General features: G+C 71.1%; 57 protein-coding genes and 2 pseudogenes (1 of these 59 running past the window's edge). 24 read left to right on the top strand and 35 right to left on the bottom strand.

Features of this window, described 5'->3' with window-relative positions; genetic code table 11:
* The 14 genes from CW362_RS21970 to CW362_RS21905 all read right to left on the bottom strand — a co-directional run.
* On the bottom strand, nt 1-56 hold the 5' end (the start) of the coding sequence (locus tag CW362_RS21970) for a hypothetical protein (protein ID WP_103551224.1). 292 nt of this gene lie to the left of the window's left edge; 56 of the gene's 348 nt are visible here — the first part of the coding sequence; its start codon is at nt 54-56; its stop codon lies beyond the left edge, outside the window.
* Between the two features lie 137 nt (nt 57-193).
* On the bottom strand, nt 194-2,848 hold the full coding sequence (locus CW362_RS21965) for a LuxR family transcriptional regulator (RefSeq protein WP_162684172.1): 2,655 nt from the start codon (nt 2,846-2,848) through the stop codon (nt 194-196).
* Nucleotides 2,849-3,023: 175 nt separating this feature from the next.
* Complete coding sequence (locus tag CW362_RS21960) at nt 3,024-3,296, bottom strand: hypothetical protein (protein ID WP_103551222.1); 273 nt, start codon at nt 3,294-3,296, stop codon at nt 3,024-3,026.
* Nucleotides 3,297-3,368: 72 nt separating this feature from the next.
* The gene (locus CW362_RS21955) at nt 3,369-4,121 is read right to left on the bottom strand and encodes a hypothetical protein (RefSeq protein WP_162684171.1); all 753 of its coding nucleotides are present in this window, start codon (nt 4,119-4,121) and stop codon (nt 3,369-3,371) included.
* A 408-nt stretch (nt 4,122-4,529) separates the two neighbouring features.
* On the bottom strand, nt 4,530-5,192 hold the full coding sequence (locus CW362_RS21950; RefSeq protein WP_103551220.1) for a DUF305 domain-containing protein: 663 nt from the start codon (nt 5,190-5,192) through the stop codon (nt 4,530-4,532).
* Between the two features lie 102 nt (nt 5,193-5,294).
* Nucleotides 5,295-5,717: a DUF6153 family protein gene (locus CW362_RS21945; protein ID WP_103551219.1), complete on the bottom strand. Its 423-nt coding sequence runs from the start codon at nt 5,715-5,717 to the stop codon at nt 5,295-5,297.
* A gap of 317 nt (nt 5,718-6,034) precedes the next feature.
* Nucleotides 6,035-6,772, bottom strand: a complete 738-nt coding sequence (locus CW362_RS21940; protein WP_103551218.1) for a phosphotransferase family protein — start codon at nt 6,770-6,772, stop codon at nt 6,035-6,037.
* Nucleotides 6,773-6,904: 132 nt separating this feature from the next.
* A complete protein-coding gene (locus CW362_RS21935) occupies nt 6,905-7,300 on the bottom strand; it encodes a VOC family protein (protein WP_103551217.1) in 396 nt (131 codons plus the stop codon).
* Nucleotides 7,297-7,590, bottom strand: coding sequence for an ArsR/SmtB family transcription factor (locus CW362_RS21930; RefSeq protein ID WP_103551216.1), 294 nt, complete (start codon nt 7,588-7,590; stop codon nt 7,297-7,299). Before CW362_RS21930 ends, CW362_RS21935 begins: the two co-directional genes overlap by 4 nt.
* Nucleotides 7,591-7,778: 188 nt before the next feature.
* A complete protein-coding gene (locus tag CW362_RS21925; RefSeq protein WP_103551215.1) occupies nt 7,779-8,729 on the bottom strand; it encodes a MerR family transcriptional regulator in 951 nt (316 codons plus the stop codon).
* 251 nt (nt 8,730-8,980) lie between these two features.
* A complete protein-coding gene (locus CW362_RS21920; RefSeq protein WP_103551214.1) occupies nt 8,981-10,165 on the bottom strand; it encodes a cytochrome P450 family protein in 1,185 nt (394 codons plus the stop codon).
* Nucleotides 10,166-10,492: 327 nt separating this feature from the next.
* Nucleotides 10,493-10,930: an SRPBCC family protein gene (locus CW362_RS21915; protein WP_103551213.1), complete on the bottom strand. Its 438-nt coding sequence runs from the start codon at nt 10,928-10,930 to the stop codon at nt 10,493-10,495.
* 10 nt (nt 10,931-10,940) lie between these two features.
* Nucleotides 10,941-11,285, bottom strand: a complete 345-nt coding sequence (locus CW362_RS21910) for an ArsR/SmtB family transcription factor (protein ID WP_103551212.1) — start codon at nt 11,283-11,285, stop codon at nt 10,941-10,943.
* The gene (locus CW362_RS21905; RefSeq protein ID WP_103551211.1) at nt 11,282-11,746 is read right to left on the bottom strand and encodes an SRPBCC domain-containing protein; all 465 of its coding nucleotides are present in this window, start codon (nt 11,744-11,746) and stop codon (nt 11,282-11,284) included. The genes CW362_RS21910 and CW362_RS21905 overlap by 4 nt, the downstream gene beginning before the upstream one ends.
* A 388-nt stretch (nt 11,747-12,134) precedes the next feature.
* Here CW362_RS21905 and CW362_RS21900 point away from each other — a divergent pair, with 388 nt between their 5' ends.
* Nucleotides 12,135-12,752, top strand: a complete 618-nt coding sequence (locus CW362_RS21900; RefSeq protein ID WP_103551210.1) for a hypothetical protein — start codon at nt 12,135-12,137, stop codon at nt 12,750-12,752.
* A 63-nt stretch (nt 12,753-12,815) separates the two neighbouring features.
* Nucleotides 12,816-13,649 carry a WD40 repeat domain-containing protein gene (locus CW362_RS21895; RefSeq protein WP_103551209.1) on the top strand — a complete coding sequence of 278 codons (834 nt, stop codon included), beginning with the start codon at nt 12,816-12,818 and terminating at the stop codon, nt 13,647-13,649.
* Between the two features lie 969 nt (nt 13,650-14,618).
* On the opposite strand, the gene CW362_RS21890 is transcribed toward CW362_RS21895, so the two are convergent.
* The gene (locus tag CW362_RS21890) at nt 14,619-15,113 is read right to left on the bottom strand and encodes a cupin domain-containing protein (RefSeq protein WP_206301017.1); all 495 of its coding nucleotides are present in this window, start codon (nt 15,111-15,113) and stop codon (nt 14,619-14,621) included.
* 81 nt (nt 15,114-15,194) lie between these two features.
* On the opposite strand from CW362_RS21890, the gene CW362_RS21885 reads away from it, so the two are divergent.
* A complete protein-coding gene (locus CW362_RS21885) occupies nt 15,195-16,058 on the top strand; it encodes a LysR family transcriptional regulator (RefSeq protein WP_240657969.1) in 864 nt (287 codons plus the stop codon).
* Nucleotides 16,059-16,215: 157 nt separating this feature from the next.
* On the opposite strand, the gene CW362_RS21880 is transcribed toward CW362_RS21885, so the two are convergent.
* From CW362_RS21880 to CW362_RS21870, 3 genes are all read right to left on the bottom strand, one after another.
* Nucleotides 16,216-16,506, bottom strand: a complete 291-nt coding sequence (locus tag CW362_RS21880; protein WP_240657968.1) for a GDSL-type esterase/lipase family protein — start codon at nt 16,504-16,506, stop codon at nt 16,216-16,218.
* A gap of 282 nt (nt 16,507-16,788) precedes the next feature.
* A complete protein-coding gene (locus CW362_RS21875) occupies nt 16,789-18,312 on the bottom strand; it encodes an FAD-dependent monooxygenase (protein WP_103551207.1) in 1,524 nt (507 codons plus the stop codon).
* A gap of 55 nt (nt 18,313-18,367) precedes the next feature.
* Nucleotides 18,368-19,066, bottom strand: a complete 699-nt coding sequence (locus CW362_RS21870; protein WP_167455631.1) for a TetR/AcrR family transcriptional regulator — start codon at nt 19,064-19,066, stop codon at nt 18,368-18,370.
* Between the two features lie 270 nt (nt 19,067-19,336).
* Between CW362_RS21870 and CW362_RS21865 the strand changes: the two genes are divergently transcribed.
* From CW362_RS21865 to lanKC, 9 genes are all read left to right on the top strand, one after another.
* The gene (locus CW362_RS21865) at nt 19,337-20,071 is read left to right on the top strand and encodes a MerR family transcriptional regulator (RefSeq protein WP_103551205.1); all 735 of its coding nucleotides are present in this window, start codon (nt 19,337-19,339) and stop codon (nt 20,069-20,071) included.
* A complete protein-coding gene (locus tag CW362_RS21860) occupies nt 20,068-20,907 on the top strand; it encodes a hypothetical protein (RefSeq protein ID WP_103551204.1) in 840 nt (279 codons plus the stop codon). Before CW362_RS21865 ends, CW362_RS21860 begins: the two co-directional genes overlap by 4 nt.
* Nucleotides 20,908-20,966: 59 nt before the next feature.
* Nucleotides 20,967-21,323: a hypothetical protein gene (locus CW362_RS21855; RefSeq protein WP_103551203.1), complete on the top strand. Its 357-nt coding sequence runs from the start codon at nt 20,967-20,969 to the stop codon at nt 21,321-21,323.
* Nucleotides 21,324-21,530: 207 nt separating this feature from the next.
* The gene (locus CW362_RS43390; RefSeq protein WP_162684169.1) at nt 21,531-21,752 is read left to right on the top strand and encodes a DUF7489 domain-containing protein; all 222 of its coding nucleotides are present in this window, start codon (nt 21,531-21,533) and stop codon (nt 21,750-21,752) included.
* A gap of 104 nt (nt 21,753-21,856) precedes the next feature.
* The gene (locus CW362_RS21850; protein WP_103551202.1) at nt 21,857-22,096 is read left to right on the top strand and encodes a hypothetical protein; all 240 of its coding nucleotides are present in this window, start codon (nt 21,857-21,859) and stop codon (nt 22,094-22,096) included.
* Nucleotides 22,096-22,473 (top strand): fic family toxin-antitoxin system, toxin component, encoded by a 378-nt coding sequence (locus tag CW362_RS21845; protein WP_103551201.1) that lies wholly within the window; start codon nt 22,096-22,098, stop codon nt 22,471-22,473. The genes CW362_RS21850 and CW362_RS21845 overlap by 1 nt, the downstream gene beginning before the upstream one ends.
* Nucleotides 22,474-22,552: 79 nt before the next feature.
* Nucleotides 22,553-22,843, top strand: a complete 291-nt coding sequence (locus CW362_RS21840; protein WP_240657967.1) for a hypothetical protein — start codon at nt 22,553-22,555, stop codon at nt 22,841-22,843.
* Between the two features lie 361 nt (nt 22,844-23,204).
* Nucleotides 23,205-23,417 carry a hypothetical protein gene (locus tag CW362_RS43385; RefSeq protein ID WP_162684170.1) on the top strand — a complete coding sequence of 71 codons (213 nt, stop codon included), beginning with the start codon at nt 23,205-23,207 and terminating at the stop codon, nt 23,415-23,417.
* Between the two features lie 65 nt (nt 23,418-23,482).
* Entirely contained in the window at nt 23,483-26,209 is a 2,727-nt protein-coding gene (gene lanKC, locus CW362_RS21835) for a class III lanthionine synthetase LanKC (RefSeq protein WP_103551200.1), read from the top strand.
* 30 nt (nt 26,210-26,239) lie between these two features.
* Here the strand turns inward: lanKC and CW362_RS21830 are convergent.
* Together CW362_RS21830 and CW362_RS21825 are read right to left on the bottom strand one after the other, a co-directional pair.
* Nucleotides 26,240-27,028: pseudogene (locus CW362_RS21830) on the bottom strand (transposase family protein).
* Complete coding sequence (locus CW362_RS21825; RefSeq protein ID WP_103551199.1) at nt 27,028-27,825, bottom strand: alpha/beta fold hydrolase; 798 nt, start codon at nt 27,823-27,825, stop codon at nt 27,028-27,030. The pseudogene CW362_RS21830 and the gene CW362_RS21825 overlap by 1 nt, the downstream one beginning before the upstream one ends.
* A 36-nt stretch (nt 27,826-27,861) precedes the next feature.
* Here CW362_RS21825 and CW362_RS21820 point away from each other — a divergent pair, with 36 nt between their 5' ends.
* A complete protein-coding gene (locus tag CW362_RS21820; RefSeq protein ID WP_103551198.1) occupies nt 27,862-28,482 on the top strand; it encodes a TetR/AcrR family transcriptional regulator in 621 nt (206 codons plus the stop codon).
* Nucleotides 28,483-28,702: 220 nt separating this feature from the next.
* On the opposite strand, the gene CW362_RS21815 is transcribed toward CW362_RS21820, so the two are convergent.
* Nucleotides 28,703-29,632, bottom strand: a complete 930-nt coding sequence (locus CW362_RS21815; RefSeq protein ID WP_103551197.1) for an alpha/beta hydrolase — start codon at nt 29,630-29,632, stop codon at nt 28,703-28,705.
* Between CW362_RS21815 and CW362_RS21810 the strand changes: the two genes are divergently transcribed.
* The gene (locus CW362_RS21810) at nt 29,631-30,197 is read left to right on the top strand and encodes a MarR family winged helix-turn-helix transcriptional regulator (protein ID WP_240657966.1); all 567 of its coding nucleotides are present in this window, start codon (nt 29,631-29,633) and stop codon (nt 30,195-30,197) included. The two genes, CW362_RS21815 and CW362_RS21810, sit on opposite strands and share 2 nt — an antisense overlap.
* 322 nt (nt 30,198-30,519) lie before the next feature.
* Here the strand turns inward: CW362_RS21810 and CW362_RS21805 are convergent, their stop codons facing one another.
* On the bottom strand, nt 30,520-30,969 hold the full coding sequence (locus CW362_RS21805) for a DUF5959 family protein (RefSeq protein ID WP_240657965.1): 450 nt from the start codon (nt 30,967-30,969) through the stop codon (nt 30,520-30,522).
* A 187-nt stretch (nt 30,970-31,156) separates the two neighbouring features.
* Nucleotides 31,157-32,038: an NAD(P)-dependent oxidoreductase gene (locus tag CW362_RS21800; protein ID WP_103551240.1), complete on the bottom strand. Its 882-nt coding sequence runs from the start codon at nt 32,036-32,038 to the stop codon at nt 31,157-31,159.
* A 96-nt stretch (nt 32,039-32,134) separates the two neighbouring features.
* On the opposite strand from CW362_RS21800, the gene CW362_RS21795 reads away from it, so the two are divergent.
* The 4 genes from CW362_RS21795 to CW362_RS21770 all read left to right on the top strand — a co-directional run bounded on the left by CW362_RS21795 (nt 32,135) and on the right by CW362_RS21770 (nt 38,026).
* The gene (locus tag CW362_RS21795) at nt 32,135-32,497 is read left to right on the top strand and encodes a winged helix-turn-helix transcriptional regulator (RefSeq protein ID WP_103551194.1); all 363 of its coding nucleotides are present in this window, start codon (nt 32,135-32,137) and stop codon (nt 32,495-32,497) included.
* 423 nt (nt 32,498-32,920) lie between these two features.
* Nucleotides 32,921-34,567 carry a ribosomal protection-like ABC-F family protein gene (gene abc-f, locus CW362_RS21790; protein ID WP_103551193.1) on the top strand — a complete coding sequence of 549 codons (1,647 nt, stop codon included), beginning with the start codon at nt 32,921-32,923 and terminating at the stop codon, nt 34,565-34,567.
* Between the two features lie 357 nt (nt 34,568-34,924).
* Nucleotides 34,925-35,581: a hypothetical protein gene (locus CW362_RS21780; RefSeq protein ID WP_103551191.1), complete on the top strand. Its 657-nt coding sequence runs from the start codon at nt 34,925-34,927 to the stop codon at nt 35,579-35,581.
* A gap of 546 nt (nt 35,582-36,127) precedes the next feature.
* A complete protein-coding gene (locus CW362_RS21770; protein ID WP_103551189.1) occupies nt 36,128-38,026 on the top strand; it encodes an SMI1/KNR4 family protein in 1,899 nt (632 codons plus the stop codon).
* 379 nt (nt 38,027-38,405) lie between these two features.
* Here CW362_RS21770 and CW362_RS21765 read toward each other — a convergent pair whose 3' ends face one another.
* A complete protein-coding gene (locus CW362_RS21765; RefSeq protein WP_103551188.1) occupies nt 38,406-39,035 on the bottom strand; it encodes a flavin reductase family protein in 630 nt (209 codons plus the stop codon).
* 30 nt (nt 39,036-39,065) lie between these two features.
* On the opposite strand from CW362_RS21765, the gene CW362_RS21760 reads away from it, so the two are divergent.
* On the top strand, nt 39,066-39,812 hold the full coding sequence (locus tag CW362_RS21760; RefSeq protein WP_206301016.1) for an ArsR/SmtB family transcription factor: 747 nt from the start codon (nt 39,066-39,068) through the stop codon (nt 39,810-39,812).
* A gap of 62 nt (nt 39,813-39,874) precedes the next feature.
* Nucleotides 39,875-40,678: a YwqG family protein gene (locus CW362_RS21755; protein ID WP_240657964.1), complete on the top strand. Its 804-nt coding sequence runs from the start codon at nt 39,875-39,877 to the stop codon at nt 40,676-40,678.
* 275 nt (nt 40,679-40,953) lie between these two features.
* Here the strand turns inward: CW362_RS21755 and CW362_RS21745 are convergent, their stop codons facing one another.
* The 4 genes from CW362_RS21745 to CW362_RS21725 all read right to left on the bottom strand — a co-directional run bounded on the left by CW362_RS21745 (nt 40,954) and on the right by CW362_RS21725 (nt 45,509).
* Nucleotides 40,954-41,646, bottom strand: coding sequence for a response regulator (locus tag CW362_RS21745; RefSeq protein WP_103551185.1), 693 nt, complete (start codon nt 41,644-41,646; stop codon nt 40,954-40,956).
* 4 nt (nt 41,647-41,650) lie between these two features.
* The gene (locus CW362_RS21740) at nt 41,651-42,868 is read right to left on the bottom strand and encodes a sensor histidine kinase (RefSeq protein WP_206301015.1); all 1,218 of its coding nucleotides are present in this window, start codon (nt 42,866-42,868) and stop codon (nt 41,651-41,653) included.
* Between the two features lie 28 nt (nt 42,869-42,896).
* Complete coding sequence (locus CW362_RS21735) at nt 42,897-43,775, bottom strand: CPBP family intramembrane glutamic endopeptidase (RefSeq protein WP_103551183.1); 879 nt, start codon at nt 43,773-43,775, stop codon at nt 42,897-42,899.
* Nucleotides 43,776-44,186: 411 nt separating this feature from the next.
* Nucleotides 44,187-45,509: a DUF1479 domain-containing protein gene (locus CW362_RS21725; RefSeq protein WP_103551182.1), complete on the bottom strand. Its 1,323-nt coding sequence runs from the start codon at nt 45,507-45,509 to the stop codon at nt 44,187-44,189.
* A gap of 85 nt (nt 45,510-45,594) precedes the next feature.
* Here CW362_RS21725 and CW362_RS21720 point away from each other — a divergent pair, with 85 nt between their 5' ends.
* Nucleotides 45,595-46,737, top strand: coding sequence for an ROK family transcriptional regulator (locus CW362_RS21720; protein ID WP_103551181.1), 1,143 nt, complete (start codon nt 45,595-45,597; stop codon nt 46,735-46,737).
* 41 nt (nt 46,738-46,778) lie between these two features.
* Nucleotides 46,779-47,630 carry a Cof-type HAD-IIB family hydrolase gene (locus CW362_RS21715; RefSeq protein WP_103551180.1) on the top strand — a complete coding sequence of 284 codons (852 nt, stop codon included), beginning with the start codon at nt 46,779-46,781 and terminating at the stop codon, nt 47,628-47,630.
* 101 nt (nt 47,631-47,731) lie between these two features.
* Here the strand turns inward: CW362_RS21715 and CW362_RS21710 are convergent, their stop codons facing one another.
* Together CW362_RS21710 and CW362_RS21705 are read right to left on the bottom strand one after the other, a co-directional pair.
* Nucleotides 47,732-48,739 (bottom strand): terpene synthase family protein, encoded by a 1,008-nt coding sequence (locus CW362_RS21710; protein WP_103551179.1) that lies wholly within the window; start codon nt 48,737-48,739, stop codon nt 47,732-47,734.
* Nucleotides 48,740-48,811: 72 nt separating this feature from the next.
* Nucleotides 48,812-49,780, bottom strand: a complete 969-nt coding sequence (locus CW362_RS21705) for an SDR family NAD(P)-dependent oxidoreductase (RefSeq protein WP_240657963.1) — start codon at nt 49,778-49,780, stop codon at nt 48,812-48,814.
* A gap of 661 nt (nt 49,781-50,441) precedes the next feature.
* On the opposite strand from CW362_RS21705, the gene CW362_RS21695 reads away from it, so the two are divergent.
* The gene (locus CW362_RS21695; RefSeq protein ID WP_103551176.1) at nt 50,442-51,227 is read left to right on the top strand and encodes a hypothetical protein; all 786 of its coding nucleotides are present in this window, start codon (nt 50,442-50,444) and stop codon (nt 51,225-51,227) included.
* A gap of 26 nt (nt 51,228-51,253) precedes the next feature.
* Here the strand turns inward: CW362_RS21695 and CW362_RS21690 are convergent, their stop codons facing one another.
* A complete protein-coding gene (locus CW362_RS21690; protein WP_103551175.1) occupies nt 51,254-52,396 on the bottom strand; it encodes an abortive phage infection protein in 1,143 nt (380 codons plus the stop codon).
* Between the two features lie 276 nt (nt 52,397-52,672).
* Nucleotides 52,673-53,032 (bottom strand): winged helix-turn-helix transcriptional regulator, encoded by a 360-nt coding sequence (locus CW362_RS21685; RefSeq protein WP_103551174.1) that lies wholly within the window; start codon nt 53,030-53,032, stop codon nt 52,673-52,675.
* 80 nt (nt 53,033-53,112) lie between these two features.
* Here CW362_RS21685 and CW362_RS21680 point away from each other — a divergent pair, with 80 nt between their 5' ends.
* Nucleotides 53,113-53,817, top strand: coding sequence for an SDR family NAD(P)-dependent oxidoreductase (locus CW362_RS21680; RefSeq protein ID WP_103551173.1), 705 nt, complete (start codon nt 53,113-53,115; stop codon nt 53,815-53,817).
* Between the two features lie 85 nt (nt 53,818-53,902).
* On the opposite strand, the gene CW362_RS21675 is transcribed toward CW362_RS21680, so the two are convergent.
* From CW362_RS21675 to CW362_RS21670, 3 genes and pseudogenes are all read right to left on the bottom strand, one after another.
* Nucleotides 53,903-54,739, bottom strand: a complete 837-nt coding sequence (locus tag CW362_RS21675) for a hypothetical protein (RefSeq protein WP_103551172.1) — start codon at nt 54,737-54,739, stop codon at nt 53,903-53,905.
* A gap of 58 nt (nt 54,740-54,797) precedes the next feature.
* Nucleotides 54,798-54,971: pseudogene (locus CW362_RS44685) on the bottom strand (DUF6207 family protein); the annotation flags it as partial.
* 82 nt (nt 54,972-55,053) lie between these two features.
* Nucleotides 55,054-55,472 (bottom strand): fatty acid desaturase family protein (locus CW362_RS21670; protein ID WP_206301014.1); only part of this gene is annotated, 419 nt, incomplete at its 5' end.

The following is a 55,472-nucleotide window of genomic DNA, read 5'->3' as shown; positions in this document are numbered from 1 at the left end:
GTGAAGCCGACGGTGCCGAGGAGACGTCGGACGGTGGGGTGGGTGGGGACGGGCATCTCCGTGTGCCTTTCTCATCCGGCCCGGCGGAGGGTGGAGGTGTGGTGCACCGGGCACGACCCACCCTGCCGGGCCGGCGGAACGGCGGGCATCGTGGAAAACCACGAGCCGTTCCGGGACCGTGCGCGTTCGCGGTTCAGGTCGCTCCGAACTCCGCGAGCCTGGCCACGAGTTGCGTGCGGCGGGTGACGCCGAGCTTGCGGTAGGCGTTGGTGAGGTGGGTTTCCACCGTGCGGCGGGAGAGGTGGAGTTCGGCACAGATCTGCACGTTCGTCCGGCCCTGGACGGCGAGGCCGACGATCCGTCGCTCGGACGGGCTGAGCGGGCTGTCGCCGTCCACCGGCGCCGTCCGGCACGTTCGGCGGGTGGCGTTGGCGGCGACGGCGTCCCGGGCCTCGACGACCACCCTGCCCCGACCGGTGGAAGAGGGGGCGAGCAGCTGGACCGCCAGGTCGTACGCCTCGCGGAGATCGGCGCTTCCCTTGCGTCGGTTGCCGACCTGGACCCGTGCCCGGCCCAGGTCCAGCAGCGACTCGACCAGCTCCACGGGCGCGGGCGCCGTCCGGAGCAACGCCACCGACTCGGTCAGCGACTCCAGCGCCTGCCGACTGCCGACCACGGCGGCACGGGCCCGCAGCGCCCGGCCGACCGTGCGCGGGGTGCCCCAGGTGCGGGCGTGCGCCAGCTCCTCGTCCGCGAGCGCGCGGCCCTCCACCGGCCGGCCGAGCCGCGCCAGCGCCAGGGCCGCACCGGAGCGCCACGGCGTGGCCACCGGGCTGACGAAGTCGCGGGCGTCCTGACCGGCCCCGCAGGCCAGGAAGGCGTCGAGTGCCGCCCGGTGGTCGCCCTCGTACGCGTGCAGGACACCTCGGGCGTAGTGGAGTTCGTTCCACTCCCAGGAACTGTCCGGGTTCTCCGCTCCGCCGCGTCCCAGGAGCCGCCAGGCCGCCTCGTGCTCGCCGAGTTCGTGCCGGGCGAGGGCGACCATGGCCGTGAGGTGGGTCAGGCGGATGCCGCGTTCCGTGCAGGCGTCCAGCAGCGGGGTGTTCTCGGCGAGGACACGGCCGAAGTCACCGGCCATCAGGGCGGCTTCGGCCCGCACACTGACCAGGCACTGGTGGCCGACGTCGGCCGGGTCGGGCAGGGCGGGCGGCGCGGGGAGGCACGCGTCGGCGAGGGCACGGGCGTCGGTGAGCCGGTCGGCCCACTGGAGCAGGGTGGCCGCGCTGCCGAGCCAGGCGGTGCGGATCCTCGGTTCGACCGGCTCCGGCGACGCGAGCCGCGGCAGCACCAGGTCGAGCACCGCGGCTGCGGACAGCCGGCCCGCCCCCGCGTCGTACTCGGCGACCAGCGCGCGTATCAGCGGCTCGGTCGCTGCGGACGCGGTAACCGCCGACTCCCGCATCCCGGCCACCGCGTCACGCCAGGCGACGGCGTCGTGCGAGGCGATGAGGGCGGTGACCGAGCGGAGGGCGTCGGCGCACCCGGCGTCGTCCGCCGTCCGGTTCTCGCGGTGCAGGACCTTCAGCGCGCTCTCCGTCCGTCCCTGTGCGGCCAGGGCCGTGCCGAGGGCCGATGCGGCAGCGGCGCGGTCGCCCGGATCGGCGTGCAACTCCAGGGCGGCGCGCAGGCGGCGGACGCCGGCGTCGGCGTTGTGGCGCAGTTCGAGGGCGCCCAGGCGCAGGGTGATGTCGGCGCGGCGGCCCACCGGAAGGGGGCCGGTGAGCGCGTGGCGGAGGAAGGCGACGGCCTGCGCCGTCCGGCCCTCGCGGAGCGCTTCCTCGGCGGCGTCCTCCAGGGACTGTGTCATCCACCGCTCCGGGAGCGGGTCGAGGTGCACGAGATGGGCGGCGACGGTCGCTGCGGACGCGCCACTCTCGTCGAGCTCGCGCGCCATCCGGCCGCGGATCACGGCGAGTTCGGCCGGATGGGCGGCGCCGAGGGCGGCCTCGCGGGCCGACGGCTCGCACAGGATCCGCGCGAGGTGGTCGGCGCCGGCCGGCGGGGTGCGGAACTCCGGGCCCAGTGCCGCGACTTCGCGCATCACGGCACGGGGGTGCGGGCAGTGCTGCGCGGCGACGGCCAGGGCGAGGAGGAGGGCGCGGACGACCGGGTCGGCGGACCGGACCCAGCCGGCGACCGTCCGGCCGTAGCGGCTCGGTCCGGGCCCGCCCGCCGCGTCGGCGAGGAGGGCATGGACGAGGGCCGGGTTGCCGTGCGCCGCCGCCGCGGCGCTGCCGGCGAGCCGGCGGACGGCGGCCGGGCTGAGCGGGTCCAGGTGCGACGTGGTTCCGGCAGCCTCGGGCAGCGGGCCGACGAACCCGTCGGCGCTCGCGGTCAGCAGGAGGAACACCGGCAGTCCCGCGAGCCGACGGGCCAGGTAGCCGAGCCAGCGCTTCGACGGTGCGTCGGCCTCGTGCAGGTCGTCGACGGCCAGCAGCAGGGGCTTTCGGCGGGCGTCCCGGGCCACTTCGACGAGAAGACGGTGAAATGTCCGCTGTTCGGCCGCGGAGGATTCACAGACGAAGGGCATCTCCTCCTCCGTCACCGGAAAGAGCTGCCGCAACAGGGCGAACGGGAACGCCCCCTCCTCGCGCGAACCGCGCGCCTGCCGGACGGCCATCGCTCCACGCGCCGACTCCCGCCGGACCACTTCGTCGAGCAAGGCGGTGCGACCCATGCCGGGCAGCGCTCTGACCAACAGCCAGCGCCCGGTCCCGGCTCGCGCGGACGCCCCCGCCTCCTCCGCGAGGGCGGCTGCCTCGCCCCGTTCGGCCATCGGGTTCCCCACTCGTTCCCTCCCGCGGCGTGCCGATCTTCCCTGAGAGGTAGATGGCATTCCGGAGAGTGAGGAGCTGTCGGCTATCGGTCATATTTCCGGCCGGGGTGCCGTGAGGCCCACACCCTCCGGCCCCTTTCCCTCCTGTGGGGGCGGAGACGACGCGGGGGCCTGGGAGAGCGGTGGCTCAGGGCGGGGTGGAGCCGCCACGGCCGAGGCCCATCCTGTGGGGGCGTCCCTCCAGCAGGAGCAGGGCGAGCGTGACGACCGGGTCGAGTGCGGCGTCGCTGTGCGTGTCGAAGACGCGGGCGCCACCGTTGCCCCTGAACCGCTCGCGGACCCGCAGGACGGTGCGCCCGTCGGCGGTCACCGTGAAGAGCAGCTTCGGCCAGAGCCATTGGCGGTGGATACGGTATTCCTGGGACCACAGCCGCACGGTGTTCCCCAGCCGCCCGCCCACCTGCTGCTCCTGCGGTCCGTCGGTGGATGGATGCGGGGATTCGGTACGGGACGACCGCGGGAGTTCCCGCCGTCACTCCGGGGCCGGCCGGACCGGCAGGATCCGGTCGGGTACGTCGGCGGCCCGGGCCTCGCGGGTCGCGTACACCCGCAGGGTCTCACCGGCCAGGACCACCTGGGGATCGGTCCACGTCTCGTGGGGTCCCGGGACCAGTGTCCGAGCAGAACCGTGGGCGGCGTCGTGGATCAGGACGGAGACGATACCGGTGACCAGCGTCCCCGGCCCGTACGACTGCCGGGGATGATCGTCCGGCCCTTCCACCCGCACCACCAGGAACCTGCCGTCGAGCCAGTGCCCGTACGAGTCCGGACCGGTCCCGGAACCGACCGGGACACCGTCCACCCACAGCCGCACGGCCGACGCCGACGTGTCGCGCCAGAACACCGCGCGATGCCGGTCGTCGCCACCGCTGAACCGTACATGGACCTCGAAGTCCGCCCGGAAACCGTGGAATCCGCCGCAGGCACCCCGGACCGGACCCTCACGCTCGCCATGCGGAACCTCCTCCTCGGCGGCCGACGGCACGGCAGGATCCAGTCGGCAGACCGACGGTTCGCGGCAGGCGCGATCGATGCGCCGCGTGCACCCGAACCCCGCCGCCGCGCAGTCGCGCGGGGACGCGGCGGACAAGAGGTCGACGAGGCGCTCCCGATAGGCGTCCCGGCCGACCCGACGCATCCCGTCCCGTGCCTCCTGCCACCATACGAGCAGTTCGGTTCCCGGCGGCGACTGCCGCAGCCACCCGTCCCACGTCTCGTCCCGCACCACGGACACCTCCTCGCGAGTTCCACGCCGCCCCACTCCGCCGGAGACCCGCCACCGGCGTCGTCCCCCCGCCCCGTCGATCGCCGGGGAGGGCCAGGCTTCCAGACGGACGTCGTACCGGTGAACCGGTTTACGCCGACGGACCGCTCGTTCACGGATCGTGCCCCGGGCAGCGCCCCGACCACGAGTGAACCGGGCCTCGATCCGGTGGGACCGGAGGTCGGCGGCCCGAACTCGTCCGTACAGAAGACGAGTTCGGACCCACCGGCCTCGGGCACGGTCTCCCCGGCCCCGCATGCGTCCAGCCACCCGATCGTTCTGGCCGCCGGATGTCACCCGGCGCGGCGACCGGGCCGTGCGTCACGACGGGGCCGTGCGTCACGACGGGGCGGACTTCCGGAACACGCCCTAGTTGCCGAGCATCTCGTCCATGCCGGTGATCTCGGACGACTGCGAGGTGACGATCGACTTCGCCATCGTCGTGGCGGGGCCGTAGGAGCCCTTGGCCCGCTCGGTCTTCGCCATCGCGATCGCGCCTTCGTGATGGCTGATCATCATGTGCAGGAACGCCTTGTCGAAGGCGTCACCGGAGAGCCCCTTCAGCTCGGCCATGTCCCCGCTCGACATCATGCCGGGCATCGCTGAGCCGGAGTGGTCCATGCCGGGCATGTCCTCAGTGCCGGACGGGCTGGTGCCCGGGACCTTCGCGTCCCAGGCCTTCAGCCAGCCGGACATGGTGTCGATCTCAGGATCCTGCGCCTGCTCGATCTTCGCGGCCAGGTCCTTCACCTGCTGGGACTTCGCCCGGGAGGCGGCCAGGCCGGCCATGGCCACGGCCTGCCGGTGGTGCGGGATCATCCCCTGGGCGAACGACACGTCCTGCGCGTTGTGGCCGCCCTGCGCGGCAGAAGCGGTGCCCGAAGGGCCGGCGGTGGACATCGCCCCCATGTCGTGGCCCGTGTGCTCCGACGAGGAGGAATCGCTGCTGCCGCAGGCGGCCAGCACCACCGCTGCGGTGATGGCGGCGGCCGGGGCCACGGTCCGGCGGAGGAGGGTACGGCGAAGTGCCATGAGAGGTACAACTCCTTGAAGTGCCCGCGCCCACGCGCGGGGGATACGGATGTATGCAGGCCGGAGCACGCCACCCCGTCAGAGGGTGTCGTGCGGGAGCCTCTAGATCCGCAGGAGCTGCAACTCGGAAAGATCGGGCGGTGCGCGGCCGTCGACCGGTCCGGGAGCCGGGCCGCCGCCGACGGTCGCCGCAGGTTCGACACGAGCGGTCACGCCGGGCATCAGCGCGGGCGGCACGTAAGCAGTGGACGTACCGCCTGCCGCGCATGTCCCGCCGGCGTGGTCCATGGCCATGCCGCTGTCGCCCGCATCGGACAGATGCCGGCAGTCCGCACCGGCGACATGGACGGGTGCGAGGTGATGCCCGGGAGCCTCGGCCGACATCATCACGTCGTGCCGGCCCGCAGCCGGCATACCGGCAGGGGAGAGGGCGTGCATGCCCAGCACCCCCGCCACCAGGGCCAGGGCCAGCCACATCCAGCGCACAGAACTCGCCCCGGAGTCGGTGCGAGCGCTGGAGATCATGGGCTCATCCTAGGAGATCTCCTCCAGCCCGGCGGCCGAACACTCGGCCGAGTGCCTCATCCCACATCGTCCTTCCCCGACTGGCCGATGCGCCCCTCGCCCGTGTCGCCACACAGCGCTTCCTGCCCCGGCGCCGCCGCTCACGGCCTCGAACTCGAGGATCCGCCACACACCGTCGAGCCGAACGTCACGGTGTCCCACCGGGACCACGCCGACGACCGCACCGGCCCAGGCCGGGTGCGGAAACCCTCCGGCGTGAAGCGATCGTGCCACTGCGCAGACACCGCCGCCCGCGCATCAGTCGGGTCCGCGCGGCCTCACATCCGGGATCTCAGTACGTCGACCTCGCAGCCCGGCGCGGACGGGTCGAAGCCGTGCCCGACCAGCCAGCGAATCACCAGCAGGCTCCGTAACGACCACCATCCGCGGATCACGTCGAGGTCGACGTCGGTGCCATAGCCGGCGACGACGTCGCCGAGGTGCTCCTCGTGTCCGAGCGTCAAGGTGGCGAGGTCGAACAGGGCGTCACCCCGGCTCGCCTCGGACCAGTCGATGATGCCGGTGATCTCGTCGCCGTCGACGAACACGTGGGTGATCTGCAGGTCGCCGTGTGTGAACACCGGAGTCCACGGCCGGAGCGCGGCCTCGGCGACCTGGCGGTTGCGGGTGACCAGGTCGGCGGGCAGGACGCCGTTCGTCACGAGCCACGCGCACTCGCCGTCGAGATCCGCCGCCAGCTCGTCGAGGCCCCGGCCGGGCCAGGGTGGCAACGGCGCCTCGTGCAGCTCCCGCACGGCGGCGCCCGCCCTGGCCCACGCCACCGGCGACGCGGTCGACGGCTCGCCGAGGCGGCCGAGTGCCGTCCCCGGGACCGCGGCGATCGCGAGCACGGGCGGCTTGCGCCACAGGACCTCCGGGGTCGGGACCGGCGCCAGGGCCATCGCCTCGACCTCGACGTCGACGCGCGCCTGATCGGCGTCCACCTTCAGGAACACGTCGCCGACGCGCAGGGTCGCACGCTCGGAATGGGCGACGACGACCTCCACCTCATCCATGGCGACCAGTATCCCGGGACGACCGTCGACGGCGCCGGGTTCACCGCGCGACCGCGCGGCCGACCACGTCCCGTCGGCAGGCGGCCGCGTGCACGACACCGACCGCCGGCCGGATCAGGCCCGTACTTTCGCCTAGGGGACTTGATTGGTGTGGGCGATCTGGATCAGGTTGCCGCAGGTGTCATCCAGCACCGCGGTGGTGACCGGCCCCATCTCGGCCGGCTCCTGCGTGAACTCCACCCCCAGTTCACGCAGGCGGGCGTACTCCGCGTGCACGTCGTCGACGGCGAAGGAGGTGACCGGGATGCCGTCCTTGGCCAGCGCTTCCTTGTACGGCCTCACCGCGGGGTGGCTGTCCGGCTCCAGCACCAGTTCGGTTCCTTCGGGATCCTCGGGCGACACCACGGTCAGCCACCGGTGCTCGCCGAGCGGGACCTCGTGCTTCTTCACGAACCCCAGCACCTCCGTGTAGAAGCGCAGGGCCTTGTCCTGGTCGTCGACGCAGACGCTCGACAGGTGGATCTTCATTTTCCGGTCTCCGGTGCATCGGGCTTGAGCCATCGGGAAACGATCTGCTCGAGCGGTTCGGTGGTGAGGTCGTGGAACTTGTAGCGGCCCTGGCGCCGGGTCCGTACCAGACCCGCGGCTTCCAGCACGGCGAGGTGCTGGCTGATCGCCTGGCGGGACGATCCCAGGCCGTGCTTGGTCGTGAGGCGCGCGCAGATCTCGAACAGGGTCTGACCGTTCCGCTCCGTCAGCTCGTCGAGGATCTTTCTGCGGGTGGGGTCGGCAAGGGCCTTGAAGACATCGTCCGGCACGAGCCCACCATAGGCAAGTGGTGGCTTGCCTATCAAGCCGGTGTCCGGCGCGGGCCGGCCGAGCCTGATCGGATCAGCATCCGGGCGGTCACCCGGGAAGGAGTGCGTCTGCCGTGTCGTTCCAGGTCGGGCCGCCCCTTGCGGCGCCGCCTGCGACGCGTCCTCGATCCGGACATCCGGGGCGGTTTTTACCGCGGTGACTGTGCGGTGCGGTCATTTCGAAGGGCCTGGATGAGCCAGGGGTACACCGGGATCAGGTTCGGCACCACCTGCCAGCCGTTGACGATCCACACCAGACGCCAGTACCGATCCACCAGGGGATCGTGCGCCTCCTCGAACTCCTGCGCCATCCAGTGTCGGAATTCCGTGTCAGGGGTGCGCGCGAACACCTCGGCGAAGCGGTGCACGAGGTCGTCGACGACCGGCGCGGCCCTGTCGCTGAGCGGGTCCACGCCCGCCTCCATGGCCTCGGCCACCTTCTGACGGGTGAACTCCGTCAGTTCCCCGCCGGCCTCGCTCTCGATGCCGAGCGCGCGTCCGGCGGCCTGGCGCGTGGCTGTCCGGCGCATCCGGGTACGGAAGTCCTCGTCGCCGACCAGTTCGGCGAGTTCCACCCACGCGGTGACCTGCTCGCCGGTCGGATCATCGGGGAGGTCGGGGGCGGCAGCGCGCACCATGGCCATCGCGGTCGGGTCGGCATCCACCGTGCCGAAGGTGCCGTGCACGAAATCGTCGATCAGACGTCGGCGTTCCTCGCCGGACAACTGCGTGAGCCTGTGCATGAGTTTGGTCTCCTCGGGACTGGACCCGCGTCCGGCCACGACTCGCAGAACGCTCCGGCGCAGTAGCAGCGCCCGGATCTGGACGTCCATGGCGTCGGCGTGTGCCGCGGCGACTTCTGCCAACGAGAGCTCGCGGTCCAGTACCCGTTGAATCGTGGGCAGGTCCATGCCCAGCTCGCGCAGTGTGCGGACGAGTTCCAGACGGAGCAGCGCGTCGAGGTCGTAGAGCCGATAGCCGGCGGGACTTCGGGTGGTCGGCGCCACCACCCCCGAGTCGGAGTAGAACCGGATCGTTCTCACGGACAAGCCGGTCCGCCGGGAAAGCTCCCCGATCGAGTAGAGGGTCGTAACGTCCATGTCCCCACTCTGCTGTCTCCAGTCACTGGAGACTCAAGGCCTTTTTCCGGCTCGGCCGACGAGGGCGGCGACATGTGCCACCGCTCGCCGCCGGGCATGGGCGCGAGTCCTCGGACAGCGTCGTGCCCGTCCGGGTTCGCGTGCCGAGGCCCATGCGGCGCAGGTCCGTGCGAGGCGGCCGAGCGGTGTGCCGGACGCGTCCTCACGGCCTCCTCCCGGGCCGGGGACGGGCGGCTGCAACGGTTCGTTCGTCAGGCGAATCGCACGGGCAGGGTGCGAGTGCCGCGGATGAGCATTCCCGGCAGCCACTCCAGCGCCGCCGGGCGGGCGTCAAGGGCGAGTTCGGGGCAGCGTTCCAGCAGCGAGCGCAGGGCGATCCGGCCTTCCAGGCGGGCCAGGGGCGCGCCGATGCAGTAGTGGATCCCGTGGCCGAATCCGAGGTGGCCGCGGGCGTCGCGGCGGATGTCGAAGGTGTCGGGCTCCTCGTAGCGGTTCGGGTCGCGGTGGGCGGCTGCGAGCGAGATCAGCACCGGTTCCAGGGCGGGGACGACGGTGCCGGCGATCTCGACGGGCTCGGTGGTGCAACGGTTGGTCGACGACTTCAGCGGGCCGTCGTAGCGCAGCATTTCCTCGACGGCGCCGTCGAGCAGGCTCATGTCGGCCCGAAGCGCGGCGAGTTGTCCGGGATGGGTGAGCAGGGCGCGCACCCCGTTGGAGATCAGGTTGACCGTGGTCTCGTGGCCTGCCACCAGCAACAGGAAGGCCATGCCCACGAGTTCGTCAGGCGTCAGCCGGTCGTCGTCCTCGTCGGTGGCGCGGATCAGCGCGCTCATCAGATCGTCGCCGGGACTGCGGTGCTTGTCCTCGATCAACGACTTCAGGAAGGAGGCGAGTTCACCGAAGGCCCGGCCGGCTGCTTCCTCGCCGGTGGGCGCCACGACCTCGTTGGACCAGCGCCGGAACTCTTCGCGCTCCATGTCGGGCACGCCCAGCAGCTCGCAGATGACGGTGATGGGCAGCGGGTACGCCAACGACTCGACCAGGTCGGCCCGCCCGTCGGGCCGCTTCAGCATGGCGTCCATCAGGCCGTCGGTGATCTCCTGGACGCGTGGTGCCAGGGCCTCGACCCGGCGCGGGGTGAACTCACGGCTGACGAGCTTGCGCAGCCGGGTGTGCTCGGGCGGGTCGGCGATCAGCATGTGACGTCCGATCAGGGTGTTGTCATCAGTGATCCAGCCCAGCTTCCGCATGTCCTTGGACAGCCGGGGGTCGGCGAGCGCGGCTCGTGCCTCCTCGTGGCCGACGATCAGCCAGAACTCGCCCCCGCCGGCATCGCGCACCTTGTGCACCGGCCCCTGTTCGCGCAGTTCGGCGAGGAACGGGTGCGGGTCGGCGGTGAAGCGCTCGCCGTAGGCCGTCAGGTCGATGATGCCCATGGGTGCCCCCGTTGCCGTGGCGCTTCCTGATCTTCCTGTCCTCCGCACGCTAACTCGTTCGCAGCCGGTGACGCATCGTCCACCAGGACGATGGCCGGAATGCGGCATCCGCCCGCCCGGGCGGGCGAGCGGGCGAGGCCGATCACGATGGCCAGGCGGAGGAACTCCTCGTCCTCCAGCGAGAGGTGGACCTCCGATGCGGAGGAACCGTCGAGCGGTTGCGTGGAGTTGAGGGCCGAACGGTCCGGGGAACGCGCTGGATTCGTTGGGGGGAGCGCGCTGATCGTGCGAGCGTGCCGGGGGTGGCAGCCGTTCGCGGGGTGCGGATCAGTGCCAGTCGCTGATCCGTACGTCGTGCGGGTGCGGCGCACCGGCTCCCGTCTCCGCCAGGGACTTCAGGCTCATCAGGAACAGTGCCCACTTGGTGGTGCAGTGGTTCATGAACTCCACCTGTTCGCGCCATCCTTCGTGCGCGAACAGGATGATCGTCCACTCGCCCTCCTGCTTGAGGTCGAAGGTCACCGTGGTGCCGATCCATTCCTCGGGTCCGTCGACGACCTCCCACCGCACCCGGGTGTCCGGTCGCAGTTCGAGGACCTTCATGTCGAAGCCGCCGACGTCGCCGAAGCGGAACCGCAACATGTCGCCGTCGCTGCCCTTGGTGTCGGTCGTCCACCATGCGGCCAGACCGTCGACCGTGGTGAGTGCCTGATAGACCGTGTCCCGGGATGCCGTGGTGCCGACCCGGTGCAGGATGTCCGCCATCTCGATCTCCTCACTTCTTCGTGTTCTCGGCTCGTCGGATCGCCTCTGCGAGGCTCTTGACGCGCTGCAGTCGGGCATCCCATAGCGTGCCCACCGACTGCAACTGGGCTACTGCGCGTGCCAGTTGCGCCTCGTCGACGTGGTAGCGCCGCTCCCGGCCGGCCGGCGTGGACCGGACGAGGCCGGCCCGGTCGAGCACGGTCAGATGCTTGGTCACGGCCTGTCTGGTGACGGGCAGGCGGGCGCTGAGGGTCGTCGCGGTGCCCTGCCCCTCGGCCAGCAGCAGGTCGATCATGCGGCGCCGGGTCGGGTCCCCGATCGCCGACCACAGGTCGTCGTCGATTCCGGTGCTCATCGTGCGCCCGCCACCTGCTTGGCGGTTGCGACCAGACGGGGCAGGTAGAAGTCCCAGCCCTGCCGGTGGTCGTTGTAGTGCGCCTCGAGCACGGCGGCTTCCCAGCCGCGTTCGCGGTACCCGCTCTCCCGGAAACGGAGTGTGGTCCCCTCACCGGCCGGGACGAGTTCGAAGGTCACCAGCAGCGAGTTGCCGGGGTCCGCGGTCTCTCCCTCGTCGTGGGTCCAGCGGAACGACAGGGTGTGCGGCGGGTCGGACTCGACGACCGTGAACGGCACGGACTTGCGGACGCCGCTGCTCTCGTCCGTCCATGTGAGGCTGCCCGGCTTGCCGGGGTCCGCCTCGAAGTCGGTCTCCGCGCTCCACCAGTCCCGGATGTGCTCAGGGGTGGTGAGCACATCGAACACCACCTGGGGCGGGGCGTCGACGTACAGCTCGCGCTCGATGCTTCCGTACTCCATGTCCGCAGCCACCTTTCGCAACCTTTGGTTGCGTATCACGATAGGCGACGGTGACGTCTTTCGCAACCGAAGGTTGCTCATGGGTGCCGGGTCCGTGCGGTGACCCCCGCCTGCTCGTCCATGCGCGCCCTGGGTCCGCGGGGAGGGTGCGGGGGTGTGTCGCACTGGAACGGCGCGCGGGGCGAATCGATCCAGCATGATCTATTCGGTAGATTTACCTGAAAGTCGCACAAGTGCGGTGTCTGGGCGGCAATATGGCCTGATCTTCCCTGAACGACGCACTCGAGGCCGCGCCATGACCAGATCACAGTTTCCGCCGGATCCCTACGCGAGGCCGCAGCACCCGGGCCGTCAAGCCCCTGGTGACTCCCATCGGAGCGCGCTCGTCGTGGCCCTGATCGGTGCCGCGGCCACGATCGTCGCGGCCCTGATCGGACTGTTCGTGCAGCTGAGCGGCGATGTGGAGCAACGTGCCTCCGGTCCGTCGCTCGACGGCGCGTCGCCCGCCTCCGACGCGCCCGGCGTGCCCGACACCTCCGTCGTTCCCCGCGGCTCGGTACCGCCGAGCACGCTCGCGGCGTCCGGCGGAGCCGACGGGACCCCGGTCGCCCCGACTCCGACCCCGATCCTCACCGCTCCGACGCCCGTCGGTCTGCCGGAGGAGTTCCTCGGACGCTGGCAGGGCTACGCCGAGGAGGTCGACGCCACCAGTACCGACCACTACCGCGTCACCGTGGAACTGGACCAGGGCACACCGCGGGGGCAGGTCGGCAGCGTCCACTACGCGATGGAGTCCTCCGACTGCTACGGCACCGTGACCCTGACCACGGTCGACGGCACGGACCGGGTGACCCTCGGGGAGAACATCCAGTCCGGCAACTGCGTCACGAACGGTCGCATCACCCTGACCCTGCGCCCCGGCGACACGGTGGACTTCGCCTACGAAACGACCAAACGGGACGGCACCCGGCAGTCGGTGAACGCGGGCCTGGAACGCGTCGCCTGACCGGTGGAGGGGACGAGGACGCCGGAGCACTTCGAGGGCGCCGGAGCGCTTCGAGGCGACTGCTTGCGTACGGCCCCCTGGCGCGACCTCGACCGCATCGCCAGGCCGGCGGTCCGGGCACTGGCCGGTGACCTGGCCCGCGCCGCGCATCTCCTCTCGCCCACGGAGCCGCCCGTGGTCCTCGATCCGGACGGAACGCTCCTCGTCACGGTCGGGGAAGACGGCCAGCTGTGGGTTCTGGGCCCGGAGACCGGCATGCCCGTACGAGCCTTCGGCGACGGTGGCGGCGTCCGGGGCGTACGGGCCGCGGTGTTCAGCGCGGACGGCGGGGTGCTGGCCACGGCCGACGGCGAAGGACTGCTGCACCTGTGGGACGTCGCGGACGGCCGAGTCGAGAGAACCCTGACAGGCACCCTGCGAGGAGTGCGCCTGCCGGCCTTCGACGCGGACCGGAGCGTGCTCGCGGCCGCAGGCGACCAGGAGACCGTCCACCTCTGGAACCTGGACACGGGCATCGCGATGCACGCCCTGCGCCATGACGGCGCGCAGACCGTACGGGCGGTCGCCTTCAGCGCGGACGGGAGCCTGGTCGCAACGGCGGGAGACGACGGAACCGTACGCCAGTGGAACCCGGCTTCGGGCACCGCTCGGCACACCCTCACCGGCCACGAAGGCCCCGTCAGCGCGGTGGCGTTCAGCGGTCCACGACTGGCGTCGTGCGGCGAGGACGGAAAGATCCGGGTCTGGGACCCGGTCAGTGGGGCGGCGGTGACCCTGATGCGCACGGACAGCCCTTTGCGGTGCTGCGGTTGGAGCCCGGACGGCCGGACCCTCTTCGCCGGCGGCCGGGGCGGTCTGTTCGGCTACGACTTTCACCCCGGCCTGACGAGCCGCTGAAGGGGGAGGCCTCGCGCCCAAGTCGGGCCGGCGGCCGGGACCGTGAGGCGGCTCGGCCCTGGGGGTGTTCTCAGGGCGGTGGCCGGCGTCCCGTCCGACCCTCGGACGCTTCCCGCCACCGGGCGGTGTCTACGCCGTGACCTGCGGCCACCGCATGGTCGTTCGTGCCGTTGAGCGGTGGAGACGGCGCCTCTGAGCGGTGTGGTCGCCGAGCAGGTACGTCGTGGTCGACATCCCTTCCCCGAGGGGGAGGAATGTCAACCCCAGGTCTGGTGGCACAGGGTCGCGATCTCGGAGGACGTGACCCCGTCCGCCTGGCGGCACAGCTGACGCATCTGGTCGGGCCAGGGTTGCGGACGGACGCGCGGTGCCCGCGGAGCCGGGTGGAGGTGAGTCCTCGCGGGGGAGGGCGCTCGCGGCGGCTTTCGGTGCCGCGGGACGGCTCGCGCGTGCGGCATCGCGTGCGTCGGCGGAACCGTACGAGGCGTGGTGCGTCGTGCCGGTCCCGCTGCCCGACGGCGAGGAGCCGTTGCGGTCCTGGCCGTACGCCGCGGCCGCTCCGGTTCGGTCTTCACCAGAGCGGAACGAGGCGAGGACTGCACCACCGGCACGGACGTCGGCGAGGCGGCGCCGTCCGCCGCGAGCGAGGCGCGTACCCCCGGGCGGCCGTCGGCCGGTGGGGTGTAGGGGGCCACGGTGGTGCAGCCTGTGACGCTGAGCAGCGCCAGGAGCAGGACGGTCAACGGGCGAAGAGACACCGGTCCACTGTGCTGCACCGTGAAGACGGGCGAGCGGCACCACGCGGCGGATCATCACAAGGCGGGAAGGCGCCGCCGTGGGTTGACGAGGCAGTCCGGAGGGGCGGGACGGGCGCGGCCGAGCGGGTGCGGAGAGACCTCGCGCCGGTCCCCGAGAAAATCTTGGTTGTCGTGCCGAGAATCCGGCGGCCGACCCCTCTGGAACGATCCGTCAGCCGAGTTCGGTGGCGGGCTCGGTCGCGTAGCGGTTCATCGCGTCGATGTTGGCCCCTGGCGTCAGCGGCCGGCCGTCGGCGAGCACCTCCTGGAGGTCCCGGAAGTACTGGACGTACAGGTCGGGGGTGAAGGTGCTGAGCATGACGGCGGGTTGGTCGGTGGGGTTGGCGAAGGTGTGCGGGGTGCCGGGCGGAACCATGACGAGCGTGCCCGCGGTGGCGTCGTGGTCCTCGTCCCCGACGGTGAAGCGCACGGTGCCGGAGAGGACGTAGAAGCCCTCGTCGTGCCGGGCGTGGCGGTGCTGCGGAGGTCCCTGGGTGTGCGGGGCGAGGACGGACTCGGTGATCGCGAGGCGGTGCCCGGTGTGGCTGCCGTCCTCCAGGACGCGCATGCGCGTGGTGCCCAGGACGATCGTCTCGCCGCCGCCGGGACCCACCACCGATACGGCGGGGCGGGTCTGCGGCTCGCTGCTCTTCGTTTCTTCGGTCATGGTCACGAGTTCACCGCCGGGGCCCCGCCGGTGTCCAAGACCCGTCCTGTGGCGCCGATACCTCGTGGGTATCGTTGCAGAGTGGAGCTGCGGACCTTGCGCTACTTCGTGGCGGTCGCCGAGGAACTCCACTTCGGCCGGGCCGCCACCCGACTGCACATGAGCCAGCCGCCGCTGAGCCGGGCGGTCAAGCAGTTGGAGGCCGATGTCGGGGCCCTGCTGTTCACCCGCTCGCCCGCGGGGGTCACGCTCACTCCGGTGGGTACGGTGCTGCTCGACGAGGCGCGGTCCCTGCTCGACCATGCCGACCGCGTCCGGGTACGCGTCAGCGCGGCGGCCGGTGTCGCGGTCGTCACCGTCGGCATCCTGGGCGAGGGCACCGACCCGGCGGTGGCCAGGCTGGCCGCCGCCTTCCGCCGGATCCACCCCGGCGTCGACATCCGCGTCCGCGACACCGATCTGACCGACCCGACCTGCGGGCTGCGCGCCGGACTGGTCGATGTCGCCCTCACCCGGGCGCCGTTCGACGCGACCGCTCTGACGGTGCGTGAACTGCGGAGCGATCGGGTCGGCGTGGTCCTGCGCGCCGACGATCCGCTGGCCCGCCGCGACGGGCTGCGGCCGGCCGAGCTGGGCGACCGCCGCTGGTTCCGGTTCCCGCAGGGCACCGACCCTCTCTGGCAGTCGTACTGGAACGGCGGCAGACCGCGCGAGGGACCGGTGGTGCGCGCCGTCCAGGAATGCGTGCAGGCCGTGCTGTGGAACGGCACGGTCGGTCTGGCCCCGCTCGGACACGACCTGCCCGCGGGGCTGGCCGTGGTGCCGCTGACCGGCATGGAGCCGAGCCGGGTGGTGGCGGTGTGGAACGAGGGTGACACCAACCCGTTGATCCGGTCCTTCGTCGAGATCGCGACAACCGCGTACCGCACCGAGGGGAGTGTCTGATCGACGACCCTGCCTGGGGGGAGGGGGGAAGCAGGGACTTCCGGTGGCTTCGCCGCGGCGCCCGGCACGTGCGGTCACCGCACACACCGGACGCCGCTGCTTTCCACGAGAAGGCCGCGAGCCGCCTCGGTCGTGGACCAGCCGAGGAGATCGTGGATCAGTCGAAGAGGGAGAGGTCCATGGATTCCGCGAGGGCCGCATAGCCCGCGTCACTGCCGTGGAGGTTGTCCCCCATGTGCAGGTCGATGCGGATGCGGGTGGGGTCGGCGGGGTCGCGCCGGACGGCGTCGAAGTCGAGTACGCCGTCGAAGGCGCCGCTCGTGCGGATCCACGCGTTGACCCGCTCGCGTGCCTTGTCACCCTCGGCCGAGTACATCTCCGAGCCGCCGTAGGGGGCGATGGTCGCGGCGTGGACCTTCACTCCGTGTGCGCGGGACCGGACCTTCAAGGCTGGAGGGGGCGTTGACGACACTGTCCACGGTCGTTTCCCTTCGGCTGTCGGGTATGACGGCGGTGCTCGAGGTGTTGGTGCTCGACGAGTTCGGTGTCGGGCGGCCTTGCCCGGTGCGGTGGAGGGGCGCCTCGGCCTCTTCCGCGGTCCTGGGTTTCCGGACCGGTGCTCCGGCGCGAGAGGGACCGGTCCGCGGCGAGCGAACGGCACCGCGTCCGGAACGGGGCCGGGTGGCAGTCGGCCGCCCTTCGGGCGACGAGGCGAATTGTCAGACAGGCCCTAGTTCCGCGGCGCGCCGAACCATTGGGTGGCCGTCTGCTCGAACGCGTCGCGATCCGGGGCGGGCTCGCCCGCCCACGCCACGACGCCGTCGGGCCGGACCAGCACGGCACCCAGCCCGAGGCCGTCGCGCGCCGGGCCGGCCGCGTAGCGGATCCGGCCCTCCCACCCCTTGGCCGCGACTTGCAGGGCCCGGTCGGTGCTGAAGTCGAGTACGACTCCCTGCCCCTGGCGCAGGAGTTCGCCGAGGCGGGTGCCGTCCTCGAAGCGGAAGTCCGGGGCGCCGCAGCCGACGAGGGGCTGTTCGCCGGCCAGGTCGTAGCGGTTGAACAGCCCCGACGTCTTTCGGTACACGTGGGTCGTTCCGTCGGCGGTGCGCATCAGGTCGTGGACGAGGCGACGCAGCGCGGGGGCGTCGGGACCCGGCTTCATGGTCGCGACCTGGGCGCGGGACCAGTCGAGCACGGCGGCGCCGACGGGGTGCCGCTCGGTGGTGTAGGTGTCGAGCAGGCCTTCGGGCGCCCAGCCGCGCACGGTGGCGGCGAGCTTCCAGCCGAGGTTGACGGCGTCGCCGATGCCGAGGTTGAGCCCCTGGCCGCCCAGGGGCGAGTGGATGTGTGCCGCGTCGCCGGCGAGCAGCACCCGGCCCTCGCGGTACGTCGTCGTCTGCATCGCGCGATCGGTGAAGCTGGAGGCGAGGTGGACCTCGCTCAGCGTCACGTCGGTGCCGCTGACGCGGCGCAGGACCGTCTGGAGATGTTCGCGGGTCAGCGGCCGGGACCGGTCGAAGGTGCCGCCGTCGAAGTCCATCATGCCCAGGTGCCCTTCGAGGGGCGTACGCAGATACATGCCGTTCGGTGTCAGGTTGAACCCGAGCGGCAGCCGCTCGGGGTCGGCGAAGGCGACCTTGGCGGCGTAGCCGGTGAACAGCGGCTCGGTGCCCACGAATTCGAAGCCGGTGAGCCGGCGTACGGCGCTGCGCCCGCCGTCGCAGCCCACCAGCCAGCGCCCCTGGTACTCCTGGCCGCCCGCCGTGACGAGGACGGCTCCGGTGTCCTGCGCCACGGCCGTGACGGGAGCGTTCCGGACGATCTCGGCTCCGAGCGCGGTGGCCCGCTCGCACAGTACCGATCCGGCCGCTTCCAGGCTCGTCATGAACCCCTCCATCGCCGGGCCGGGCAGCCGGGGCGGGAGGGCGGCCGTGTCGATGTCGGCCGCGGTGAGCGTCATGCCCGCGAAATGGCTCAGCTCGCGGGGTGCGGGCGCCTCGACCGCTTCCGGATCCGCGCCCACCTTCCGCGGGTCGACTCCCGAAGCCCGCGCCATCGCTTCCAGGAGGCCGCGGCGGTGGAACGTCTCCGTCGACCCGGCGTTCAGCCCCCGCAGTCCGAGCGGTAACGCCTTCAGGGGCGAGGTGAGTTCCGGGTCCCGCTCGAGGACCAGGACCGAGCAGCCGGACAGGGCCAGCTCGCAGGCCAGGAACAGACCGACCGGGCCGCCGCCCGCGATCACGACGTCATGCATGAGGAGTGTCCTTCCGAGAGACGAACGGTGGGACCGCCCGGCCGGATCGGCCGGGTCAGCGCAGACGGGTGAGACCTTCGAGGATGACGGCGATGCCGGTGAGGAACTGCTCGCGGTCGTCGTGCTCCCTCATCTGGCCGGCGACGGCGTGCACGAACGGGTAGGCCTCCGGGTCGAGCCCCCGCCACGCCGCCGACGCCGCGTCGAAGAGCTCCTCGCGATCCCCCTCGGGGTCGATCCCCGAGGTGTCCCCCTCGATGCGGGCGTTCTGGCTGACGGCTCCGAGGATGTAGTGCACGAGCGTCGAGGCCGCGTCGAACCAGGAGGCCCGTGGCACGCCCAGGGCGCCCAGCTGCCCGCCGATCCGCTCGAAGATCCCCACCGTCACCGGGCCGACCGGATTCCGGACGATCTGGAGGGTCAGCCGCGTGGCGAGCCACCGGTGTGCGGCGATCGCGTCGAACAGCGCCAGCGCGGCGACACGGATCTCGTCCCCGGGCGTGGCCGCCTCCCCGGCGGGCCGGGCCGCCAGTGCCGCGCCGATCACGGTTTCCGTCGCCGTGTCGAGCAGATCGTCGCGGGTGCCCACGTGGTAATAGATCGCCCCGGAACCGGTGGACAGCCGTTCGGTCAGCGCCCGGACGGTCAGCGCGCCCTCGCCGCCCGCGTCGAGCATCTCGACCGCGGTGTCGACGATCTGCTCCCGGGAGAGCACCTGGTTGCGCCGTTGTGGTCGGCGTGCTCGCGTCGTCATACCCCGATGGTGCCACTCTTTGGTGCGGCGCTCCAAAATGGTGCGCTGTACCAAAGTGGCGTACGGTCCCGCTCCGGAACGGGGGACCGGCTCGGCTCGCCGGGCCTGGTCCTCGACGCCGTGGTGTTCCGGACCACCCGGTACATGTCGACGCCGCCGTCGCCCGACTCCGTGCCGAGGTCCACGTGCCCGCGCCCTCTTCGCGGTCGGGACGCGGTCGAACCCGACAGCGCTTGACCTTGACGCAACGGCAAGGTTTCTACTGGCGGTATGCGAATCGGAGAGATCGCCGCGCTCGTGGGGCTCACCACTCGGGCGGTCCGGCATTACCACCATGTCGGTCTGCTTCCGGAACCGGAGCGGCGCCCCAACGGCTACCGGGCCTACGGCGTTCGTGACGCCGTCCTGCTCGCCCGGGTGCGCCGGCTCACCGAACTCGGTCTCGGCCTCGATGAGGTGCGCGACGTCCTCGCCGACGATGCCGGGCGCGAACTGGCCGAGGTGCTGGAGGAGCTCGACGCCGACCTGGCCCGCCAGGAGGCCGCCATCCGGGAGCGCCGCTACCGGCTCGGCGTCCTCCTCGCCGAGCCGCCCGGTGTGACGGGGCCCGTCTCGCCCGCCCTTGCCGCACTGCTGGCACAAGCCCCCCGGACGGATTCGCCGAGCGCGGCCAAGGATCGCGAGTACCTCACGCTGGTGGACGCCGCCGGCACCGGCAGCCAAGAGATCTTCGCGCTGTTCGGAACGCTGATCGCCGATCCCGCGGTTGCCGGACTGTACGAGCGGCTCGACGCGCTCGCCGAGGCCCCCGCCGACGATCCGCGGATCGCGCCCCTGGCGGCCGACCTGATGGCGGCCGTCCCCGAAGAGCTGTTCGCCGCGATTCCCGAGGACGGGGTGGTCGTGACCGGACTCAAGGAGGCGTTGCTCGCCGAGTACGCCCCCGCGCAGGCGGAAGTCGTCGGCCGGCTCATGGAGGCGTTCGTGGAGAGGGGCCGGGGATGAGCGTCCGGCCACGGGGCGTACGGGCGGCACGGGTCGCGGTGGCCGCCGTGCTGCCGGGGGAGCTGACGCCGGCGGCCTGCCTGCCGGCCGGGGTCCGGCCGCCCGGATGGACGCCGGCGGTCGCCGAGGCGCTGGTACTCGCGGTGCTGCTGCTGGAAGCCTGGGTGCTGCGCTCGCTGTACGTCGCTGCGCGCGCCCGCGGCACGGACCGCGGGGCGTCACTGCGGGCCGCCGTACGGGAGGTGGTGCCGGTGGCGGTCCGCCGCCTGGTCCTCCACGAACTGCGGGCCTTCGCCTCCCTGGGGCGGTGGGTCCGGCGCGGCACGCACGGGGTACGCCCCGGGGACCTCGCTGCCGCGTACACCGGACCTCAGACCGCGATGATGTACGGGCTGCTCTTCGTGATGGTCGTCGAGACCGTCGGCCTGGCCTTCCTCGTCCCCTGGCCGGTGGTTCACCGGGCGATCCTGGTGCTCGACCTGTACGGCGTCCTCCTCGTGCTGGCACTGCACGCCGCCTGCGTCACCCGGCCGCACGTCGTGCACTCCGACGGCTCTCTGCGGATCCGTTACGGAGCCTTGTTCGACTTCGCCGTACCGCAGGACGCGGTCGCCTCGGTCCGGGTCGACCGGCGCTACCCCGAAGGCCGCCTGATCACCCTCTCCGAGGACGGGATCCTCGACCTGATCGTGGGCAGCCAGACCTCGGTGACCCTGGAGCTGAACCGGCCACTCCCTTTCACTCGCCCGCTCGGCACGACGGAAAAGGCCCACACCGTCCGTTTCCACGCCGACGATCCGCGCGCGCTGGTCGGCGCACTCCGCCGGCCTGCCTGAGCGAACGGGTCGGTGTCCGCCGTGACGTGTCCGATCATTGTCACGGAGGTGGGACGGACATGAATCCACGCGAGTCGGCCCCGGCGGGTCTGAGGCGAATCCCCGAACGGGATGTCAACCCACGCGACATCAGGTGGCTCGTCCAGGTCGACGTCGAGCGCGCGGCACTGGAGGAGCGCTGGGGCGCGTCCGAGATCGCCCGGGACGACTTCGCGGAGTGGTTCTGCCTCGCTTTTTCCCTGACGGAAGGGGAGGCGTTCATCCTGCTGCGGGAAGTGGAGCATCCTCCCGTGGCTGGATTCGTCCTCAGCGTGACGAAGGGGCTTTTCTCCCCGGAGGCCGCCGGCCGGATCGTTCAGGCGTTGGGCGTTCCCGGCGCGCGGATCACTCACACGAACGACGAGGCCGTCTCGTGACGTCCGGTGCGGACACTCCCGGGAGTGTCCGCACCGGACGTCACGGCTGTTCTGTCGCGGGCTGGAGTCCGAGGACGCTGTCGCGTCCGCCGTGTCGTCGCCCATGCCGCTCAGGACATCTGTGGGGCTCTTTGCGTGACATATGTACTGCGGTATTTGTGTCTTTTGACGCTGCATCACGTCTGTCGAAAACCCTAGACTTGCGGCATGTTCAAATCTCGCAGACCAGGACCGGACGACGCCTGGGAAGGCGTTGTCGAGGACAAATCGCGGGGCATGCTCGACGGCGCGAACATGTACCACTTCGTCAAGGTGAGGCGTGGGGACGGCCGGTCCGTGAAGGTGCGCATCGACCGTGGGCTGTGGAAGTCGATCGCGGTCGGCGATCGCATCGTGAAGGAGCCGGGTGGCGCCCCGGTCAAGGCGTGACCTTCGGGGCGCTTGTTCTGCTTTTGCGTCCGGCTTCGAACGGCGGGTCCGACGGTCATCCGATGTCGCCCCCACCGCATGGTAACGGCTGTTACCATGCGGGTATGGCGAAGACACAGCTGGGTGCGCGCGTGGATGAGGACGTGGCGGAACTCGCGCGGAAGCGAGCCGCCGACCTGGGCCTGAGCGTCGGCGACTACCTCGCCCGCCTGGTGCAGGACGACACCAGCGGCCTGCGCGCCCGCGCGGTGGACGCGGCCACCCGCTTCCTGGCCGAACACCAGAGCGTCTTCGACGACGCCGAGAACGCTCAGCAGACGTCCCGGGGAGCGCGCGCGGCTTGATGAACCTGCACATCGACGTTCCCTGGATCCTGCAGGTCGCCGAGGCCGCCGGAGCCGATGATCCGGCCCCTGACGACTACGGCGTTCCCGTCTCCGCGGTCGCCCGCCACCGCGCCGACCTGTTCGAACAGCCCGTCTACGACGACCCCTATGCCAAAGCAGCCGCCCTCGTCCACACCCTGGGTCGCTGCCGCTGGCTGGAACGCTCCAACATGGCCGTCGCCGCCGCCTCCGGCGTCATGTACCTCGAAGCCGCCGGTGTCCCCGTCAAGCCCGTCCGGGAGGACGCCATCGCCCTCAAGGACCTGCTCCTGGACCCCACCTGCACCGCCGGGAAGATCGCCGCCCTGCTGCGCACCTGGCCCACCATCACATGAGGCGACTCGGTGGCCCGCCCCGCACGCGGGGGCGGGTCACGGTACGGCAGGACACCGACTACCGGAGGAGGAAGAGCGGATGGCTGTGGGCCCGGTGCTCGGCGGCATAGGTCGAGTGGCGGCCGGGGTGGGCCGGCTGGTGTGGGGAGTGATGACCGCGCCGACCACGGGCACCGAGTACGACGCCCAGTCCAAGATCGACAGGCTCGCGGAGAAGATCGAGGACGAGGTGCCGGAGGAGCTGCGGGACCGGGCGTGGGGTCTGGTCCTGGACGCGCTGCACTGGGTCCCCCAGGAGATCGAGCAACTGGTGGAGAAACACCAGGAGCCGGACGACGGGGAGACCGGGGATTCTTCGGCCAAGCCCTGATGTCGGAAGGTGTCCAGCAGTCGGCCGTGCAGGTGTGCCGAGGTGACCAGGAGGCCGTTGGCGCCGACTGACCAGGGCTTGCCGTGCATGTCGGTGACCAGGGCGCCTGCTTCCCGGGCGGTGAGTGTGCCTGTCGGCAGGTGGACACCGTGTCACCCGTGCGGCGTAATCCCTGGCCTACTGTCGTGCCCACGTTTTAGCAGGTCAGGGCATTGATGGCAGGGTTCGTGCGATGAGAGGGCTTCTTCGCGGTGGCGTCGTGTCGGACGAGGCGATTGCCTTGGCGCAGTGCTGTTCCCCCACGGGAGGCGCGCCGCGCCTCCCGTGGGGGAGCGAACGGCACGTGTGGAAGGAGGATCCCATGTCCAAGGAACCCAAGGGAAACGTTTCTCCCGAATCGGTGGGCGAGAGGCTCGAGCAGGTCGTCTCCGACGTCAATCGCGTCCTCGGTCTGCAAGGGCTGCAAGTCGGTGACGGGGGCGCCGTGCCCCAGGCCGGAGGCAGCACGCTGTCGATCGGCTGTAGTACGTACAGCCTGGGGTGCGGCACCACTGCCACCGTCACCATCCGGTAGCAAGGACTCCGATGCGGCAGTCAGCCCGCCGAGGTCTCCGTCACGGCCTCGGCGGATGAACCGGCATGGATCACCTCGCGGCCATGGCCGCCCACCATCACTACGGCCTCGTCGATCCCCGGTACTACGAGCCGCTTTCGCGCCGCCCGATCACTGACGAGTACCGCGACGTTCTTCGCCGGTTGCTGCCCGAGGACTGGGGCCTGCAACGCGGGGACGTGTGGTTGCACGCCTACGGTCCGGCAGCGGTTTCACATCGAGCGGCGGAAACGCCGGTCCAGGGCTTCAAGATCCACGTATCGTCCACCCCTGAGCACGCGCTCCGGCTGCTCGATCTCGTGGTGCCCGTGTGTGTGGAGTACGGCGTCGCGTTCAAGGCCGCCGCTGACCCGGTGCTGCTGGGTGTCCTCAACTCCAAGCTGCAGGAGCGTGGTTACTCGGGGAAGTTCATGACCGTCTATCCTCCTGACGTTCGTGTGTTCACCGAGCTGATCGAGGTGCTGTACCGGCGCACGGTCGACGAAGCGGTAGAAGGCCCGTACATCCTGTCGGACCGGCGCTACCGGGACAGCAGTGTGCTCTTTTACCGGTACGGCGGCTTCCGTCCTCCGAGACGGCTCAACATCGACGGCACGCAGAGTACTTACCTCGTGTCACCGACCGGCGCGTACGTGACGGACCGACGCCTGCCGTACTTCCACCTGCCGCAGTGGATCCGGGACCCTTTCGTGGCGGAGTCCGGCGGAGCGCCCGAGGAGCAGCCCGACGGCACCGTACTGAACGACCGATACGTCATCGAGGGCGCGCTCACCTTCTCCAACGCGGGCGGTGTGTACCACGGCACCGACAAGGTCACCCTCGAGCCGATCGTCGTCAAGGAAGCCCGTCGGCTCACCAACTGCTGGACGGGCGAGGACCGCACCTGGGACGCGGTCGACGTGCTGCGTCACGAGTACGACATGCTGCGCTGCCTGGAGGGCCTGGACTTCGTTCCCCGGCCCGTCGACCTCTTCCGTGACTGGGAGCACACGTTCCTGGTCGAGGAACGGATCGAAGGCATCTCCCTCCACGACTTCTGGGCCCAGGACGACACCATCCTCGCCCCGTACATCCGCCGGAAGGGACGGCTGGAGCTGTTCCTTCCGCGCTTCAGGAACGTGGCCGAGCAGCTGATCAGGATGGTGGAGCAGGTCCACGCACGAGGAGTGCTGCTCGGTGACCTCTCGCCGAACAACATCCTGATCGACCCCGTGACCCTACGCATGTGGTTCATCGACCTCGAGTGCGCCGTCCGTGAGGACGACGAGGCGGCACTGCTGGAGTACGGGGGGCGGCTGGGCACACCCGGGTTCCTGCACCCGGAACGCTTCTTGCGCGACAGGCTGCTGCCCTGCGACGACTGGTACGCCGTCGCGATGCTCCTGTACGGCTGCGTGGTCCCCGTGACGGCGCTGTTCGGCCTCAGCCCGGCGGCCAGGGATGTCTTCCTCGACGAGTTCGTCGAACTGGGTGTGCCCTCTCAGGTGAAGTCTGTCGTCACGCATCTGACAGCCGGAGCGGTGAACGAGGCGAAGGCCGTGCTCGCCCAATGGCGACCGGAGGAGGGCGTGCGACGTCCGGCAGCGAAGACCGCGGCCGGGGAGGGAGTTCCAGACCGCCTCTTCGCGGAGGTGCACCGCACCCTGGACGGACTGGCGGACGGTCTGCTGCGGACCGTGGACGACGGGCGCTCCGATCGACTCTGGCCGGCCGATCCCATGGTCTTCGCGACGAATCCCCTCAGCGTCGCCCACGGCGCCTGCGGTCCGGCACTCTTTCTCCGAGCAGTGGCCCCCGGCGCACCGCCGAACGAGGTGGTCTCATGGATGCGGCGGCAGTCCATCGACACGGACACGTACCCGCCGGGCCTGTACCTCGGTCTGGCCGGCATCGCCTGGGCCTTCCATGACCTCGGTCTGACGGACAGGGCCGAATCCGTGATGCAGACGCTGTACGCGTCACCGTTGCTGTTCGAGGAGCCGGACATGTTCCTGGGGGCCGCCGGATGGGGCACGGCCTCCCTTCGCTTCCATGCCGTGACCGGGGCGCAGAACCACCTCGAACACGCCGTGCGGGCAGGCGAACATCTCCTCACGACCGCACAGCACGGCGAGGGGACCTGCTCCTGGCGGCGCCGTCAGGACGACCTGGTGCACTACGGCTACGGCTATGGCGCGAGTGGGATCGCGCTCTTCCTCCTCCACCTGCATCTGGCGACAGGCGACGACCGCTTCCGGTCCTGCGCCGTCCGCGCTCTGGAATACGACCTCGCTCATGCGAGGCGCACCGAGTTGGGGATGCAGTGGCCACGATTCCAGGACGACACGGTCGTCTATCCGTACTGGATCCATGGAAGCGCCGGCATCGGAAGCACAGTGGTGCGCTTCCACCACCTGCTCGGGATCGAGCGCTACGGCGACCTCGCCCGCCGCATCGCGGACGACACCTACGTCAAGTACTCCTACACTCCCGGCTTGTTCGAAGGTCTCGCCGGCATCGGCGAGTTCATGCTGGACATGCACTGCTTCACCGGCGAGGAGCGCTATCGGCGCAATGCCTTCGACATCGCCGAGACCCTCCTGTGGTTCAGGACCGAGGGGGAGGACGGCACGGCGTTTCCAGGCAGGTGGCTCACCCGTGTTTCCCACGACTACGCGACCGGCTCGGCAGGAGTCGGCCTGTTCCTGTCCCGGCTCCTCCGCCCGCGCGCTCGCGCTTTCGTCGATCTCGCCCTGCCCGGCACGGCCACCTGAGCTTCCCCCTCACCGCGTGCCGGTCCGGGACTAACTGTAGGAGGACATGACGTTGGTGACGCCTTCTCGTAGTCGGGATACCGGTGGCCGCTCGCCGATCGCGGTGCGTGGCCGGTGGTAGTTGCAGTGGATGTTCCAGACGCCGAGGGCTTTGGCCCGTTGTTCCTCGGACAGCCAAGTCCTGGCGTAGAGGAACTCTTCAGCATTGTCGGTGACGATCCGCCCGATCCGGGTGATGCCGTGGATGCCGGCCAGGCTCTGACGCGGTACAGGAATGCGATGGCGGTGGGTGGCCTTCTCGTCGGGGAGGGCTTCGGTGTAGGCGAGGCGGCTGAAGCCGTCGATCTCCGAGTGGAGGTGGACGCAGCCGCCGCGTTCGGTCTTTTTCTTGGCGCGGGCGACGATGCGGGGCATGGTCGCTGTCACGACCGTGGGCTCGCCACCCGCCACCTCCGGGGATGCGGCCGACCTTCTTCACATCGGCATGGACCCTTTGCCCGAGCCGTCGGGCAGTGATCCGCCGCGGTTGGCGGTTGACCTCGTCGTTGGGGTCGCGGCTGACCCCTTGTGGGTGCGGCGGAGTTCCTGGATCCGCGCGATCACATCGTCGGCGGTCGCGGTGGGCTGGTGACGTGGCACGGAGGACCGTTCGTGGAGGCAGAGTTCGCCGTGACGACGGTAGCGGCTGACCCACTTCGACGCGCAGGCGCGGGAGATGACCATCTCCTCAGCGGCGTGCGCGGTCGGACGTGACTTGCAACGCTCGACAAGTCGCCTGCGGCCCTCAATGGAGAGCGGCGCATCGGCATGGGTGCCCATCAGATGGCGGCGAGGTTGTTGAGGAGTCGGCCGAGCTTTGTCGGCGCCTGTATGTGGCCCAGGTGTCCTTGACCGGCAAGCTCGTGTATTTCAGCATGAGCAACGCGCTGCCGGATGTCGTCGAACGACGTTCCGTAGGGGGCTGTACCGCGATTGCACTGGCCGATGATCAGATCGACTTGACCTGCCTGCTGTGCCATCACATCTGGAGGTGGTGCCGCGTTCAGCGCACCGAGCTCTGAGTACAGTGGTCCGCTTAAGCGACGCAAGGCTGCCCAACCGTGACAATCGGCCCGAAGATCCTCGACGTGTGCCGCGGAGAAACCGGAGATCTGCCGATTGACGATCTCGACGCTGCCGTCCCAGTCCGCTGCCTTCTCTGCGGCCCTCAAGGCCGGCAGCGCATGACGACCGAACGGTCGCATCACCGGCTCGTAGGCGATCACCTGGCGCATCGGACGCTCGTTGGCGGACAGCAACGCGATGAAGCCGCCGTAGCTCCAGCCGAAGAGTGCCCTCGTGCTGTTGAACTCGTCCAGGACCATGCCAAGATCCTCGACCTCTGTTCGCAGTGAGTATGAACTGGTCAACGGCCCCGAGGGAGTGCGACCCCGACGGTTTACGACTGCCACCGAGGGCCAGGCGTCGATGGCGCCCGCGACGTGGCGCCACGTGTGTGCATCGCTCATCACGCCCGGGACGACGACGAGGCCCGGAGCGTCCGGCTCCCCGTACACATCGACCGTGACCCAGCTGTCTCCAGCGACTGGCAACCTCTTCTGGATCGTTCGCTCCATAAACTCATTATGGAGCGAACGATCTACAATGTAAATGTGACCGAACGTAACCGTGGGCGACCGCGAGCCTTCGACCGTGACCGCGCGATCCTCGACGCCGCTCGCCTCTTCTGGCAACGGGGCTACTCCGGCACCTCGACCCGCGCCCTGACCGCGACCCTCGGGCTCTCCACCTCCAGCCTGTACGCCGCCTTCGGCAGCAAGGCCGGGCTGTTCGAGGAAGCGGTGCGGACCTATGCCGAGCGGTACCGCGTGATCTACGAACAGGCTGTGACCGAGAAAGATCTCCGGACCGTCATAGAACGCATCCTCATCGGCTCGGTCCACGAGTTCACCCAGCCCAACGACACCCATCCCGGGTGTCTCATCGCCAGCGCAGTCATGACCGACAGCACGAGCACTCTCGATACCAGCGCCTACATCGCGGAACTCCACGGCTCGAACGAGCAGGCGCTCCTGCGGCGCGTCGAACGAGCAATCCAAGAGGGCGACTTGGCCGCCGGAACCAGTGCAGTCGTACTGACCGAGTTCATCCAGGCCCTTTGGCACGGGCTGTCCGTACGATCCACCCTCGGCACGGCTCGTGAGGGCCTGATCGATGCGGCGCAGCTTGCCCACAAGCTGATCTGCCAACAACTCGCGTCAACAATGTCCTGACCCGCGACAACTGGCGGCGATCGCCGCGCCGGAGCCCGACCTGCCAAAAGCTGGTGGTGATGTCCGGCCTGGGCGCGGTGCCGGCCCAGGTGGAGGTGCTGCGGTGTTCGACGAGGCTGCCGGTGCGGCCGCCGTCGACGAGTTCGCCGTCGAGGCGGCGGGTCGCATCGAGTGGCGCCGGGTGGTCCCGGCGACCGGGACCCGGCCGCCGGGACCGGTGTCAACGGACCGGTTCGAGGCGGTCGGAGTCCGGGTGCCCGGCCTCCAGGTGGCCGGTGAGGAAGCGGGCGGCGCGGTCGAGTGCGGCGTCCGCCTCGTCGAGCCGGCCGTAGTGGTGCTGGAAGACGTGGGGGAGACCGGGCAGGACCTCGAGTGTGACCTCGACGTTCCCGGCACCCGCGTGGCCGGCCAGCCGGACCGCGTCGTCGAGCAGCACCTCGTTCGCCCCGACCTGTATGAGCAGTGGAGGAAGCCCGGTGAGGTCCCCGAACACAGGGCTGGCCAGGGGATGCGCCCGGTCACCCGCGCCGACGTAGAGATCGGCGTAAGCGCGCACGTCGGCCTCGGTGAAGATGGGGTCGGCGTCCTCCTTGGAACGGATGCTCGCTCCGGCGAGGGTGAGGTCGACCCAGGGGGAGAAGACGACCACGGCGGCCGGCTGCGGCAACCCGGCCTCCCTGGCCGCGAGCAGCGTGGCGACGCTCAAGCCGCCGCCGGCGGAGTCGCCGGCCACGACGAGGTCCCGTGGGTCGGTACCCGCCTCCAGCAGCTCGCGATAGGCCGCGAGCCCGTCGTCGACGGCCGCGGGGAAGGGGTGCTCGGGTGCCAGCCGGTAGTCCACCGACAACGCTCGCAGGCCGGCGCGGCGGGCCAGTTCACCGGCCAGCCCCGCGTGGGTGTCCGGCGAGCCGATGACGTAGCCGCCGCCGTGCAGGTAGAGCAGCCGGCCGCGGCCGGAGGCCGTGGACGGCTCCAGTTCCAGGGTCGGCCGCCCGCCCAGGACGGTCCTGCGGGTGACCACGCCGTCCGGCGCGGGACGGGCGACGGCCGCGGCGAAACCACTGCGCTGCTGCTCGAGCGTGGGAGGGGTCTCGCCACGAGGGACGGAACGGAGAAGAGCGTCCAGGGCGTCGCGCTGCTGTCGGGACATGTCAGACCTCCATGGGGCGGGATGCGAGGATGGATTCCTGGGAATCCATCCGTTCGTACCCAACCAGATTCCGGAGAAGATGATTCCTGGGAATCTACTGGAGGTTATTGTGAGTCACGTCACCCCGGTCTTCATCGACCTCGTCCGCGTCGAGACCCGGCTCTACAACGCGGTGAGTGCTCGGCTGCGCGCCGAACAAGGCCTGGGGCTGGGGCAGTTCGAGTTTCTGGAAATCATCGACAGGGTGCCGGAGTGTCGTGTGCTCGACATCGTCGGCGAGCTGGCGATCACTGTGGGGGCCGTCAGCAAGGCGGTCGACCGGCTGGCGGCCGCGGGCTGGTGCGTGCGGGTCGCGCATCCCGAGGACCGTCGCTCGTCCGTCCTCCGCCTCACGGCCGAGGGGGAGAGGCTGCTGGCCGCTTCCCGCCCCGTGGTCGAAAGTCAACTCGCCTCGCTGACCGCGGCGGTCCCCCCTGGCGATCTGACCCGCATCGCCGCAACCCTGGCCACCCTCCGGGAGACCCTCGAGGCGGGCCGTCACGGCCGGCCGGGCGCCGGGGCATGACCGACGGACAGGACCCCGATCCAGTGGAACCGGGCGGCACGGCCCGGCCCCGTGGGACCGACACCACGAATTCGCTTTCAGTGGCTCTGCCTTGTCACCGTCTCCGTGATGGAGCGCTTCCGCCGCCGGCGTGCACCGCGACGACAGCTGGCCCGGGCCGTTTCCGGACGAAGGGAACCCCGACCCGTGCACGCGGGCATGGCCTGCCTGCGGCGCGGGTCCCGGGAGTCCCTGACAGGGCGGCGGGTCTGCGGGTCGGCATCCTGACGGCCTGTCGACCCGCGGCTCGCGCACTCGTCTCCCGGCGCCGGTTCTCGACGGCTCAGCGCCGCCACTCGTACGTGCCCGGAGAGGTCTCCACAACCTCCTGGGGCCAAGCGGCACGGACGCGCCGCAGCCGTTCGAGGTGCTCGTCGGCCCATCCCTCGGCCAGGCGGACCGGGACACTGACGGATGTCCCCGACGCGGCGACGTCTTCCACCGTGAACACGGCAGCCCTTCCCCGGCGGGACGGCTCGAACCGGATCCGGGGGTTGCGCCCGTCTTCCATCCAGGCGGCATCCCGTCCGGCCGCGAGCTCTTCCAGGACCTGCGACCAGTCGTCCAAGTCGTCCGGAGCCAGACACACGTCGAGACGGCCCCGGGCGAACCCGCTGGTGACGACGATCTCCGCATCGAGGTGGTCGTGCAGGGTCAACACCCCTGGCATCGTCCGGCCGAGAACCCGGACCTCGAGGCTGCTCGCCCCATCGGCCAGACGAACGAGTTCCACAGCGCCGTCCTCGGCCATGCCCGCTCCCCGCTCTCGCATCGACTTTCGTCATCGTATGCGCGCGTCGGCACTCAGCCGTACGAGCGGGGCTGTGCAAGGACTCCTGACGGTGGTGAACGTGCCGGACCGCAGCGTCTCGTCAAGGACCGGTACCAGCACGATCGCTTCTGCGGTGGCGAGCGGCCGGTCAGCGCGTCAGCAGGTCGATCACGCCCGTCAGATCCTCCTCGCCACCGCCCTCGGCCAGGCGGCGGCGCATCAGCTCGAAGTAGGGGCTGAGCAGTTCCGGGCTGACACCCTGCTGCTCGGCGGTGCTCAGGAAGGCCGGTGTGCCGGCCACCTGCATGGCGAGGTCGGAGACCACTCCCTTGGTGTAATCGCCGCTGCGCAGTTGGTCGGCGGTCCGGTGGACCGCCGGGGCCATCGCGACGAGCCAGTCGGCGAGCAGCGGGGCGAACGAGACGGGGTCGATGTTCTCCCCGCGGATCAGGGCGAAGGCGTGCGCGGTACCGGCAAACATCCCGTACATGGCGCTGAGCAGGGCCACGTCGTGCAGGGCCGCGAAGCCCGCGTCCTCGCCGACGTAGGTGGTGCCGGCCGGGACGGCCAGGGTCTCCCGGTGTCGCTCGAACAGTTCCCGCGAGCCGCTGTAGAAGACGTAGCCGCCGGCTTCCGGGACGCCGATCATCGGAGGGACGGCCATGATTCCGCCGTCCAGGTGGCGGGCGCCGCGCTCGCGGGCCCACTCGGCGCGAGCGCGGGCCTGGCCAGGGGTGCTGGTGGTCAGGTTGACCAGGTCCCTGTCGGTCAGGTCGGTGCCGGCCAGCGCCTCGCCGACCGAGGCGTCGTCCAGCAGGCAGACGACGATCAGGGTGTTCGCCGCGACCGCCTCGGCGGCGGTGTCCGCGACTTCCGCACCGTCGGCGGCGAGTGCCGCGGCGCGGGCCGGGGTGCGGTTCCAGACGGTGAGCGGGTGGCCGGCGGCAAGCCAGGTGCGGGCCAGCGCGGTGCCCATCGCGCCGAGGCCCAGCAGGGTGACGGAGGTCTTCTCGACAGTGTGCTGTGTCATGCCCACAAGGCTGCTCACCGGCCCAAAGGTGATCAAGTACGTACTTCGGAGTGGGTGGTTACCCTGGGGTGAGCGAGCACGTCGGAGGGGTGGGGCATGGCGACGCTGAACCGGCCGGGCGGGCCGGACGGACACGTCTGCGGGATGGACACCGCGATGGAGGTGATCGGCGGCAAGTGGAAGGTGCTGATCCTCTGGGCGCTCCACGAGCACCCCTGCCGCCGCTTCGGCGAACTGCGTCGACTGCTCCCGGGGATCACCGAGAAGGTACTGGCCTCCCACTTGCGGGAGTTGGAGGCGGACGGTGTCGTGCGCCGGGTGTCCTACGACGAGGTGCCGCCCCGCGTCGAGTACTCACTGACCGAGGACGGCAAGCGCCTCAACGACGCGCTCCAGCCGCTCGCCGCCTGGGGACGCGAACGGCAGGCCGTTCGCGGGCCGGAGGAGAAGGCGGGCTGAAAAGGCCCTGGCGAAGCCGTTGGGCGTGTCTGCGGGTGAGGCATCTGATCAGGGCCGGAGCAGACTCCGGCCCGAGTCGGGTGGGAGGGTGACGGCAACTGCCGCGTAGTCCTCGAGGATCTGCAGCAGGTGGGAGTGAGCCCCGGGCGACGTCCGACGCCGGAACGCCGAAGGCGCCTGGGACTCGCCGGCACGACGATCCTCGGCTCAAGGCTCGGACGCACTGTCGGCCGCCTGGGCCCGCGGCTGCGGAACGGGGGCTCGGGTGGGGGCACGGGCGCTGTGACGTATATGAGTAGAGGCGGTATCTCTTATTTCGGTATGGTGGAGTTATGGACTTTTACCACTTTCTCTGAGTCCGGGCACGGCCGACGCCGCCGTTTCTGCTGCCCGTAGACACTTCGTATCCTCAGGGAAAGTCACATGCGCGAACGCGCCCATACCGTCGTGCCCGCTTCCACGGCACAGTTGTCCGTCAAGAACGTCACCAAGTCCTACGGCACGCGGGCTGTCCTCGACCAGGTCTCCTTCACCGTCCGCCCCGGGGAGAGAGCCGCCGTCATCGGTGAGAACGGCTCCGGCAAGTCCACACTGCTGCGACTGCTCGCCGCCGCCGAAGCGCCGGACACCGGAGAGATCACTGTCAGCTTCCCCGGCGGCACGGGACACCTCGCCCAGACCCTCGACCTCGATCCGGACCGCACCGTGCAGGACGCCGTCGATCTCGCCCTCGCCGACCTGAGAGAGATGGAACGCCTGCTCCACAGCGCGGAGGAGAGCCTGGGCGAGGCCTCACCGGACGAACTCGACGCCTACGGCGAGCTGCTGATCGCGTATGAGGAACGCGGTGGATACCAGGCGGACATCCGCGTGGATGTCGCCCTGCACGGGCTCGGGCTCGCCGAGATCACCCGCGAGCGTGCGCTCGGCTCGCTCTCCGGCGGAGAGCAGTCGCGCCTCGCGCTGGCCTGCGTGCTGGCCGCCGCACCCGAGCTGCTGCTCCTCGACGAGCCGACGAACCACCTCGACGCGGCGGCCGTGCGCTGGCTCGAGGAACATCTGCGGGCGCACCGTGGCACCGTCGTCGCGGTCACCCACGACCGCGGCTTCCTGGAAGGCATCGCCACCACGATCATCGAGGTCGACCGGGACGCGCGCACGGTGCACCGGTACGGCGACGGCTGGGCCGGCTACCGCGCCGCGAAGGCCTCCGCCCGGCGCCGCGCGGAACAGGAACACGCGGACTGGCTCCAGGAGGTGACCCACACCGAGGAACTGGTCGCAGCGGCCGGGAAACGGCTGGCCACCACCGGCAGAGACCCCGGCGAGGGCTTCGGCAAGCACCGCCGCTCGCACGAGGCCAAGCTCGGCGGACAGGTGCGGGCGGCCCGGGAACGCCTGGCCCACCTGCGGCGCAACCCCGTGACGGCACCCCCGAAACCCCTGCGGTTCACGGCGGCACTGTCAGCGACGGACAACGGGCACACCGCCGGGAACCCGCTCGTCGAACTCGAGGGAGTGGCGGTCGGCGGACGGCTGCGCCTCGACGGGCTGCTGACGGTCACCCCCGGGCAGCGGCTGCTGGTCACGGGCGAGAACGGGGCGGGCAAGACAACCCTGCTGCGCGTCCTGGCGGGCAGCCTGGAACCGGACGAGGGCACAGCACGCCGTACCGCCCGGACCGGATACCTGGAACAGGAACTGCCCGCCCACTCCCCACGGCTCCCGCTGCTCGCCGCCTTCACGGCCGGACGGCCCGGCCCGCCGCGGGAATACGCCGAACAGTTGCTGGCACTGGGCCTGTTCCGTGAGGAAGACCTGCACGTCCCCGTCACGGCACTGTCCACGGGCCAGCGGCGACGGCTGCAGATCGCCCGCCTGGTGACCCGGCCCGCGGACCTCCTCGTACTCGACGAGCCGACGAACCACCTGGCGCCCGACCTGGTCGAGGACCTGGAGACGGCACTGGCGGCGTACCCGGGTGCGGTGGTCGCGGTCTCGCACGACAGTGGTTTCCGCGAGCGTTTCCCCGGAGAGAGGCTGGAACTGAGCGGTGGCCGCAGACGCTGACCCACACTCCCGGACCGCCTGCGCGGTACGGCGGCGGTCGGGCGCACGGTCCTGGACAGCGCCGCAACGCTGTCGGCCCCGCGCCGAGTGAAGCCTCACGAGCGGCTTCCCCCCTCGTACCCGACGTCGGTCCCGGTCCGGAGAACGCGGCCGGGCAGCGCCACCGCCCGGCCGGCGCGTCCGCGGTGGCGTTCCTCCGGGCCCCGGTCCACGGGTACGAGGACTTTCCGGGGAGGCGCGCGAAGGAACCGCGGCAGGCCCCCGACCGCCGGGAGCACCGGCAAGTAGGGTGTGGCCACGTATCCGGTGATCATCGCTGGACACGGGGACACGGGGACACAGGGGCACGGGAACGGCATGCGTCGGCGCACACTCACGAACACCGCGACGGGACTCGCCACGGCGGTCCTCCTCCTGGGCGCCGCCGCCTGTGCCGGCGGCACGGGTGACCGGGACGAGAAGGACCACGAGGCCGTCGCGTGCGCGCACGGCACGTACGCCTGGTCCGGCATCGTGCGCGAGCAGAGGCTGACCGGGCTCGCCGACCCGATCACGCTCACGAAGAAGAAGGACTTCGTCTCGGGTGTGATCAGGCCGTTGAAGGGTGTCAGCTACAAGCCCCACGTGACGTCCACGGGCCCCGGGGTCCGTGCGGCGGACGCCATCAAGGCCCTGGGCCGGCGGCTGGGGACGCGCGAGCCGCTCGGGGACCCCTCGGAGCCGGCCGAGCCGGAGAAGACCCCCTCCCACTTCGACTACGACACCATGGGTCTCGAGGGGCCCTACTACGTGTGGCACTCCGTCGGTCTGGTCGAGGCCGACTTCACGTACACCTGCCGGGGCGGCGCGAAGCCTGTCCGGGGCCATGTGGTGACGTGGGAGACGGTCGGCGGCGGGTTCCTGCCCTGCGGTGACCGCGTGACCGAGGGCCCCTCCGGGAAGACGGACGCCGCCGCGCGTGCCGCCGCCCGCAAGCTCTGTCCGGCCGGTTCGCCGGCGGCGAAGAGCGCCTGATCACGCGGCCGGGACGGCCTCAGGGGTTCTTCGCGCCGGGGCCCGCGGAGGTCGTCGCCATGAGGCGCCGGCTGCGGCTTTTGATCGCCGGCAACGGCCCCGAGCTGGCCCTGATCCCGTGGCCCGGCCGGCCAGGCGCCAGTCAGGCCCTCCACCTGGACGAGGCCTGGAGGGAAGTGTCGAACTTCCCAACGGCGCGCTGGTCCCCCTGCCGACACGCAACGTCGTCTGCGCCGTGCCGATCCGCACGGCCCGCTCCGTGAACGCCATTTCGAACCTCATCCAGCTGTCGCAAGAACTCGCTGCCGACGACTCCGCTCCGCTCGGCCCGACGGTGTACTGGCACCGGGACAGGGAGATCGAGAGCCTGAACGCCCGTCTGCAAGACGGTCACGACGCCCGGCTGCGGGTGTCGGCCCGTCTCAAGGAGAGGATGGATCTCCTCCCCGCTCGACCTCCGCCCCCCTGGCCCCGACGGAACCGCTGAGGCCGTGGGCGTGCTCGAGGGCTGGACGGTTTGTCAGTGGTCGGTGACACCATCCGATCATGAGCGGAGCATCTTTCGACTGGACTGAATTCCTGGGACGTTGGCAGGCGGAGTGGGTGCCGCGTGCGGGCCGGGACGAGGACGGCGGGCAGAGCGCCGTTCCCCTGGGCAGGCCCGGGGCGGACGAAGCGGAGATCGCCGCGGCCGAGGAGCGGTTGGGACGGCGGCTGCCGCCCTCCTACCGTGAGTTCCTGGCCGTGAGCGACGGGTGGCACGTGGACCAGACGGCCGGGATCTACCAGCTCGGCGGCGTCGCCGACATCGACTGGTGCCGGGATCCACACGGCATGACCGCGGTGTACCAGGAGAACCTGGGCGACGACCCGAGCGAGGAGGACGTCCGGCTGGCCGGGATGTGGCAGCGGGCGCTGCGGCTGGAGACGGACTCCGACATGTCGGACGCCCTGCTCGACCCGGGTGACCGCGACGAGGACGGTGAGTGGGCGCTGTACGTCTACAAGGGCTGGAGCGGCGAATTCCCGGACCGGTACCCGTCGTTCCGCGCGTACATGGAGGCCATGTACCGCAGCTTCCACGGCGACCGGGTGAAGCGGCCCGACTTCATGAACGCGACCACCCGCGCCCAGGACGCCCACGTGGACCAGGCCCGCCTGCTGGCCCTGCGCGGACGGTACGAAGAGGCCCTGCCCCTGCTCGAGGAAGCTCGGTCTTTCGGGCGCCCGCGCAGTGCCGTCCTGCTGGGCCAGCTCCGCCACCTGCTGGCCCCGCACGACTCACGGGACTACGGCAGCCTGCTGGCCGACCCCCGCTACCTGGCCGAGATCCTGCCCGTGCAGGCCATGACGCAGGCGGACGACCGCCGACGGCGCCCCGGGGAGGAGGACGGCCGCTGGCTCACGACGATGGTCGCCTGCGGGGTGGACCGGAAGTTCGCCGAGGACACCCTGGGCGCGATGTGGGAGGGAACCCACCGCTACGCGCCTCCCGGGCCGTGGGGGCAGGCGGTCGCCGAAGCCCGGGAGCTGGCCCGCTGGGGTGGGACGGACGCGGCGTGGCGGGTGCTGCGGGACGCGCTCCCGCTGTGGCGGGCGCCCGGTCCTTTGCTGATCGTGCCGGTCGGCCTGCTCGCCGATCCGTTCCTGGGGCCGCTGGTCACACCGGAGCGGGGACGGGAGATCCTGGCGACGCCGCGGGCGGGGGAGAGGGGGGCCGCGCCCGAGCCGGTACCCGATCTCGACCCGCCCGGGCTCGTCTGGCTGGCGGAGCCCCCGGCGAACGGGCAGGGTCGCGACGGGTACCGCTGTGTCTGGACCGAGGGAGTCGACCCCGCTCGTCTGCCCGCTCTGATCGGCGAGGAAGGCGCGGAGCTGAGCGCGCCCGTGGACATGCGCTTGGCGTCCTGGCGGGCGTTCAGGTCCCCTGAGCGGGAGGACGTGGAGCCCTGGGAGGACCGGGCGGTGGTCGCCGTGGGCCGCACCGCCGAAGGGTGGGCCTTCGCCTTCGACGGCCACTCCAGCCGCCGTCCGGGCGATCGGTTCGTCTCTCCCGCCGTGGCGGCCTCGTCCTTCGGCCGGGCGGTGGTGGTGTGGCGTGAGGCGGCGAGCCCGTTTCCGGGCGGCACCCCGGCGGCGTTCCACCTGTCGGTGGCCGAACAGGGCGAGGAACTCTACGCGTTCACCGTACGGGGTACCCAGGTCCAGCGCTCCGGAGCGATTCCCGAAGCCCTGGACCCCGCACGGCTGTTCCGCCCGGACGCTCCCGAACGTGACGGCGAACTGCGCGCACTGGAAGCCCTGCACACAGAATTCGGCCTCTCCCTGCCCCGTTTCGCGCTGACCCGGGGCAGGCTCCGCAACTTCACCACCCGGTCATGGGCCCGGGCACCACGCACGGGCGAGGCGTTCGTCCACCTCGCGTTCGTGCGGCACAAGGCGTGAAACCGGACGGGCCCGCCCGGGTGAAGGGCGGGCCCGTCGGCGATCGCGGCGAGGCCGGCCGCTGCGCCCAGTACTGACGCCATGTCAAAAATATCCGGAGAGAGCAGAGTCCGGCGACCAGGGCCGAGGTGGGCGGGACGGAGCGCAGGCACTTGTCCACGTCGGCCGACGCAGGGCCTCGTGGCGGGCCACGTGCCGGTGGCCCCGCCGTCCGGCCGGGCCGCGCCCTGAACTCCGAGGCGTACCAGGCCATGACCGACGAAGTGCGCGATCGGGCGGCCACGGACCGCACCTGGGCGGAGGGCACCGACCGGCCCGGGCCGCCCTCGACCGGCCCGGGCCGCCCTTGCGCCACTGTCCGTTGGATGCCGAGGGGCCATCATGCAGCACGGGTCGTCGTGTTCACCGTTTCTGAGCGGAAGCCGTACCCGACCTCCGGTGCCAGACCGTGATAGTGGCGGAAGTTGTAGATGAGCGGACTCCAGAGAGCGGGGTCGATGTGGTGCGTGCCCGGTACGACGACGCGTTCGTCGGCGTGGACGCGCAGCACGTCGCACTCGACGCTGAAGAAGAGCCCCGCTCCGCCCGGCGTCAGTGAGCGGGCCCGTGCCTCCAACTGCAGGGCGCACTCGGCGACCCGCGGAGGCTTCACGATGTGGGAATCGGCCGGGGTGAGCCCGGACGCGGCGAACTTGTCGGGCTCGTACCGGTACACCGCTCGCTTGCTCTCGGGCACCGGGTCGGCCCCGGTGAGCGGTGCCAGGCGCTCCACCTGCTCCCAGAGCTCCGGCGAGGCGACGTTGATCACCAGCTCGGAGCGCGCCGCGAGGTTGCGCGCGGTCCGGCTCTCACGGCCCAGGCCCAGGACGATGTGCTGTCCCAGCGCCCAGACGGAGGAGATCGGGGCGAGGTTGAACGTGCCGTCATCGTTCTCGGTGGTCAGCAGGACCACGGGCGTGCCGAAGTAGAGGATGCTCGGCCGGACCACTCGGTGGGTGTCAGTCGTCATGCCTCAAGACGTTAGGGGCGGGACGTTTCGATGGGCGTCGAAGCGTCGGCTGCCGACAATGGTGCTGTGATCAACTCCGACACGCACGCCGAAGAACCCGACCTCGCCGCCCTGGGAGCGTTGCTGGCCGACCGTACCCGCGCCTCTTTCTGCCTCGCGCTGCTCGACGGCCGCGCGTGGACGGCGACGGAACTGGCACAGCTCGCGGGGATCGCACCGTCCACGACGACCAGCCACCTGAACCGGCTGGTGACCGGCGGCCTGCTGGCCGAGGAGCGCAAGGGCCGGCACCGCTACGTGCGCCTGGCGGACCCCGCCGTCGCCGAGATGATCGAGGCCCTTGCCGCCCGGGCACCGCGGCAGCTCGTCCCGGTCCGCTCGCTCGTTGCCGCCCGCCGGCACCGTGCCGTGGCCTTCGCCCGTATCTGCTACGACCATCTCGGCGGCTCCTTGTCCGTGGCGATCACCGACGCGATGACCGAACAGGGTTTCCTGGACTGGGAGTTCGGCCCGGCCCTCACTTCCTCGGGCACAGCGTGGCTCATGGACACGGGCATCACCCAGGAAACGGAACCACACGTACGCACGTGCCTGGACTGGACGGAGCGGCGCCTGCATCTGGCGGGCGCGGTCGCCGCGGCCGTATTCCACCACGCGGTTCAGGAGTCCTGGCTCGTGCCGGCCAAAGACTCCCGCGTCGTGCGGCTGACGGACCAGGGGCACGACGCCTTCCGGCGTCACCTGAGCCTGACCGACGAGGCGCTCACGGCTCCCTGACTTGTTCTTCATGTCCGACGGTTCTCCGTCTGGGCGATCATCTTCGGGACGTCGTCCGGAGCGTGAAGAGCAAGTCGAGGGTGGGGAGAGAAGGTGAGCCGGTGTCGTGGCGTAGTGTCGCCGCCGTGTTCTCTCGACCGACAGGCCAGGCCACGGGGCCCTACGACGCAGCCTTCCTGCCGAGGCTCGCCATGAGTTTCCGAGCCGTGACGGAGCCGGTGACGGAGCCGGTCACCAAGTTCGGCGGCCGGCCGGTGTGGCTGGAGGAGCCGACCTGGCCGCTGGATCCGTCGACGGGAGAGCCGTTGGTCTTCATCGGGCAGTTCCGGGTGCCAGGGGAAGAACTGCGTCTGGCGTACCTCTTCCTGGCAGAGGACGACCGAGTCATGGGCATGGATCCGACCTCGGGCGAGGCCGTCGTGCTCGTACAGCCCGGCGGCAGAGTGCCGTCGTTCGCAGTGATCGGACCTCCGGGAACCCAAGGACGGTCGCTGTGGCGTTGGGGTGCCGACGAGACGGAGATCCCCGTGGAGTTGTCGGTGGATCTGACGCCCATGCCGCCCGAACTCGACGCAGAGGCGAATCACCACGCCGCATGGTGGCGCTACATGCGCCACGAGGGTCCGGAGGTGCGATTGCCGTCCGGCGACGAGCCCGAGGACTTCATGGGCGGCACGGCGGTGCTGCCCAACGGACGGGCCTGGGGTGTCGAAGACGACTCGTGGCAGTTTCTCTGCCAGTTCGCGGACCGGGGCGAGGAGACGGACTCGGGCGACCCCTTCTTCCTCAACTTTGGGTACGGCAGCGGATTCGTCTTCATGAGTTCCGACCACCGCGAAGGCCGATTTCTTGGTGATTGCACCTGACCGAACTCGACGCGATCAGCGGCCGCCCGTCCAGAGCGCCCCGGGCGCCTGACATCAACGGGATCGAGCGGCTCGGGAACGACGGTGACGGCTTCATCGTCGTTCGAGTACGACGGGATCGGCGCGCCCAGGATCGCCGTGCCGGGGGAGATGCGTCAACTCGTCGAGTCCTGCTCCCGGTCGGCGGCCATGTGGCGGGCCGAGCCCACGCGCGGCGGCTCGACCCTTGAACGAGCGGGCCGACCGGGGGACCTCGGCAGGCTCCCCATGCCGGTTCACGGCGTGCCGGAGACCAGTCCGACCCGGTGAGCGAGGACGACTGCCTGGACGCGGTCGCGCAGGCCGAGTTTCGCCAGGATTCGCGACACGTAGGTCTTGACGGTCTCGGGCGTGATGAACATCGCCGCGGCGATCTCCGCGTTCGACAGCCCCTCGGCGATCAGCTGGAGCACTTCCAACTCGCGAGGGGTCAGCGCACGTACGACGTCCTGCCTGGCCGGCCGGGAGGTGTCGGCCGGTCGCAGATGCTGGGCGAAGTGCCCGATGAGGTGGCGGGTGACGGCGGGTGCCAGCAGGGCCTCGCCCCGGGCGACGGTCCGGATGCCGCCCACCAGCTCCGCCGGAGGCGCGTCCTTGAGGAGGAAGCCGCTCGCTCCGGCGCGCAACGCGTCGTAGACGTAGGCGTCGACGTTGAACGTGGTGACGACCAGTACCTTCGGCGCGCCTTCGACCCCGGGACCGGCCAGTTGCCGCGTCGCCTGGATACCGTCGAGCAGGGGCATCCGGATGTCCATCACGACCACGTCGGGGTGCAGTTCCCGCGCGGCCCGAACCGCCTCGTGACCGTTCTCGGCCTCCCCGACGACCTCCATGTCGGGCTGCGCGGAGAAGATGGTGACGTAGCCGGTCCGCACCAGCGCCTGGTCGTCGCAGACGAGCACACGGATCGGGGACGGCGCATCGCTCACGGGATCACTCCTGAAGGGGCTTGGACGGAATCGTGGCGCGGACCTCGAACCCGCCCTCGGGCCGGGGACCGGCCTCCAGTTCACCATCGAGCATCCGCACCCGTGCACGCAGCCCGGCCAGTCCTCGTCCGCCGGCAGGGCCCGGTTTCCGCGTGACCGGTGCGGCGACGGGGCCGTCGGTGGTCACCTCGATCCCGATGTGCTGGTCGCCGTGCCGGAGCAGGACCCGCGTCGGCTTCCCGGTCGCGTACTTCATGGCGTTGGTCAGCGCCTCCTGCACCACCCGGTACGCGGCCAGCTCCACGTCCACGCTCTGCGGCCGCCGCTCGCCCTGCTCGCCGAACTCGACCGGCTGACCCGACCCGCGGGCCTGCTCGACCAGGTCCCCCACCCGTCCCAGGGCGGGTGCCCGGCCCGCACGCGCCAGATCCGCGGACGCCGACTCGCCGGTCGCCTCCAGGACGCCGAGCAGGTACCGCAGTTCCGTCAGCGCCCGACGACCGGTGTCGCTGACGGCTGTCAGCCCCTCGCCGACGCGTTCCGGCGCGGACGTGAGCAAGAACTGCGCCGCGTCGGCCTGGACCACCATCGCCGTCACGTGGTGGGTGACCACGTCGTGCAGCTCGCGGGCGATCCGCGCCCGCTCGGCGGCCGTGGCCGTCTCGGCGGCCAGCCGCCGCCGCCCGGCCTCTTCCCTCCGCCGCGTGCGCACCGTGCTGCCCACCAGCCAGACCGCGGCCAGAACCAGGGAGAACGCGAGATAGTCCGGCATCGACTGCGGTGAGCCGAGGCGGTCCAGGACGACGGCCAGCACGGCGTAGCCCACGCTCGCCACGACGGCCAGACCGTGGCGGAAGCGGACCTGGTGGGCTCCGGCGGAGTACAGGGCCAGATACAGCCCCACACTGGCGAACGTCGTCGCGAAGCCCAGCGCCTGGTGCACGGCGAACGCGCCCGCGACGCCGGCCAGGCAGGCCGCGGGCCACCTGCGGCGGAGGGCCAGCGGCAGGGTCTGGGCCAGGACCAGCCCGACGCCCAGCTCGTTCGCCGGCCGCTCGGGCAGATCACCGATCTGCGCACCGATGTGGGACAGGGTCGGCACGAAGGCCAGCAGGGTGAGCGCCAGGGCGAGGACGCCGTCCCTGAGGAAAGCGTCCCGCTCCTGCCACCGGTCGAGCGGCGCCCGGAGCGGTGGGAGGCTCCAGGGCGCCTGGCGGGACATCACTTCCGTTTCCTCCGGTCGGCCGCTCTCAGTGGCCCGCGCGTCGGCGGGACTTGATCCCACCGCCCCGGTGGGCGAGGACGAGCATCGGGGCGGCGAGAGCCACGCCGATGAGGACGGACACGACCGACGTCTCCAGACCGAAGCTGCCGCCGGTCAGGAGGGCGGAGCCGTGCGTGTCGACGGTGAACCAACCCTCGGGGGTGTGTCCGGAGACCGGAATGCCGAGCAGTTGCTCCGTGGCGTTCCAGGCGAAGTGCAGGCCCGCGACGAACCAGATGTTACGCCGCCACAAGAACGCGGCCCCGAGCAGGCCGCCCGCCTCCAGGGCGATCGCCAGTCCGCTCCACGCGCTCGCTCCAGGGGCGCCCAGGTGGGCGACACCGAAGAACAGCGAGGTGATCACGATGGCGGCCCGGCTGCCCCACAGTTGCTCCAGGGCCTGGAGGGCGAGACCGCGGAAGAGCAACTCCTCGGTGACCGCAGCACCGATCTGCACCACGACTGTCGTCCAGAGGACCGACATGAAGCCGTTGCCCGCCCAGGAGAACGAGTAGCCTCCGAACGCCGTGATCAGGACGGCGGAGACGAAGATGAAGCCCAGACCGATCCCGCCGCCGAGCAGCACCTCCCGGCCGGCCCCGAGCCGGGCGATCTCCGGAGTGGAGCGTCGTGCGACACGGCGCATGACCCACCAGTACACGGCCACCGCGGCGGCCGCGCCCAGTACCGGCACCGGGCCGGGGCCGGTCGCCGTCAGGCCCGAGACCAGGCCGACGCCGACCATCCCCGTCAGCATCCAGCCGAGCGGAGAGCGCGCGATCCGGCCGAAGCGGCCGCCGCGTCCGTCGCGGTCCTTGTCCGGGCCTGAGCCTGTGTCGTGCTGTGCGGCGGACGTCGTGCCCATGGTGGCCTCCCCGTAGTGGTCGCACCTACAGCGACCTGACGGCCACGCTAGTAAGGCCGCCGATGTCCGCGAATCCCCCGCACATCGACAGCTCCTGTAGCTCTCACGGGGGATGCGCCGGCTCAGCTCGACCCTGTCGGGCATCTCGGGCGCGATCGTGCCGGACGCGACCCGCACGAACCCGGCCGTCATGCCGGCCGACAACCTGGAGGGCTTCGCGATCGCGCCGACGTCGACCTGCGGCAGCGGCTTCCACGAGGCGGTCCGGAGCGACGACGGCGTCCAGGGCTTCGGCCCCGGCACCTCCTCGTGCGGGCACGCTCCGTACAGCGGCACCTTCCCCCGCCGATCCCGCCGACCACGGGAGACGGCCCAGCCGCGGGGCCGTCTCCCCGGTAGGGGGCCCACGCACTACACGAGGGTCGTCGGGTCCGGACGCCGGGGCAGGCCGAGGCCCCGGCGTCCGGTTTCGTTGAGCTGGTCGAGGGTGAACCGGCCGTTCCAGGAACGCTCGTAGTGTTCCTCGGGGAAGTCGCTCGGGCTGGAGCCGGTGGTGAACGCCTCCCTGACGTCGGCCGCGTACTTCTCGTTGCGGGGGCACCAGGGCGCCGCGGGGATATACATGACGTTGCCCCAGCCCTTCTGGTTCTCGACGGGCGCGACGCTGTGGACCATGTCGCAGTGCCACCACACGGAGTCGCCCGCCCTGACGTCGGGGATCGGGGTCAGGGCGCGGTAGAGGTCCGGGTGCCAGCGCTTGGTCACGGGGAAGACCTGGTTGGGCCGTACGCCGCACATGGAGTCCTCGGGGACGTCCGGCAGCAGGGGGCGCAGCAGCAGGTAGGCCATCACCTCCGGGACCGGGACGGTGTGCAGGACGCCTTGATCGGCATCCATGTCGGACAGCGCGGTCCAGCCCTGGAAGGTGCGGAACGCGGAGCACATGGTGGAGCCGGGGTACTGGGGCCCGTCCGTGCGGTGGGCGGGGTCCCAGGGGTCGTACCGCTCGACCTGGCCGCTGAAGAGGTGACGGAACGCCTGCTGGTACTCCTGGGTCATCCACAGGTCGAGGGTTCCGGGGTCGCAGTGGGTGCCGAGGCCGGAGGAGTCCGTGCCCGGCGGGCGGCGGCGGATGCGGTCGGGGTAGAGGGCGTCGCGGTCGGGGTCGAACCACTGGGTGCCCTCGTCGTCGGTGTGCTTCCAGAAGGAGTTCAGGAAGGACTGGACGGTGGCCGTCCGGTCGGACTGGCGGGCCCGCATCTGGGCCTCCGACCAATAGACGGGGTAGATCTCGGGCTTGGAGCCGACGCTGCCGAAGAAGTCGTCGCCGGGGCCGGTGTAGGTCTCGAAGAACTTGTTGCGCTCGACGTAGTCGACGATGTCCCGGTCCCAGGCCCGCGCCTGTTCGTGCGGGAAGTGGCCGCGCACCACGACACAGCCGCGCTTGGCGAGCTTGGCCGCCTCGGCCGGGGAGACGGCGCCGGCGGCGATCGCGTCGTAGTCCAGGACGGGCCAGATCTCCTCGCCGCGCTCGCGGTCGGCCTCGATCTCCGCGACGCGTGCCCCGACGCGTTCTTCGACGGCGGCGAAGGCCTGCTCCACCGTGCGGCCGTGCGCCTCGATGCGGGCGCGCAGGGCGCGCTTGATCTCACGGACGGCCGCGGCGATGTCCTCGGGGGTCTGGTTCCAGTGCGGCAGTGAGGGCACGGGGCGCTGCTCGGCGGTGAGCGTCATCTCAGCTCCTTTGGTCAGGACTCCTTACTAGATGAACGTAACCCCCCGTGCACCTTTAGGCAAGAGTCCTTACTAGACTGCTCGCATGACCGCGCCGAAACCGTCCCTGGAACTGCTGCGGGCCCTGACGGACGAGAACGTGCTGCGGGTCCTGATGGCCCACGACCGGCTCACCCGAGCCGAGATCGCCACCAGGACCGGCATCTCCAAGCCGACCATCTCCGAGAGCGTCCAGCGCCTCGAGCGGGCACGGCTCGTCGTCGACACCGGCGAACGCACCACCGGGCGCGGCCGGGTCGGCTCGTACTACGCGCTGGCACCGCACCTCGGTACCGCCCTGGTGGCGAGCATCACCCCGCAGGGCGTCGTCGCCGAGGCCGTGGACGCCCTCGGGCGCACCCGCGGACAGGTCCGCACCGCGCTGCACGCCGACGCGGGACAGGAAGCGGCCGCCGAGGCGCTCGGCGCGGCGGCCGCCCGGCTCGGCGGCGAGTCCGCCGGCCCGCTGCGCCTCGCGGTCGTGAGCGCCGCGGACCCCGTCGACCGGGCGACCGGCCGGCTGGTGCACCTGCCGGACGCCCCGTTCCTCGTGGGCGAGCTCGATCCGCCCGCCGTCCTGGCCGGCGCGGTGACCGGCCCGGTCCTCGTCGACAACGACGTCAACTGGGCGGCCCGCGCGGAGTACGAGCACGGCTGCGTGCAGGGCGTCGACGACTTCGTCTACCTCCACCTCGGAGAAGGCCTCGGCTGCGCGGTGGTCGGCGACGGCGTGGTGCGCCGCGGACACGGTGGCCTCGTCGGGGAGGTCGCGCACCTGTACACCGCGGGCCCGGACGGGCAGGCCATGGCCTTCACGGAGGTGTTCGCCGCGCTCGATCTGCGCCGGAATTCCTCCACCGCCGTCGACGTGCCGAAACTGCTGGACATCCTGGACACCTCCGACACCCGCGCCGAGCGGGTACGCCTCGCCCTGGCGCGCGCCATCGGCGGCGTCCTGTCCGCCGCCCTCGCCTTCGCCGACCCCCGTACGGTCGTCCTGGGCGGACCCTGGGGCTCCCACCCCCGCCTGATCGCCGCGATCGAGGAACACCTCGCCCGCTCACCACGTTCCGTCCCGCTCAGCGCGGCGGCCCTGACCCTGCCCGAGCTGACCGGGGCGCGCGCCCGCGCCGTCGAGGAGCTCGCCTCCCTGATCGTCCGCGCCGCCCACCCCACCACACAGTGGTGACCACCCTCAGTCCCTTTCCGCACCGACCCTCCCGGAACACGATGAACACGCGAACCGCGCCCGCCTCTGCCCCTGCTTCCTCCGCCGACCGTCCCGACATCCGGCTCGTCGTCACCGACATGGACGGCACCCTGCTCGACGCCGACGGACGCGTGCCGGAGGGCCTGTGGCCCCTGCTCGCCGACCTGCGCCGCCGGGGCGTCGTCTTCAGTCCCGCCAGCGGACGTCAGTACGCCACGCTGGCCCACCTGTTCGACGGCGCGGACGACGGCATGGTCTACATAGCGGAGAACGGCGCGTTCGTCGTCCGCGACGGCACCGAGGTCTCCTCGGACCCCCTCGACCCCGCCGTCTCCGCGCGACTGGTCAAGTCCGTCCGGCAGCTCGCGGACGAGGGCGTGGACGTGGGCGTCGTCGTGTGCGGCAAGCGCGCGGCCTACATCGAACGCCACGACCCCGCCTTCCTCGACGAAGTGGGCCGCTACTACCACGCGCACCGACTGGTCGACGACGCCACCGCGGTGGACGACGAGATCGTCAAGGTCGCGGTCTTCGACTTCGGGTCGATCGAGCGCACCACGGCGCCCGCCCTCGCCCCCTTCGCCGACACCCACCAGGTCGTCGTCTCCAGCGAGCACTGGATCGACGTCATGAACCACACCGCCGACAAGGGAGTCGCCGTGCGCCGGCTCCAGGAGCACCTGGGCGTCGGCCCGGACCAGACGATGGTGTTCGGGGACTATCTGAACGACCTCGGCATGCTCGACGCCGCCGAATGGTCGTACGCGATGGCCAACGCCCACCCCGCCGTCCTCGCCCGCGCCCGCCACCTGGCTCCCGCGCACACCGACGACGGTGTCGTCCGCACCATCAGGAGCGTTCTGGACATCTGACGCCGGCCCCGCGGCCGTACGGCCTCCTGCCCCGCCGGACAACCCCCGGCTTCCCGGACGGACGGCTTGCGGCCGACCTGCCGGGCGCGGGCAGGGTGCCGTCAGGCGCCGATGATCTGGTCGAAGTAGCCCGGTCCGGTGCGGGGGAGGACGTGGAGCGCGTTCGTGTAGCGGCGGGTCCGGGTCTGCCAGGCGTGATAGCCGCTCATCCACGCGGCCATGATCTCCACGTACGTGCGCACGGCGGCCGCTTCCACGTCGGTGAGCCTCAACAGCGCACAGAGACCGGGCACTTGCAGAGCGAGTGCCTCGAACCGTTCGACGCGTCGCCCGACCTCCCGGCGAGCCTCGGCGACGGCCTCGGCACGGGTGCAGCGACGGCCGTGTTCGATGACCAGGACGAGGTTGTCCATGTCACCGCGCGCCTCCTCCTTCTCCAGCGAGTAGACGTCGTTGCACATGAACGTGACGTCTATCGCCGCCTGCCGCATGATGCGCAGCTCAGGACTGTGGAAGGCGGTCGCGGGGACGGTGATGCCGGCGGCCCGCTCGCCCAGGGAGAGCGGCAGATCGGTACCGGCGATGCCGCGCCGCACCTGGAGGTAGGCCTCCATGTCTCCCGGGGTTCCGCGGAGCCGGCCTATCGCCTCGTGGGCCTGGGAGGCGAAGTAGTACTCCCACTCATGTCTGCCGCGTGTGACCCAGCCGGGATGCGCCCCGTCGGTGCTGCGCGCCCATACGTCGGCGAACGCCAGCGCACACGGGTCCGCGCCGGGGCCCGGGCGGGCGCCGTGGGCGATGTCGATCATCTTCTGGCACACGGCCGCGGTCCGGGACGGGTCCTGGCCCAGCAGGCCGTCGAACTGGTCGTCGAAGACGAAGAACAACGCCATCGCGTCGGCGCACAGCTCCAGGGCCGGGCCGCGCGCGTAGGGGAAACCGAGGGCGGCCAGGCGCGGCATGTCCCAGGAGGTGTACCAGGCCAGGGACCGCCCGCCGCCGACCAGCCCCAGCCGGCTCACCCAGTCGACGTTGTGCCGGCGTGCGACGTCCAGATCGGGGCTGATCTCCGCGGGGAGGGGCAGGTCGAAGTCGACGTCCTGTGGCATGGGGTCCCCCGGCATCGTAGGAGGGTGCGACCGTCACGCGATCGCTGCTGTCCGCGGCCCGGGCGGTGGGCGTCATGCCGGGGCGGGTGGTGTGGAGAGCTCCAGGTCGAGGGCGGCCGCGCCACCGACGCCCAGCCGGCCGAGCGAGAAGGCCATCGACGCGCTGACCGTCTCCGGCGTGCGGAAGGAATCGGCATCGCCGACCCCGGGAAAGTGCTCGCGGATCGCCTCCGGAGTGGGGTCTTCGGCGAACAGCACGCCGTCCGCGGCACCCAGGAAGATCCGCCCGACCCGGCGCCCGGCCGCGTGGAGCAGTTCACCGGTGCAGGGCACCGATTCGTGGGCCAGGAACGCCACCACGGACGCGACGTGCCGGGCGGGGAACAACGACGTGAGCAGACCGGTCATCCGTTCGTCGTCCCGCACCGCTTCCAGGGACATGCGGGTGCCCGCGACGGGGACGACCGCGTTGACCTTGATCCCGTGCCCCGCGCCCTCTGCGGCCAGGGACTTCGTCAGCCCCAGCACGGCGCCCTTGCCCGCGGCGTAGACGCTGAGCCCGGTGTCGCCGAACAGCGCGTCCGAGCAGGTGTTGACGACGCGTCCGTAACCCGAGGCGACCATGTGCGGCCACGCCGCTCGCAACACGTTCAACGTCCCGCCCACGTGGGTGTCCAGCACCCGGCGGCACTCGTCGTCCGTGAGTTCCGTGAGCGGCCGCAGGATCGAGATCCCCGCGTTGTTGACCACGACGTCCAGCCGTCCCCAGCGCTGGACGGCGGCGGCCACCAGTGCCCGCGCGCCGGCCGGGGTGGAGACGTCGTGGACGTCCGCGACGGCCTCACCGCCCGTCGCGTCGATCTCCTCGGCCACGGTACGCGCGGGCGACGCCGACGACCCGCGGCCGTCGATCCCGGTCCCCACGTCGTTGACCACCACCTTCGCGCCCCGCCTGGCCAGCAGCGTCGCGTACTCCCGGCCCAGCCCGCGCCCGGCGCCGGTCACCACCGCCACCCGGCCGTCGAAGCGAAACGGTTCCACCGTGTCCAATGACCCTCCCCCGTGAGCTGCCAGGCCCTCATGGTCAGGTCGCCCGGCGCCGCCTCACAAGGTCACGGCAGGGGGCGCGATGGTCGGAACGACGCACGGGAACGCACCACGGCCCACTCCGAACGCTCCAGCGCACATGAGGGGCGTGAGCGCATGTCGGAGCGAGGAACGCGACAGGCCGGCGCCCCCGCGCCACCGGGGGTCTTCGGGGGGCGCGGGCGGTGAGTCCCGTCCGGTGCGATCGGCTTCGCGGAAGTGATCGGCGTGTGCGATCGGTGCCGCGAGGTGTTCCGGGGATGCGAGCCAGCGCGTCTGCAGGGCGTTGCCGACGGCGAGGTCGTCCGCCGCGGCGCCAGCGTCACCGACGTAGGCGGTCGGTCCGTACGTCGCCGTGCCGGTCCTGGGGGAGTTGTCCGGGGTCACCCACGCGTGGTTTCCGATCACCACGACGTCCGGGGGGACCACGGGTCTTCGCCCGGCTCGTACAGGACATGGGTCGCGGCGGCCCTCGTACGACCGGCGTCGGCCGGGAGCGGCGGGAGTTCAGGGAACCGACCCCGATATCGTCAGTGTGACGATATGATGAGGGCTCGTCGGAAGGGCGCGTACGTACGCCTGTCCGCCATGCCCGAAACCGGCCTCGGAGGATCCTGTGACACTCGGCGAAGACACCCCCGGCACGGTCGACGTGCGCTGCGAACGGCTCGTGCCGGGCGACCCCGCCTGGCTCTGGCACTTCCACCGGGCGCACTCCATGCTCCTCGTCCCCCTCGCGGCCGCGGCCGTGGAGCAGCCGGCCCAACTGCCGGACGGAGTCGATCCGGTGGCCGCCCTGGCGGCCTGGGAGGCGCTGTGCGCCGCGCTCCCCGAAGCGCTGCGCACCCACGTTCCCGAGCCCGTCGACCCCTTCGCCGAGCCCGCGGAACACCGCGACCCGAGGGAATCGGTCGTGAACCGTGTGTGCCGGCTGGCGACGGAGGAGCGCGACCGGGTCGCCCGGGGCAGCGGCCTGTGGGGACCCGACGGCCGCGAACACATACCCGTCCACCTGGTGGAGATCGCGGCGCGGGACCTCGACACCCTCGCGGCCCTCCTGGACCGCCTGACGAAGGTGCTGGCCGGGCGGCTGCACGGCACCGCCCTGCTGGACCGGATCGCCGGACAGCACCCGTACCCGCTCGGCCCGTCCACCGCCTCGAGCCTGTGCTTCAACGTACGGATCCTGCTGGACACGCTCCGTCCCGAACCCGCGCCGCGGGACCTGGCTCTGCTGCGGCCGCTGCTCGCCCCGGCGGACCGGGCGGACGCCGGCGCCCCGGCACCACGGGTGCTGACCGCCGGACAGGAGGCCGCCTACCGGCGTTTCGCGAACCGGATCGCCGACGTCGTCTGCCAGGGCGACATGCGGGAGAGTGCGTCCTTCGCCTGGCGGTACTGACGGCGGTACGGCACCGGCGCAGGACGTCAGCCGCGGCGGGCGCGCCCGTACTGCCGGGCCAGGGCGTGAAAGGCCGCCTTGGGCTGCCAGTGCACGCCGGAGGCAGGGTCGCCGGGGCGGTCCTCCACGGTCTTCACGATGCTGTAGCTCGCCGTGTCGAGGTCGTGGCGCGGGTCGCGCGGACGGTGCGGTGCGTCGCGGGAGACGAAGGTGTACGCCATCGCCGAGTACAGCCCCAACGCCTCGAACGCCGCCAGTACGTCCGTCAGATACCGGGCCTGGGCGCGCTCGCTGCGTACGACACCCGCCTCGATCTCCGGGGGTTCCTTCGTGTGGTCGACGACGTCCCAGCCCATGCCGCCGCGCTCCGGCGCGCCCTCGAAGGTGCAGCAGCCGAACTCCATGACGGCGACGGGCTTTCCGAACCGGCGGTAGGCGGCGAGATCGCGGAGGTAGTCCGAGGGCCGCCGGAAGTACCCGTAGTAGTCGATGCCCACGAGGTCGAAGAGACGCCAGTCGACGTCCTCGTCCTGGGCCGCCGCGTACGTCAACGGCCCCTTGAAGACCGACCGGCCCACCTGCGCGGCCTTCGCGGTGAACCGGCGCAGCCGCCGGGCCATGAGGACCGGGTCGAAGTCCCCCTCGAGCAGGTGCTCGACACGCTCCTGGGCGTTCGCGCCGGGCACGATGCCGGGGACGTACAGCACGAACTCGCAGCCGACGCTCAGATGCACGCCGGCGCCCTGCCGTCGCAGCCGCTCGGCGTACCGGCCCGTCTCCGCGAGGTGGTCCAGGATCTCCCGCTCGGGCACGTCCCCGAGGGTCGGTTCGAGCCAGACGTTCAGGCCGCGCTCAGCCGCCTCGGCCGCGGTCGCGGTGAGCCGTGCGACGCCGTCCCCGGTGACCTTGACGGAATCGGCGTGCAGGTCACGGGAGACGGCGCGCAGGTCCGCACGCATGGTCCTGGCGTTCCACGCCGTCGCGGGCGTCTCTCCGGCGCCGACCTCGTACACCACGCCCCGGTGGGTCAGCCCGCGCCGACCGGGCGTCGTCCGCCCGTCCGAGGCCGCGGCCCGCGCCGCCGTACCGACGGGCAGTGCCGCCGCGCCGCCGACGGCCGCCGCCATCCCCAGGAACCGTGCCCGGCTGATTCCCGGCTTCCCCTGCATCGCGCCTCCCGACTCCCGCACCGGCGTCCTTCGCCTCGGACCCAGTCTGGGAAGCCACCGGGTTCCATGTCGTCCGCCGAAGGTCTACGGCGACGGTCCGAAGGCATGGATGCTCCAGGAGCGCGCTCTCCGTGGTCGGCGCGTTGACGGCCACGGCTCCCTCCGCGAGACGTGTACGGCCCCACATCGGATTCGTCGGTGTGCTTGACGTCGGCATGGACCGGGTGCCGGGGCGTGCCGCCACCGCGAGCTTCGTACCGGCGGTGGGCTCATGGGTCAGGGAGTCGGCCGGCGGGATCGGGCCGCCTCGATGTCCGGGACGTGCTCTTCGGCCCAGAGTCGTACCGCGCGGAGCGGGACGAGCAGGGAGCGGCCCAGGGGTGTCAGGGCGTATTCGACGCGGGGTGGGTTCTCGTCGTACGCGTGGCGGCTGACCAGACCGTCGGCTTCCAGGGAGCGGAGGGTCTCGGTCAGGACCTTCGGGGTGATGCCCCGGATGTGCCCCTTCAGTTCGCTGAAGCGGCGAGGTCCGTCGTCGAGGGCGTTGACGACGAACACGGTCCAGCGGGCGCCGATGCGGTGCAGCACCGTGCGGCTCGGGCAGGTCGCTGCCATCACGTCGTACGCCTTGCCCATCGCTGCTCCCAGTTCCGTTGAAGATACCGGTATCAAATCCATACCGTGGTCCTCGATCCTACGGAAGGGAGTCGAGGGACATGGAACGGATCCTGGTCATCGGCGGTGCACGGGCGTTGGGCGCGGCGGTCGCGAGGCGTGCGGCGAAGGACGGGTACGAGGTTGTCGTCGGTGCCCGCGATCTGGCCGCGGCCGACGTGCTGGCGGGCGAGATCGGGGCCACGGCGGTGCGGGTCGATCTGCAGGACGAGTCGACGATCGCGGCCGCGGCGGAGCGTTTGAGGGACGGGATCGACCACATCGTGACGACCGGTTCGGCACCGCACGATGTTCGCGCGACCGAGCTGGATCGCGACGAGCTGCTGGCCGCGTTCACGGCGAAGGTGGTCGGCCCGATGCTGGTGGCCAAGCACTTCGCACCGGTACTGCGGCCGACCGGGTCGATGGTGCTGTTCTCCGGTGTGGTCGGCTGGCGCCCCGGGCCGGGGTCACTCGTCAAGGGCGTCACGAACGGTGCGGTCGAGTACGTCGCGCGCCACCTGGCGGCGGATCTGGCGCCGGTACGGGTCAATGCCGTCTCGCCCGGTGTCGTGGACTCGGGCGCGTGGGATCGCCTCGGTGAGAAGAAGGCCGCCTTGTTGAGCAAGAGTGCGGACGGAACCTTCGTCGAACGCCACGGCGAGGCCGACGACGTCGTCGACGCGGTGATGTGGCTCCTGCGCGCGGGCTTCGTCTCCGGCGAGACGATCCACGTCGAGGGAGGCGCCCGCCACAAGTCCACCTGATCGGCCGTCGAGCGGCTCTCCGGACCGACGTACCGCGATCCTGTGCCGCCGTTCGGTGCGTGGTGAGAGGAGCAGCGCGAGGTGGTCAGTCGCGGGGGTCCTCGAACACGGGAGTGACGTTCGCGTCGTACGCCAGGGTGGAGATCACATCGGCGTAGCCCCGGTCCAGCGCCTGCCGTTGACGTGCGGTGTGCGGGCCCGCGGGGCGCTCGGCCAGCCGCGCCATTTGTTCCTCGTGTGCTGCGGTGATCTCCTCGGCGGTCGCCCGCCAGTCGGCGTCGTCCGGTAGGCGGACCAGTTCGACGCAGGCCGGTCGCATGCCCTCGGCCAGAGCGGCAGCAGCCCGGTCATGACCGTCGAGGAGCAACCAACCGTCCAGAAAGGACACCCACCACAGCAGGACCGGGGCGAGGGTGCCCTCCCGGGCGTGCTTGCGGTACGCCTTCACGCGCGAGCCGTCCGGTGCCGACAGCGGACGCAGCGGCAGGACACCGTGCCAGCCACCCCCGCAGAGCAGTTCGAGGGTGGCGTCCGGCCAGTCCTGGACGAGGTCGCAGTCCCAGATACCCGGAGCGGAAGTGGAGCGCGAAGTCAGCAGCCAGCGCCCGAAGTGCAGTGGGCCGAGCTCCGTCTCCTCCAGCCACAGCGCGTACCGGTGCGGCCAGTCGGCCCCGGTCCGCATCGCCGCGGCGGTCAGGGGCGGCAATGGGGAGCGGTGGCCGGGAAGACGGCGCAGGTGGAGGTCGCGGCAGCAGCCGTCGCCCTCCGATCGGGCCTGGATCAGCGGCCGTTCACCCTGCCGGAGAATCCACCCGCGGTCCGCGGCCCGCTCGAAGCGCAGCGGGGGCGGGCCTGACGGGCCGTCCGGTACGGCCAGGACGACACCGCCTCCCGGTAGAGGTTCCCTCGTTGCTCTGGCCATGGGATCAGTGTCAGCACGAGGGTCCCTTCCCGGCAAGGGATTACTTCCAGAGGTCATTTCACCTGGCGGGTCCGCGGTGACACGTGAGGGTCGCGGCGGTGTTCAGGCGTCGCCGACGAGCGGTGCCCCGTCGGCGCCCGGGGGAGCAGCCGTCGAGCTCCTGGCGTACGTCCGGGCGGCAGCGCGGTCGGACACCGGGCCGCCCCGGATCCCGTGCCGTACGGTCTGCCGCCGCGGTCGCCCGGCGTCCGCGACGGCAGACCGTACCGGCGGTGCCGCCGGTACGGTCGAGAGATCTGAACCGGTACCGGGAGTCAGGCCGCGACGAGTTCCTGCTCGCGGTCCGGCATCCCGACCTTGGGCTTCTTGTTCGGCAGCGAGAGCCGGACGACCTTGCGCCACGCGGAGAACACCTGCTTGGGCAGCGGCCCGGTGACGTACTCCAGCTCGTACTTCTCGAACAGCGCGCGCACCTTCACCGCGACCTCGGCGTACCGGTTGCTCGGCAGGTCCGGGAACAGGTGGTGCTCGATCTGGTGCGACAGGTTGCCGGTCATGAAGTGCATGGCCTTGCTGCCGCTGATGTTCGCCGAGCCCATCATCTGGCGCAGGTACCACTGGCCGCGCGTCTCGTTCTTGATCGACCGGCGTTCGAAGACCTGCACGCCCTCGGGGAAGTGCCCGCACATGATCACCGAGTGGGACCAGATGTTGCGGACCAGGTTCGCGGTGA

This window comes from Streptomyces populi, from assembly GCF_002911015.1.
Lineage (GTDB): Bacteria > Actinomycetota > Actinomycetes > Streptomycetales > Streptomycetaceae > Streptomyces > Streptomyces populi.
Note: the sequence above shows the minus strand (reverse complement) of the source record. Positions and strands in the feature narration are given on the sequence as shown.

Bases quoted from the DNA above. Each gene is read 5' to 3' on its own strand.
- CW362_RS21910 (WP_103551212.1), bottom strand. From the start codon at position 11,285: ATGAGCACCGGAATCGACGACGACCTGTGGTCGGCGATCGGGGACCCG.
- lanKC (WP_103551200.1), top strand. From the start codon at position 23,483: ATGGATCACCTCGCGGCCATGGCCGCCCACCATCACTACGGCCTCGTC.
- CW362_RS21935 (WP_103551217.1), bottom strand. From the start codon at position 7,300: ATGAAGATCCACCTGTCGAGCGTCTGCGTCGACGACCAGGACAAGGCC.
- CW362_RS21715 (WP_103551180.1), top strand. From the start codon at position 46,779: ATGAACACGCGAACCGCGCCCGCCTCTGCCCCTGCTTCCTCCGCCGAC.
- CW362_RS21890 (WP_206301017.1), bottom strand. From the start codon at position 15,113: ATGACCGAAGAAACGAAGAGCAGCGAGCCGCAGACCCGCCCCGCCGTA.
- CW362_RS21850 (WP_103551202.1), top strand. From the start codon at position 21,857: ATGGCGAAGACACAGCTGGGTGCGCGCGTGGATGAGGACGTGGCGGAA.
- CW362_RS43390 (WP_162684169.1), top strand. From the start codon at position 21,531: ATGTTCAAATCTCGCAGACCAGGACCGGACGACGCCTGGGAAGGCGTT.
- CW362_RS21825 (WP_103551199.1), bottom strand. From the start codon at position 27,825: ATGGAGCGAACGATCCAGAAGAGGTTGCCAGTCGCTGGAGACAGCTGG.
- CW362_RS21680 (WP_103551173.1), top strand. From the start codon at position 53,113: ATGGAACGGATCCTGGTCATCGGCGGTGCACGGGCGTTGGGCGCGGCG.
- CW362_RS21865 (WP_103551205.1), top strand. From the start codon at position 19,337: ATGCGAATCGGAGAGATCGCCGCGCTCGTGGGGCTCACCACTCGGGCG.
- CW362_RS21740 (WP_206301015.1), bottom strand. From the start codon at position 42,868: ATGTCCCGCCAGGCGCCCTGGAGCCTCCCACCGCTCCGGGCGCCGCTC.
- CW362_RS21770 (WP_103551189.1), top strand. From the start codon at position 36,128: ATGAGCGGAGCATCTTTCGACTGGACTGAATTCCTGGGACGTTGGCAG.
- CW362_RS43385 (WP_162684170.1), top strand. From the start codon at position 23,205: ATGTCCAAGGAACCCAAGGGAAACGTTTCTCCCGAATCGGTGGGCGAG.
- CW362_RS21940 (WP_103551218.1), bottom strand. From the start codon at position 6,772: ATGGATGAGGTGGAGGTCGTCGTCGCCCATTCCGAGCGTGCGACCCTG.
- CW362_RS21780 (WP_103551191.1), top strand. From the start codon at position 34,925: ATGCGTCGGCGCACACTCACGAACACCGCGACGGGACTCGCCACGGCG.
- CW362_RS21685 (WP_103551174.1), bottom strand. From the start codon at position 53,032: ATGGGCAAGGCGTACGACGTGATGGCAGCGACCTGCCCGAGCCGCACG.
- CW362_RS21845 (WP_103551201.1), top strand. From the start codon at position 22,096: ATGAACCTGCACATCGACGTTCCCTGGATCCTGCAGGTCGCCGAGGCC.
- CW362_RS21725 (WP_103551182.1), bottom strand. From the start codon at position 45,509: ATGACGCTCACCGCCGAGCAGCGCCCCGTGCCCTCACTGCCGCACTGG.
- CW362_RS21690 (WP_103551175.1), bottom strand. From the start codon at position 52,396: ATGCAGGGGAAGCCGGGAATCAGCCGGGCACGGTTCCTGGGGATGGCG.
- CW362_RS21675 (WP_103551172.1), bottom strand. From the start codon at position 54,739: ATGGCCAGAGCAACGAGGGAACCTCTACCGGGAGGCGGTGTCGTCCTG.
- CW362_RS21815 (WP_103551197.1), bottom strand. From the start codon at position 29,632: ATGTCCCGACAGCAGCGCGACGCCCTGGACGCTCTTCTCCGTTCCGTC.
- CW362_RS21760 (WP_206301016.1), top strand. From the start codon at position 39,066: ATGGGCGTCGAAGCGTCGGCTGCCGACAATGGTGCTGTGATCAACTCC.
- CW362_RS21945 (WP_103551219.1), bottom strand. From the start codon at position 5,717: ATGATCTCCAGCGCTCGCACCGACTCCGGGGCGAGTTCTGTGCGCTGG.
- CW362_RS21795 (WP_103551194.1), top strand. From the start codon at position 32,135: ATGGCGACGCTGAACCGGCCGGGCGGGCCGGACGGACACGTCTGCGGG.
- CW362_RS21925 (WP_103551215.1), bottom strand. From the start codon at position 8,729: ATGGACGTTACGACCCTCTACTCGATCGGGGAGCTTTCCCGGCGGACC.
- CW362_RS21875 (WP_103551207.1), bottom strand. From the start codon at position 18,312: ATGCATGACGTCGTGATCGCGGGCGGCGGCCCGGTCGGTCTGTTCCTG.
- abc-f (WP_103551193.1), top strand. From the start codon at position 32,921: ATGCGCGAACGCGCCCATACCGTCGTGCCCGCTTCCACGGCACAGTTG.
- CW362_RS21800 (WP_103551240.1), bottom strand. From the start codon at position 32,038: ATGACACAGCACACTGTCGAGAAGACCTCCGTCACCCTGCTGGGCCTC.
- CW362_RS21915 (WP_103551213.1), bottom strand. From the start codon at position 10,930: ATGGCGGACATCCTGCACCGGGTCGGCACCACGGCATCCCGGGACACG.
- CW362_RS21710 (WP_103551179.1), bottom strand. From the start codon at position 48,739: ATGCCACAGGACGTCGACTTCGACCTGCCCCTCCCCGCGGAGATCAGC.
- CW362_RS21920 (WP_103551214.1), bottom strand. From the start codon at position 10,165: ATGGGCATCATCGACCTGACGGCCTACGGCGAGCGCTTCACCGCCGAC.
- CW362_RS21855 (WP_103551203.1), top strand. From the start codon at position 20,967: ATGAATCCACGCGAGTCGGCCCCGGCGGGTCTGAGGCGAATCCCCGAA.
- CW362_RS21905 (WP_103551211.1), bottom strand. From the start codon at position 11,746: ATGGAGTACGGAAGCATCGAGCGCGAGCTGTACGTCGACGCCCCGCCC.
- CW362_RS21870 (WP_167455631.1), bottom strand. From the start codon at position 19,066: ATGACGACGCGAGCACGCCGACCACAACGGCGCAACCAGGTGCTCTCC.
- CW362_RS21720 (WP_103551181.1), top strand. From the start codon at position 45,595: ATGACCGCGCCGAAACCGTCCCTGGAACTGCTGCGGGCCCTGACGGAC.
- CW362_RS21840 (WP_240657967.1), top strand. From the start codon at position 22,553: ATGGCTGTGGGCCCGGTGCTCGGCGGCATAGGTCGAGTGGCGGCCGGG.
- CW362_RS21735 (WP_103551183.1), bottom strand. From the start codon at position 43,775: ATGGGCACGACGTCCGCCGCACAGCACGACACAGGCTCAGGCCCGGAC.
- CW362_RS21950 (WP_103551220.1), bottom strand. From the start codon at position 5,192: ATGGCACTTCGCCGTACCCTCCTCCGCCGGACCGTGGCCCCGGCCGCC.
- CW362_RS21810 (WP_240657966.1), top strand. From the start codon at position 29,631: ATGTCAGACCTCCATGGGGCGGGATGCGAGGATGGATTCCTGGGAATC.
- CW362_RS21765 (WP_103551188.1), bottom strand. From the start codon at position 39,035: ATGACGACTGACACCCACCGAGTGGTCCGGCCGAGCATCCTCTACTTC.
- CW362_RS21860 (WP_103551204.1), top strand. From the start codon at position 20,068: ATGAGCGTCCGGCCACGGGGCGTACGGGCGGCACGGGTCGCGGTGGCC.